Source organism: Fibrobacter succinogenes (assembly GCF_902779965.1).
GTDB lineage: Bacteria > Fibrobacterota > Fibrobacteria > Fibrobacterales > Fibrobacteraceae > Fibrobacter > Fibrobacter succinogenes_F.
Map to the genome: position 1 here is coordinate 1 of NZ_CACZDK010000002.1, position 57,671 is coordinate 57,671.

Genomic DNA, 57,671 nt, shown 5'->3' on the forward strand with positions numbered 1-57,671 from the left:
GAACGGTATTATCTTGGCCGAAGACGGCTCCAAGATGAGTAAGTCTAAGCGCAACTACCCGGACCCGAACGACCTCATCGAACGCACGGGTGCCGACGCTATTCGCTTGTTTATGATCAACTCCGCCGCTTTGAAGGCCGAAGACCTGCGCTTCAGCGAAGAAGGCGTGAAGGGCATCGTGAAACAGGTGATGTTGCCGCTTTGGAACGCTGTTGCATTCTTTGTTTCTAACCATAACGCCGATGCTGCCAAGGGCCAGTTGAATTGGAAGCCGGGTCAGGAAGTGAAGAGCGACAACGAACTTGACCGCTGGATGCTTGCAACATTGCAGGATCTCGCCGCCAAGGTCGAAGTGGAAATGAAGGCTTACCGCTTGTACAACGTGGTGCCTGCTGTGATTGCTGCAGTTGATGACCTCACGAACTGGTACGTGCGCCGCAGCCGTCGCCGCTTCTGGAAGTCCGAAAACGATGGCGACAAGAACGCCGCCTACGCAACCATGTACAAGGTGCTCGTAGACTTCTCCAAGATTCTCGCTCCGTTCCTCCCGCTCCTCGCCGAAGAAATCTACCAGATTCTCGTTCGCGAAGTCGATGCCAACGCTCCGGTGAGCGTGCACCTCTGCGAATTCCCGAGCGCCGACAAGTCCCTCATGGACGAAAAGCTCGTGGAACGCATCGCCATGGTGCGTGGCATGGTCGAAATGGGCCGCGTGATTCGTGCTACGAACAACGTAAAGAACCGTATGCCGATTGCCAGTATGACGGTGGTTGCTCACGGCACCGAAGAAAAGAACGTCGCCGAGACCATGAAGGACTTGATCCTCGAAGAACTCAACGTTCGCGAAATGAAGTTCCTCGAAGATGAGACGAAACTCGTGCAGCTTTCTGCTAAGCCGAACTTCCTCGCTATTAAGGCAAAGGGGCCGGATTATGCAAAGAACATGAAGGTGATTTCCGCTAAGCTCAACAGCCTCACGGTTGATGAAATCAAGGCTCTCCAGGCTGGCGAAACCATCAAGTTCGAATTCGGTGAAGTTGGTGCTGACTGCTTGATGCTCAACCGCATCGTGGCCGATGGCATGGCCGTGGAAGCCAACCAGCACTTCACCGTGGCTCTGGACCTCAAGATTACCGACGAACTCCGCCGCGCTTGCGTGGCCCGCGAACTCGTGAACCGCATCCAGAATCGCCGTAAGGATCAGGACTACGCCATCACCGATAAGATCGAAGTGACGTTGTTCTCTGCAAGCGAAGTCTTCAAGCAGGCCGTTGCTGAGAATGAGGCTTACATTGCTGGCGAGACCCAAGCTGTTAAGATTGCCTGGGCTGCAGCAGCCGATGGCCTCGAAGCTAACGATGCTGACGGAGAGGCATTCGCATTTACGACTGTAAAAGCGTAACCTAGCATGTCATTGCGAGGCTCCGTAAGGAGCCGCGGCAATCTCAAAACATTTATCCCCGGAATCTAAAATTCCGGGGATATTTTATATATATTCATATATGTATCATGAAGTTTGTTAGAAACCTGATTCTTGCTTTAGCTTTGCTCTTGCCGGGTATTTCGATGGCTGAGGAAGGGTTTAGTCTTTATCCATATCCAATAGATTTTTCGATTGGAGGAGGACCGGGATTATTCTCAACTTCATTGGAATTTGTTTTAGGTTCTTGTGCTTCACTCTATGAAACGCCCAAATCTGATTCTTTACAAAACTTTTTTGAGCCAAGACATGCACTAACATGGACTAATCGTATTCGGATGATTTATGATTACGACAATCATCAATATGGATTTCTTTTTCAACCAAGCATACGGTATATGTTCAAATTGATTGCATTCACTGCTGTAGTGGGCCCAGAAGTAGGATGGGAAACAGAAACAGGATTTGAATACGGAATGTCAGCTCGTGTTGGAGGAATTCCAGGATTATTTTTGACAAATTATGAAGTTGGCTATTTGATTAATTCCCAAAGGTTTTACTTTACGGTAGTATTTGATATGTTTTCTCTCTTGATGTTGTTAAGCGGGGCGTGATTTCTACACAGGAAGCCAAAACACGGAGCATCCTTTTTTATATTCACAATCATGAAATTTATTAGGAACTTGATTCTTGCTTTAGCTTTGTTCTTGCCTAGTATTTCAATGGCAGAAGGTGATTCAACTTACACACCTAAGAAAAAAGCCTCGGATTATATACCACGGCCTAATGGGATAGAGGTGGGTGGCGGAAATATGTTTGTGGCTGGATTGGAGTGGTGGTCCCTGCCTTCTTTTTTAATCTATGCGCAAGAACGTCCAAAGAGTATACAAGGTCTATGGGCTCCGCGTTATGCCTTTGTATGGTCCATTCGTACCAGATATGTCTATGATTACATAGACCATGAACATGGTATTTTGTTTTATCCGAACATTCAGGGGTTGTATGCCATTTTTACAGGTGTTGCAGTCGGCCCTCAGGTGGGTTGGTTTTCTTCGACGGGTTTAGACTATGGCGCTTCCGTCCGCTTTGACGTGTTGTCTATACTGAATGTTGAAGTTGGTTATTTTGCTAAAAAAGAAAATATTTTTGTGAACGCCATATTTACGGTGTCGTTCCCGAGAATGCTGATTTTCGATCCCTAAAAATTTTTTCCTGCTCCACGAAACTCGGCGCCTCTTTTTGTTTTTCAATATTTGAGAAAACTGTAAAAGTTTCTCTGATTTATCTTCTTTACTTTTACATATTCTGTAAAAGTAAATTGCTTGTTTTACATATTTTGTAAAATTCAAAATTCTCTAAAATCTTTAAAATTCTGAAAAATTGCCGTTTTTAGCGTAAATTCGACAATTTTAACAATTTCTGTAAAATTGGCACGGTCTTTGCATATTGGGGGCGGTAAATTAACCGCCTTCAATGGATTGTGCTTATGAATTTTTCAAAATGGACCGGGTTAGGTAACGATTTTGTTCTCCTGGAACCGGGTGAGTCGCTGGATTTTGGCAGCGGACTTGAACAGCGTATCATTAAACTTTGCGACCGCCGTTTTGGCATTGGTGCCGATGGTGTGGTCCTTGTGACTCCCATGGATGCCGAGGGTTGCCTCGTGCTTAATGGTGTCGGTGGTGCGGGCCCTGCGTCAAAGGCTGTTGCAAACGGTGTCGATTTTGAAATGCGCATTTTCAATGCGGATGGCTCGGAAGCGGCGATGTGCGGGAACGCTACGCGTTGTGTGGCGAAGTTTATCCGTAGTCGCGGTCTTGCAAAGTCCGAAGACACGAAGGTTTTCAATTTGCACACGAAGAGCGGTCTTGTTCGCCCAACGCTTTTGGACGATGGTCGCGTGTGCGTTGACATGGGACATCCGAGGACGTTCCTTGGCTCGATTAAGCTTACGGCTGACTGCTATGATTTTACCGCGGAGACGGTTTCGATGGGAAATCCGCACGCGGTCATTTTTGTTGATGATATCGAAAAGATTCAACTTGAAAAATGGGGAAGTATTCTCGAAGTCGATAAGCAGTTCCCTGACCGTTGCAATATTGAATTTGCTCAGGTGATTTCGCCCACGCAAATCCGCATGCGGGTTTGGGAACGAGGGTGTGGAGTCACGATGGCTTGTGGTACTGGCAGCTGCGCCACCCTCGTTGCGGCCCAGCGCACGGGCCGCGTGGGCGTCGAGGCAGATGTTGTTCTTGACGGTGGCGTTTTGCACATCAAGCACGAAGAAGATGGCCCTGTTTTGATGACTGGCCCTGCGGAAGAAGTTTTTAAAGGAGAAATCAGCATTTAGCACTGAGCCAGGCGTTGCGGGCTGGCGTTTGAAGCCCGCTAGAAAGGGTAGCGCCCTTCGGCAGGCTCAGGGACCTGGTCACTGAGAATGCTGATGGAAGCGAGGGGAAGACCTGCCCCTTTCACCCTCACCACTAACCACTAATCACTGTTTACTAACCACTAAAAATATGAACGAATCTTACATCAACTCCTACTACGATCGCCTTCCTGGCAGCTACCTCTTCTCGACCATTGCCCAGAAAATCAAGGAATATCAGGGCTCGCATGCGAATGCGGATATCATCCGTCTTGGAATTGGCGATGTGACGACGCCGCTCATTCCCGAGGTCATCAAGGCCATGCATGCGGCTGTTGACGAAATGGCGGTGAAGGGAACTTTCCGCGGTTATGGTCCGGAACAGGGCTATGATTTTGTGCGCGAGGCGATTGTTCGTGGCGAATATACGGCACGTGGCATCGAGATGGATCCGAACGATATTTTTGTGAGCGATGGTTCCAAGTGCGATGTGGCGAATATTCAGGAACTTTTTTCAGAAAATGTAAAGATTGCAATTCCTGACCCTGTTTATCCGGTGTATCTTGATTCGAATGTGATGGCGGGGCGTACGGGTGTTCTTCAGGCGGATGGTCATTTCTCGGAAGTGACTTACCTTGCTTCGACAGCCGAAAACAATTTCCAGCCGGAATTGCCGAAAAATCCGGTGCAGTTGATTTACCTTTGCAGCCCGAACAACCCGACGGGTACGGTGCTTAGCCGTGAAACGCTTCAGAAGTTTGTCAACTACGCCAACGAAAATGGGGCACTGATTTTGTTTGATGGCGCCTACAACTGCTACATTCAGGATGAATCTTTGCCGCACTCCATTTTTGAAATTCCGGGTGCCCGTACTTGCGCGATTGAGTTCCGCAGTTTTAGCAAGACGGCTGGCTTTACGGGCGTGCGTTGCGCTTATACGGTGATTCCGCACGAACTTTCGAAACTCCATGCGATGTGGAATCGTCGCCAGTGCACGAAGTTTAACGGTGTGAGCTATGTGACGCAGCGTGCTGCCGAAGCGATTTATTCTCCGGTGGGTTGGCAACAGACGAAGGAAGTGATTGCAGGTTACATGCGCACGGCTGGCGTGATTCGTGAGGAATTGACTGCGGCCGGCTACACGGTGTTCGGCGGTGAACATGCTCCGTACATTTGGTGGAAGATTCCGGATGGCGAAAAGTCGTTCGATTTCTTTGACCGCCTGCTTGCAACTTGCGAAGTCGTGGGTACGCCGGGAAGTGGCTTTGGCCCGTGTGGCGAAGGTTACTTCCGCTTGACGGCTTTTGGCGATTACGAACGCACCTGCGAAGCTCTGAGAAGAATTAGAGAGAAACTTTAATTCCAAACTCCGAATTCCTCAATCATAATTATTCTAATTACTATCTTATGACCATGCCCACTTCTATAGGTCCAGAAATTTCGGTAATCCAAAAGATTAGCGTTGCGATTATTCACGAGCGCGATGTTGAAAAGTTGCTCGAGAATGTGCTTGGCATTTTGGAATCTGAACTTGGAATGCTGCGCGGTACGTTTGCGCTGCTTTTTGGCGATACACTGAAAATCGAAGCTTCGCGCGGGCTTGACGAATCAGAAAAACAGCGTGGCTCTTATCGAATGGGCGAAGGTATTACGGGGCATGTAGCCGAACGTGGCTTGAGTCATGTGATTCCGGACTTGCGCAAGGATTCCAGATTCTTGAACCGTACGGGTAGCCGCCATTACGAATCTCAAGTGGCGTTTATTTGTGTGCCGCTGATTCATGACGGACAAGTGATTGGAACGCTTTCGATTGACCGCCCGGTTGACGGTTCGACCGACTTGGATCGCGATGTAGCGTTGCTCGAAATTATTGCAAATATTACGGGCGATGCGGCGAATGAATGCATTGAACTTCACGGCGAACGCGAGGCAATGCTCGAAGAAAACCGCAAGTTACGCGATATGCTTTCGAACAATCCGGGCGAGCTCGTGGGTAATTGCCGCGAAATGCGCTTGGTTTACGAACAAGTGCGTCAGGTGGCGCCGAGTGATGCAACGGTGTTGATTCGTGGCGGTAGCGGTACGGGTAAGGAAATGATTGCCCGCGCTATTGTGAACTTGTCGGGTCGAAAGGATAAGCCGTTCATTACGCTCAACTGCGCTGCACTCCCGGAAAACCTTGTTGAAAGTGAACTTTTCGGACATGAAAAGGGGGCGTTTACGGGCGCCTTGAACCGCCGTATTGGCCGTGCAGAAGCGGCTGATGGGGGTACGCTGTTCCTTGATGAAGTTGGCGATTTGACCATGCAGACCCAGGTCAAGTTGTTGCGCTTTTTGCAGGAGCGTACTTTTAGCCGCGTCGGTAGCAACGAAGAATTGCATTCTGATGTGCGTTTTTTGGCGGCGACGAGCCGTAATCTCGAAGACCTTATTGCTCAGGGTAAGTTCCGCGAAGACCTTTTCTACCGCTTGAACATTTTCCCGATCACGATGCCTGATTTGGCGAAGCGCAAATCCGATATTATTTTGCTTGCAGAACACTTTATCGAAAAGATGAATCTGCGTTATGGCAAGAAAGTGCAGCGCCTTTCGACAACGGCAATCAATTTGCTTATGAGTTATCATTGGCCGGGCAACGTGCGTGAGCTTGAAAACTGCATTGAACGTGCGGTGCTTACGGCTACCGATGATTGCGTCCATAGCTACAACTTGCCGCCTTCGTTGCAGACAAGTTTGAGCGTAGGCTCCATTGGAGCTCCGAACGAAAAGATTGCACCGCTTGAAGTGATGATGGAAAATTACGAACGTGAAATCATTACCGAAGCCATCAAGCGCAATGATGGTAATATCTCGGCAGCGGGGCGCGACTTGGGCGTTTCTCCGCGTATGATGAATTACCGCATGAATAAGCTCGGGATTAAGTCTGGGCGATAGCGCTAATTATTTTATAAATGAATGGTTGTACGTTTTATGGCGTGCAGCCTTTTTTTTGTGTGCTCAGGAAACGGGATTAGGGAATGCAAAAAAAAATCACCCGTCTTTTGACGAGTGATTTTGCTTCGGTTTTTGATGTGCTTAAATCGTATTAGAAAATGTCGCGAGACAATTTCTTCCTACTTCTAACATCCTACTGTCTACTAATAGATGAAAAGCATTTCACGATATTTCGGAAGCGGCCACTTTTCGTCCGGGACGATCTTTTCGAGCGAGTCCACGATCAAGCGGAGATCGAGCATGCCGTTCAAGATGTCTTCGTGTTTAGAGGCGAGAGCCTTTTCCATGACTTCGATAGCGGCAAGAAGCTTCTTGATACCTTCACCAAGCGGCTTGGCGTAAGAATCGAGAGCCGGGAAGCCCTGGTTCAGAGCCATTTCGTTTGCCTTGAGGGCTGCGGAGTAAGCTTCGATGGCCTGCGGGAGAATGATGTCCTTGGCCATGTCGCGTGCGATTTCACCTTCGATGTGAATCTTCTTGTGGTAGTCTTCCATGTTGACTTCGTAGCGGGAATCGAGTTCGCGCTTGTTGAACACGCCGTACTTTTCGAAGAGGGCGACGTTTTCTTTCTTGGTGAGTGCCTGGAGGGCTTCCATCGTGGTGCGGGTGTTCGGGAGACCGCGCTTTGCAGCTTCTTCGACCCATTCGTCCGTGTAACCATTGCCGTTGAAGATAACGCGCTTGTGTTCCTTGACAATCTTCTGCAAGAGGTTCTGGAGTTCTTCGTGGAACTTTTCTGCAGGAACGTTTGAGAGCTTGTCTGCGATGATGTCGAAGGCTTCGGCAACGATTGTGTTGAGGATGACGTTCGGTTCAGAGCAGCTCTGGCTGGAGCCCGGTGCGCGGAATTCGAACTTGTTGCCGGTGAAGGCGAACGGAGAAGTTCTGTTGCGGTCCGTAGCGTCACGCGGGAGCGGCGGGAGTGTGTCGGAACCGAGTTTGAGTGCGCCTGCCTGCTTGCTGGATTTCGGATCGCCCTTTTCGAGCTGGTCGACGACGTCAGCAAGCTGGTCGCCGAGGTACATGGAGATGATTGCCGGAGGAGCTTCGTTGGCGCCAAGGCGGTGGTCGTTACCGGCACTTGCAACAGCCATACGGAGCAAGTCAGCGTGAGTATCGACTGCGTAAATCACAGCGCAGAGCGTGGTGAGGAATATGGCGTTCTGGTGCGGGTCCTTGCCCGGGTTTAAAAGGTTGGTCTTGCCGTAGTTCACGGACCAGTTGTTGTGTTTACCGGAACCGTTGATGCCTGCGAACGGCTTTTCGTGGAGGAGGCAAACGAGTCCGTGGCGGTCAGCAACCTGGCGGAGAACTTCCATAATCTGCATGTTGTGGTCGCAAGCGAGGTTCACTTCTTCAAACATCGGAGCGAGTTCGAACTGAGCCGGAGCGACTTCGTTGTGGCGGGTCTTAGCCGGAATGCCGAGCTTCCAGAGTTCCTTTTCCACATCGTTCATGAAGTTCAAAATGCGGGACGGAATGCTACCGAAGTAGTGGTCTTCCATCTGCTGGTGCTTTGCCGGAGCGGCACCGAACAAGGTGCGGCCAGCCTGATAAAGGTCCGGACGCTGGAGGTAGAAACGCTTGTCGACGAGGAAGTATTCCTGTTCGGCACCGAGTGTGACGGTGACCTTCTGCTGTGCGACACCGAAGAGGCCCATGAGGCGGTCGGCAGATTTCTGCAAAGCCTGAATGGAGCGGAGAAGCGGAGTCTTCTTGTCAAGTGCTTCGCCAGTGTAGCTACAGAATGCAGTCGGGATGCAGAGGGTTGCACCGTTGCCGTGACGCTTGATGAATGCCGGAGAGGTCGGGTCCCAGGCGGTGTAGCCGCGGGCTTCAAACGTAGAGCGAAGGCCGCCGCTCGGGAAGGAAGAGGCGTCCGGTTCACCAACGATCAAGTTCTTGCCGCTGAATGCGAGGATGGCTTTGCCATCTTCGGGTTCAAGGAAGGAGTCATGCTTTTCGGCGGTGGAACCGGTAAGAGGCTGGAACCAGTGAGTAAAGTGAGTGGCGCCGCGATCGATGGCCCACTTTTTCATGGCGTGGGCAACTTCGCCAGCGATGCTCGGGTCAAGCGGTGCGCCGCCATCGATGGTGGCGAAGAGCTTCTTGCAAATGTCCTTGGGAAGATATGCGCGCATGGCCTCGGCGTTGAAGACGTCTTCGCCGTAGAAGTCAATGTTTGCGGGTGCTGCGGGGAGGTTTGCGCCGGCGTTTTCGCTGGCGATTTCCTTGATAGCTTTTAATCTGTATTCGTTGCTCATGGCAATCTCCTTAAGTTTTTTTTCGCAGCCTTATAAGCGAAAAGTGTGCCAATTCGGAAATTTGCCTGTAAAACCGCGAATTTCGCTCGAAAACGAAAAATGAAAATTTGATGAGCTTTTATTTCGCGTTTTGAAAATTACAGATTTTGGAAAAATGCTGTTGGAATTACAAAATGTGTAAATCGAATGCTGCGCTGTCGTCAATCCGAGCGAAGTTATATATGATAGTTGGCAATTTAATGCTTTAGTAGAGTTAAGTTCTCTGGGCTAGGATCTAAAACCTTTGGTTCTGCTCAAATATTGCTGTTTGTGTGGAGAAAACTGACAAAGAATGAGTGAGCGTTTGCAAAAATTGATATTTTACATTTTTTGTAGTTCTATTACTCGTGAGAATATAGTGATTTATTTTATAGCCCTCAAGAACATTTTACTCTTATCTTTGATATTTTTTATATATTACAAAAAGATTACGCCGGTGTCGGCCCGAAAAAAGCGAGGTTTCTATGATTCAACCCGTAAATGGTAAATTTGATATGCCGTCTCTTCCGTATGGTGCTGCGGATTTAGCTCCTGTACTTAGCCAAGAAACAATTTTGGTCCATTACGGCAAGCACTTGCAAACTTACGTGAACAACTTGAATGCTGCGCTTCCGGGGAGTGCGTTCGAGGGCATGTCTTTAGAAGAAATTGTAAAGGCTGCTGATGGGGGCGTTTTTAATAATGCTGGCCAGATGCTGAACCACGCCATGTACTTTTTGCAGTTTGCGCCTCCCAAGACCGGGAATGTTCCGACGGGTAAAATTGATGATTTGCTTACTCGTGATTTTGGGTCGTTCGAAAAATTCCAGGAAGAATTCCAGACGAAAGGCGCTGGGCTTTTCGGTTCTGGTTGGGTTTGGCTTTCTATCGATATTTTGGGAAAGCTCGTGATTACGCAAGAATGCAATGCGCAGAACCCGATTACCAAGGGGCTTACGCCGCTTTTAACGTTTGACGTGTGGGAGCACGCTTACTATATAGATTACCGTAACCGCCGTCCGGATTATTTGAAATCTCTGTGGAGCATTGTAAACTGGGATGTCGTGAACGCGCGCCTTGGATAACGTTTCACACTCGTTGCGATTACGCGAGAATTAATTGCGCAAGATATTAAAATGGCCGGGTTGTCCCGGCTTTTTTGCGTTTTGTCAGAATTTGCTTGAAATGGGTGTTGCAAACTAATTATATTGTCATCGGCTATGAAGTTGAATGTAATTTTTTTAGCGATTGTGCTTTTCTTGTCTGGAGTTTTGTCTGGGTGTAGTTTGTCTATTATCCATCCGCCTTCAGCATCTGCATTTATGGAAAAGGGCGATGGGGACTTACAGAAAAATGTGACGGCCTCGTATATGTGGCGGAATGGTCCGTATAAAGACAACGTGTTTCAACCATACAATAAAATGAAAAGTTCACTTTTGCCAAATGAAGATTATTATTACGAAGATTGGGAATGGAATTTTCAAGCGAGTTTTGATATTCAAAAACGGTTCGAAAATTTTAAAATTGGTGGTGGATTAGATTGGCTCACACCTTTTTTGCAATTAGGCTATGTTTCGGATTATTTTGGAGTGATGGGGTGGAGTAATATTTGTTTGTGGCAAATTGGAAAATATGAACATGCTTATGTTCAATGGGGTGGTGGTATTACAATTATTGAACAGTTGCCTTTTTGTTTCAGAAAACTGCGCATAGGGCTTACTCAACATATCTCGCGAAATGGTCGCGAATCTTATATGCGGGATGGATCCGATATGTTTTCATATGGTTCCTCTGCTCCTATCTTTTACGATGAAATTGGCGCCGGTGCGTATGTTGCGGGAATTGTTGGTAAACGTCTAGGTATGGGTCTCGAATTCCGTTATGGTCGCGATTTGACGTATAAGATTGTAGAAAAAGAGCATGAACGGGCAATTCACCGATTCGCGCTTGCGCTCAGTGTTCAGTTGTGGTAACTGTAATTATATATTAGGTGCTTTGTCTTTCAGCTTTTGCATGAGCGGAATGAGCCCGCCGCCAATCGTGTTGCCGATTGTGATGGCTAAAAGCGCCTTTAACATTGTCAAAGAAAAATCGCTCGCGAGCGAAAAATAGAACATGTCGGCGATGCAGTGCTCGAATCCGCTCAAGATAAAGACCATGACGGGGAGGAACACGGTGAAAACTTTTCCGACCTGGTTTTCGATGGTCTTGTAGCCGTCCGCGGCGATGAACATGAGCATGCCGCAAAAGATGCCGAGTACAACGAGGCTCAAGGGACTGTCGCTATCTTTAATAATGCAAAGCGCGTTTGCTTTGGCTTGGAGCGCTTCGCCGTAGCGGGTGGCGGCCATCATTTTAGCGAATAAGAATGTTCCGACGAAATTTCCGAGCCAGACGATGGCGAGGAATCCCCAATAATTGGGTCTCTTGTTGACAAAGTAACCGACTTTGCCCGTAAAAAGATTGAATCCGAAATTCAAAATAGTGAAAAGGCCAAGACCGAAAAGGAACGATCCCAAAATTTTATTGTCGCAAGAGAGAAATGCTGTGCCGCCGAGTCCGATGCATAAGCCCGAGTAGACGGATTTGATAAAATTAATCATGGGGCCAAATTTAGTAAAAGGTGAGAGCCGCGGCAAAGCATTTATGCTTTGACATGGCCGAGCCGAACTAAATGCATCCGCAAGGATGCCAATTTAATTAAAGGTGAGAGCCGCGGCAAAGCATTTGTTTTTGCATTTTTCATATGGAAAAATGTTTTGCAAAAATAATGCCAATGTAGAGCTTTGTGCAGAGACCTTCGTCGTGTAGGTCTTCGGTGAGTCTATTTGGAGTCTGAAATTTGTCTTTCGATTACACTAAATGTAAAACTTGAATATTTATTTTCAAAAATTGTAATAGTAATTTACGCAGACTTGGCGATAAAACTTCGAGTTTTACATTTTTGACCGCTTTTTCACTAATTGATACGCACTTTACGGGCTATGATTGTGCAGAGTTCCTTTTTGGCACAGTTTTTGCATAATATGGTCGCAAAAAATTAGAAAAGGAATTTTATGAAAGCTCAAGCACTTTACGACCCGATTAACGAACACGACGCCTGCGGTGTCGGCTTGGTCGCTAATATAAATAATGTTGCCTCGCACCAGATTGTGTTGCAGGGTATTACTGTATTGAAGAGACTCATGCACCGCGGTGCAGCAGGTGGAGACCCGGAAACTGGTGATGGTGCGGGTCTTTTGCTTTCTATGCCGCACAAGTTCTTCCGTAAGTTGTACCCGGAACTTCCGGCGCGTTACGGTGTGGCAATGTTCTTTGTCGAGAACACGTTTGAAGCGGAATCCTTTGACGCTAAGATTCGTGAAGTTGCCGAAGCTGAAGGCGTGAAGGTGCTCCAGTTCCGCGAAGTGCCGGTGAACTCGGCCAAGATCGGTCGCACGGCTCGCGAAACTTTGCCGCATATCCGCCAGGTGTTCTTTGACGGTTCTGCTTTTGAGACGGACCAGGCTTTTGATATTAAGCTTTATGTGGTTCGCCGCCTGATTGAAAAGGCTTGCAGTGGATTGTATGTTTGCAGCTGCAGCCGCCGTAGCATCGTTTACAAGGGCCTTTTGCTTGCAAGCCAGATCGAAGGCTTCTACAAGGACTTGAACGATCTCGATTTTGAATCCCCGATTGCCCTTGTCCACCAGCGCTATTCGACCAACACGTTCCCGACTTGGCCGCTGGCACACCCGTTCCGCTATTTGGCTCACAACGGCGAAATCAATACGCTTCGCGGTAACCTCAACAGCTTGCGCGCTCGTGAACCGCACTTGAAGAGCGAAATTATCGGCGACGATATCAAGAAGCTTTTGCCGCTCGTTCCGGCAGGCCAGAGCGACTCGGCTAGCCTTGACAACATGTTTGAGCTTCTCGTCGCTGCGGGCCGTAGCCTTCCGCATGCGATGATGATGCTCATGCCGCAGGCTTGGGGCCAAAAGCATTACCTTGGCCGCGATGTGCGTGGCTTCTTTGAATACGAATCCATGTTGATGGAACCGTGGGATGGCCCTGCTGCAGTTGCTTTCTCTGACGGTGTCAACGCTGGTGCAATTCTCGACCGTAACGGTCTTCGTCCGGCACGTTACACTTTATGTAAAGACGGTCTCTTCGTGATGGCTTCTGAAACGGGCGTGCTCGATTTGCGCGATGACGAAGTCGAAGAAAAGGGTCGCCTCAAACCGGGTGAAATTATTTACTTGGATTTGGAAAACCACAGAATTTTGAAGAACGCCGAAATGAAGGCTCAGGTGGCTCGTAGCAAGCCTTACCGCCGCTGGGTTGCCGAAAATAAGATGAGCGTTCGCGGTCTCTTTAGCGAAATCAATCCGTCTGATGTTCCTGATGATATTCTGGTGCAGCAAAAGCGTTTTGGTTATTCTGCCGAAGACTTGTCTATTATTTTGAAGCCGATGGCAAAGACCGGTGCAGAACCGATCGGTTCTATGGGTAACGATGCTGCTTTGGCCGTTCTTTCGGATAAGCCGCAGCCGCTGTTCAACTACTTTAAGCAGTTGTTCGCCCAGGTGACGAACCCGCCGATTGACCCGATCCGTGAAGAGCTCGTGATGAGCCTTACGACTTACATCGGTAATCATGGTAACATTCTCGAAGAAACTCCGGAACAGGCTCACCTTATCAAGATCCCGCGCCCGATTGTGACCGAAGACGAAATCCGTCGCTTTGAAAATATCGGTGACAAGAGCTTTAAGGCTAAGGTGCTCAAGATGCAGTTCCCGCTCGGTGGTAATGGCGAAGTCTTGGAAGCTGCTTTGCAGAACCTTGCTGGCGATGCCGTGCGTGCGGTGAACGACGATTTCGATATCATCGTGCTTTCGGATAAGAATATCGATTGGGGCTATGTGCCTATACCGAGCTTGCTTGCCACAGCTTGCGTGAACCGCGCCTTGGTCGAAGCGGGAGTCCGTCCGGAAATCGGTTTGATTGTGCAGTCCGGTGAAGTTCGCGAAGTGATGCACTTTGCCTTGTTGCTCGGTTACGGTGCAACGGTGATTAACCCGTACCTTGCTTTTGAAAGCCTTACCCACATGTGCCATTGCGGAGACTTGGATGTTGATCCGGTGACGGCTGCTGCAAATTATGTAAAGGCTGTGGACAAGGGTCTTTTGAAGATCATGTCGAAGATGGGTATTTCTACCCTCCGTAGCTATCGCAGCGCTCAGATTTTCGAAGCGGTCGGCTTGAATCATGAACTTGTCGAAAAGTTCTTGCCGGGTACGGCAAGCCGCATCGAAGGTATTGGTCTCGAAGAAATTGCCCATGAAGTTGGCGATCGCCAGAACATTGCCTTTGCTGATGCAAGCAAGGTGCTTCAGTCCGGTGGTCAGTACGCATTCCGCAAGGAAGGTGAAAAGCACTTGTGGACTCCGCAGTCGCTTGCGACATTCCGTCAGGCTGTGCAGGGCGGTGACTATGAAAAGTTCAAGGCTTATAGCAAGCTGATTAACGACCAGTCTGAACGTCAGGCAACTTTGCGCGGACTCTTCAAGTTCAAACAGACGACTCCGATTGATATTTCTGAAGTCGAAAGCCGCGAATCGATTATCAAGCATTTTGTGGCTGGTGCAATGAGCCTTGGTTCTTTGAGCCCGGAAGCCCACGAAACGATTGCTATCGCCATGAACCGTATCGGAGCCATGAGCAACTGCGGTGAAGGTGGTGAAGATCCGGATCGCGATACGCCTGCTGCTAACGGCGATATCCGTAGCTCTGCTATTCGTCAGATTGCTTCGGGCCGCTTTGGTGTGACGATTGACTACTTGCGCCATGCTAAGGATTTGCAGATCAAGATGGCTCAGGGTGCAAAGCCGGGTGAAGGCGGCCAGTTGCCGGCTCACAAGGTGAATGAATTTGTGGCTCGCATCCGTCACTCGATTCCGAATGTGTCCTTGATTTCTCCGCCGCCGCATCATGATATTTACTCGATCGAAGACTTGGCCCAGCTCATTTACGACTTGCGCAACTCGAACCCGAAGGCTCGTGTTTCCGTGAAGCTCGTGTCTGAAGTGGGTGTGGGTACGATTGCCGCCGGTGTTGCTAAGGCTCATGCCGACGTGGTGCTCATTTCTGGTCATGATGGCGGTACGGGTGCTTCTCCGCTGACTTCTATTAAGCATGCCGGCCTTCCGTGGGAACTCGGTATTGCTGAAGCGGAACAGACTCTTGTTCTTAACGATTTGCGCGGCCGCATCAAGCTCCAGGTCGATGGTCAGCTCAAGACTGGCCGTGATGTTGTGGTGGCCGCCCTCCTCGGTGCCGAAGAATTCGGATTTGCAACAAACTTGCTCGTTAGCCTTGGCTGCGTGATGGACCGCAAGTGCCATACGAACCAGTGCCCGATGGGTATTGCGACTCAGGATCCTGAATTCCGCAAGCGCTTTGCCGGTAAGCCGGAATACGTTGAAAACTTCCTCTACTTTATTGCAGACGAAGTTCGCGAAATCTTGGCAAGCCTTGGTCTCAAGAGCCTCGATGAAGCCTGCGGCCGTAGCGACTTGCTCGAACGTGATCAGGCAATTGCATTCTACAAGGCTCACAACCTCGACTTCTCGAAGATTTTCCAGACTGTCGAAGGTGGCATCAAGTCTTTCGACAAGAACTATGTGAAGGAAGAATTGGTCAACTTCGACCGTCGCGAACTCTTGCCGTTTGTGCAGGATACGCTCAAGAGCGGCGCCAATGTAGAACTCTGCACTGTTGTTCACAATACCGACCGTACGGTGGGTACGGAACTTTCTGGCGAAGTGGACGAACACTTTGGCGTGAAGGGACTCCCCGAAGATACGATCAAGATTCATTTGCAGGGTGTCGCAGGCCAGAGCTTTGGCGCATTCCTTGCTCCGGGTATTACGCTTGACCTCGAAGGCGAAGCCAACGACTTTATGGGTAAGGGCCTTTCTGGTGGTAAGATCATCGTGCGCCCGCCAAGCAATGCAAGCTTCAAGGCCGAAGACAACGTCATTGCCGGTAACGTTATCGGTTACGGTGGTACTTCTGGTAAGATCTTCATTAACGGTCTCGCTGGCGAACGCTTTGGTATCCGTAACTCGGGTATGCTCCTCGTCTCGGAAGGTGTTGGCGACCATGGTTGCGAATACATGACGGGTGGTCGCGTGGTTGTGCTCGGTCGTGTAGGCGTGAACTTCGCCGCAGGTATGACTGGTGGCTTTGCTTACGTGTACGACGAAACGGGTCACTTTGACTTGAGCTGCAACGTGGATTCTGTGGACCTTGAAAGTGTGCTCCCGGGTACCGATAGCGAGCGTGAACTTCTCGATATCATCGGCCAGCATGTTCAGGCGACGGGTAGTGAAAAGGGCAAGCGCATTCTTGAAAATTGGAATAGCGAACGTCCGAAGTTCGTGAAGATTTTCCCGGTGGATTATAGAAACGCATTACAGGGAAAGGTAAAATGAAAGTAGACGGTAGACAGTAGGCAGTAGACAGTGTAAGTAAGGCGGCTATGCCGCGATTATAAAAACTTCCTACTTCCTACTTCTAACTTCCTACTAAACATTGAAAGTTTAACACTAAAGAAGTTGAAGCCTATTATGGAACAGATTAAACGCATACAAGATGTCTACCGCCCTGTCGAAGAGCGTGTGAAAGACAATAAGGAAGTTGAACGTAGACTGACTTCTGTTGAAATTGTTGGTCAGGCCGGTCGTTGCCACACATGCGGAATTCCGTTCTGCCATGGTGCGGGTTGCCCTCTCGGAAACTTGATTCCCGAATTTAACGCAGCGGTTTCTCTCGGAAATGCGGAACGTGCTTATGATATCATTAGCAAGACGGCGTTCTTCCCGGAATTCACGGGTCGCGTTTGTCCGGCTCTTTGTGAGTCGGCTTGTACCGGGAATGTTCATAACGATCCGGTGATGGTGCGCCAGATTGAAAAGTTCATCATCGAAACGGCTTTTGAAGAAGGCTGGGTAAAGCTCCCTGCTGCTGAACCGAACGGAAAGAGCGCCGCTGTGATTGGCTCTGGTCCTGCCGGGTTGTTTGCTGCCGAAGCGCTCCGCCGTAAGGGCTTTGCCGTGACGGTTTACGAAAAACGTGAAAAGGCGGGTGGACTTTTGCGCTATGGTATCCCAAACTGGAAACTCGACAAGTCCGTGATTGACCGCCGTGTGGCTTTGCTTGAAGCGGCTGGAATCAAGTTTGTCTACAATACTGAAATCGGGAAGGATATTGCTGCGGAATACATTCACAAGAATTTTGACGAAGTGTTCCTTGCAATTGGTACGCCGAATGCTCGTGACTTGAAAATTCCAGGCCGCGATGCCGAAGGCATTTTCCTTGCTCTCGACTTTTTGCACGGTGCCGAAAAACCGGGCGAATCGAATCCTGAAAAGTTCTCTGCCAAGGGCCGCAAGGTGCTCGTGATTGGCGGTGGCGATACGGGTAACGACTGCGTCGGTAAAGCCATCCGCGAAGGTTGCGAAAGCGTTTTGCAGGTGGAATTCATGCCGAAGCCGCCTGAGGAACGTTCTCCGTCTACGCCGTGGCCCGATTGGCCGTACATGCTGCGCACCAGCTATGCCCAACATGAAGGTGGTGAACGTCGCTGGAATGTTTCTTCCAAGCAGTTTATCGTAAAAGATGGCCGTGTTGCTGGAGTGGAAGCGGTTCGCGTGGAATGGGAAATGTCCCCGCAGGGCCGCCCGCTCAAGCCGAACGAAGTTCCGAATTCTACCGAAGTCATCGATACGGATTTGGTGGTGCTCGCTATGGGCTTCACCGGAGTTCCGGCCGAAGGCATCGTGAACGATTTGGGCCTCACGCTTACGCCGCGTACAGCGATTATTCCGGATCCTTCTCGCCATATTTATGCGGTGGGTGACTGCGCTAATGGTGCATCCCTTGTGGTGCGCGCCATGGCCGATGCGAAAGCGAAAGTGGCTACAATCAAGTAACATTCATCTCGAATACTGCTCGCGAAATCATGTTTGGATTTTATCGTTTTGCAGCTGTATCTCCGATTTTAAAAGTCGCGGATACGGCCTTCAATACCGAAGAAATCATCAAGAGCGCAAAAGCTGCCGTCTCCAATGGGGCGGCTTTTGTCGTTTTTCCTGAACTTTGTATTACTGGATACACTTGCAGCGATTTGTTCCATCAGGAATTGTTGTTGCAGAACAGCACTCGTGCATTGTTGAAAATTGCGGAATCTTTTAAGGATTCTGATGCCGTTATCGCGGTGGGCTTGCCATTGCGTTTGTTCGGCCGCTTGTATAATTGCGCGGCCTTTGTGCAGCGCGGGCGGGTAGTGGCGATTACGCCGAAAATCCATTTGCCGAACCAGCGTGAATTCTATGAGAAACGCCATTTTTCGAGTGGCCGTGACTTGCTGCGCGGGGCGTGTGGCGCTTCGGCAGGGAATGCTGCGGGTGCCGTGACGTGCACGATAGAAGGCGTGGGCGAGGTTCCGATCACAAATTTCTTCACGGTGAAGGGTCGCGGAACTTCTAGCGCGGTTGATGGCTGCACGAGTACTGCGAATTGCGCGAGCGATAATGACACGTGTGTTGTGAATGACAACGGCTCCGAAGTTCGCATTGGCGTTGAACTTTGCGAAGACTTGTGGACTCCGGCGCCTCCGAGTGGTGAACTTGCTTTGGCCGGTGCAAATGTAATTGTGAACTTGTCTGCAAGTGATGCGCTTGTGGGCAAATGCGATTACCGCCGCAATTTGGTGATGAACCAGTCCGCGCGTTGCATGGCGGCATATGTCTATGCTTCTGCGGGTGTGCATGAATCGACGACGGACATGGTCTTTAGCGGTCATCTGATGGTCGCTGAAAATGGTAGCATGATTGCCGAAAGCAAGCCGTTCTCTCGCGAAACGGAAATCGTCTATGCCGATATCGACGTGGAACGCTTGAATATGCAGCGGCTGAGCGAAGGCTCGTTCCATGATTTTGACAGTCGCAGTTTCTATGCTCGGGCGGCAACTTTCGATGGTCTGCGAGCTTGCGATGCGCTCCAGTATCGATTTGTTTCTCCGATGCCGTTTGTTCCTGGGTCGCCTGAAACGCGAGACCAATCGTGCACGGAAATTTTTAGTATTCAGTGTGCGGGCCTTGCAAAGCGTCTTGAAGCGTCGCAATCCAAGCGTGCCGTGATTGGCCTTTCGGGCGGTCTTGATTCGACGCTTGCGCTTTTGGTTGTTGCTGAAACATTCAAGCTGTTAAAACGCCCTGCGTTAGAAATTTTGGCACTCACGATGCCTGGCTTTGGAACGACCAATCGCACGAAAAATAATGCGGTTGAACTTGCAAAACTTTTGGGCGTTGAACTCCGCACTGTCGATATTCAAAAAGCTTGTCTGCAACATTTTGACGATATCGGTCATGACCCGCAAAAACTCGATGTGACTTACGAGAATGTGCAGGCCCGCGAGCGTACGCAGATTCTTATGGATATTGCCAATAGCGTTGGCGGAATTGTAATTGGTACGGGTGACTTGTCCGAAATTGCTCTCGGCTGGAGCACGTACAATGCTGATCACATGTCGATGTATGCGGTGAATTGCGATATTCCCAAAACGCTTGTTCGCCATATCGTGAGCTGGTATGCAGATAAATCTGTCGCGCATCTCGAAACACGTGAAGATACTGCGCATCTCGAAGCGTGCAGAAAGACGGCACTTTTCGAAACTGGTGAAAATGTCGCTCATCTCGATTCCATCGCTTCGGCGCAGTCCTCGAACATGGCGTCTCTCGCTGAAGTCCTTCGCGATATTCTCGATACGCCTGTGTCGCCGGAGCTTTTGCCTGCTGATAATAACGGCCAAATTGCGCAAAAGACCGAAAGCATTTTGGGCGCTTACGAAATCCATGATTTCTTCCTCTATCATTTTGCAAAGTACGGCGCGACTCCCGAGAAACTTTTGTTCCTCGCGAAGTACGCTTTTGCGGGCAAATTTAGCGATGAAGAAATTGAAAAAGCGCTCACTGTTTTTGTGCGTCGATTCTTTACGCAACAGTTCAAGCGAAGCTGCATCCCGGATGGCCCGAAGGTCGGAACGATTTCTCTTTCGCCCCGTGCTGATTGGCGCATGCCAAGCGATGCGTCTTTTGCAGATTGGCTTTAAAAAGAGGCTCTCATTTAACCTGCGGCTGGCGCGAACGTTTTCCTTAAAATCTTTTTTGCCGTAACATGAAACCCCGGAACTTTCGTTCCGGGGTTAATTAGTCAACAGAGAATTTTTTGGCGTTTGTGCTTCGGCTTAACCGCAACGAGTCTTGTTCGTATCGTTTCCGATGTAGTCCGGATAATCGTTGTCGAAGCAAGCGGCGCAATAATTTTCGCCTTCGCCTGTACATTCCTTCATGCCTTCGACGCTTAAGTAACCGAGACTTTCTACACCGAGCATTTTTGCGATTTCTTCGGGAGTCATGGAGCTTGCGGCAAGTTCACCTTGGCTCGGGAAATCCATGCCGAAGAAGCACGGGTGTGCAACCGGAGGTGATGCGATGCGGATGTGGACTTCGAGAGCGCCTGCGTCGCGGAGCATTTTGGACAAAATCTTAAGAGTGGTGCCGCGAACGATTGAGTCTTCTACAACGCATACGCGCTTGTTCTTGAGCACGCCCACGATCGGGTTGAATTTGAGTTTGACTTTTTGTTCGCGAACGTTTTGCGTGGGGTCGATAAATGTGCGGCCTACATAGTGGTTGCGCAAAAGTCCGATTTCAAAACGGATGCCGCTTGCCTGCGCGTAGCCGAGAGCTGCGGTTGTAGCGCTGTCGGGCACGGAAATCACAATGTCTGCATCGACGGGACATTCCTTGGCGAGCTGCTTGCCCATTTTGCGGCGAATCTTGTCGCAACTTTGTTCGAATATCTTTGAATCAGGACGGCTGAAGTAGATGTATTCGAAAATGCAGTGGGCGAGTCTGTCTTTGTGCGTAAAGCGTTCGGAATGGAGACCGTTCTGCGTGATGGTCAAAAATTCACCTGGCTGGATGTCGCGAACGTAGTTTGCGCCGAGAAGGTCGAATGCGCATGTTTCGCTGGCAACGCACCAGGCTTTTCCCATGCGGGCGATTGAAAGCGGGCGGAATCCGTAGCCGTCTCGTGCGACAAACATGGAGTCCTTGCTAATGAATACGAGGCAGAAACTACCGGTAAATTTTGTAATGGCTTTTTTGATGGCTTCGCCTAAAGTGTCGGCGTTTGTTCGTGCAATTTCGTGGAGGAGAATTTCAGAGTCGGAAGTTGTCTGGAAAATGTGACCGTCGGCTTCCATTTCGGCGCGGAGCTCGTTGGCGTTGGTGATGTTGCCGTTGTGGGCGACTGCGATTTGCCCCCATTTGCAGCTCACGAGAATCGGTTGTGCGTTTGCGAGGGTGGAGGCTCCAGTGGTGCTGTAGCGCACGTGGCCAATGCCTGCAAAACCTTGTAGTTCGTCAATATTGTGTTCGCGGAGGAGAGTCGAAACAAGTCCCATGGATTTGCGGACGCGGATTTTATCGCCGTCTGTTATTGCAAAACCTGCGCTTTCTTGACCGCGGTGTTGCAAAGCGTAAAGTCCCATGGCTACATTGCGTACAACGCTATCGCCATTGTAGATGCCGATAACGCCACATTCCTCGTGCAATTCGTCGAGCATAATGCCTCTTTCTGATCAGTTCCTTTTTCTGCGCTTTGCGGGCGCAGAGGCGTAAAATTTTGCCCAATAAATGCAAAAAGTGTGCCAAAATTTGAAAAACGCCGTTTTTTGCGTAAAAAGACCGATTTTGCAGCCTGGAAAAGTTATTTGGGTTATTATTACAATTATTGTTTTACAGAAAATGTAAAGCTATTCTTATAAACGAAGTAGAGCCGGTGTGGAATGAAAAACGTAAAACCCCGGAACAGTCGTTCCGGGGTTAAGTAGTCAACAGAGATACTTTTTAGGTTGTAGGTTTTAGGCTAGTAGGCTATAGGGTTAGTTGGGCGGCTTTGCCGCGATTATTAAAACCTAACTCCTAAAACCTATCGCCTGATACCTAGAGCTACATATTGCTGAAGATTTGGAAGCCGCTGTAAGCTTCTTGACCGTGTTCAGCTTGGTCGAGGCCGCGCATTTCTTGCTTTTCAGTCACGCGGAGGCCAATCGTCTTCTTGATGGCGAAGAAAATCAGGCTTGCGGCTGCGAAGCAGGGGATGGCGTAAGCGAGAACGCCAACGGCTTGAGTACCGAGAGTGTAGTCGCCAGTGATATCGAAGATACCGACAGCGAGCGTGCCCCAGACACCGTTAACGAGGTGAACCGAGAGAGCGCCGACCGGGTCGTCCAAGTGGAGGCGGTCGAAGAGGAAGACTGCACCGACGACGAGCACACCAGCGATAGCACCGATAATCCAGGACGAAAGCGGGGTTACCACGTCAGCACCAGCGGTGATTGCGACGAGACCAGCAAGGCATCCGTTGAGGGCCATGGTGGCGTCCGGCTTCTTGGAGACAATCCAGCTGGTAAGCGTTGCGGTAATGATGCCTGCAACGGCAGCGAGGTTTGTGGTCACGAGAATCCAGCTAGTGGCCTTCGGGTCGCCGTTAAGAGCAGAACCGGCGTTGAATCCCCACCAACCGAACCAGAGCATGAACACGCCGACAGTTGCGAGCGGAATGTTGTGAGCCGGAATAGCGTGAACCTTGCCACCGACATACTTACCGATACGCGGTCCAAGAATCATCACGCCAGCGAGAGCAGCCCAACCACCCACAGAGTGAACGAGGGTAGAACCGGCGAGGTCGTGGAATCCGTGAGCACCGAAGGTGGAGAGCCAGCCGCCGCCCCATGTCCAAGAACCGACAATCGGGTAAACGAGAGCCACATAGACAATGGTGAAAATCAGGAAGGAGTTGAGCTTGACACGTTCAGCAACGGCACCAGAGACAATCGTTGCTGCGGTGGCGGCGAACATTGCCTGGAACAGCCAGTCTGTGAACAGCGTGAAGTGTCCGTTGTAGGCGGCGGTGAAGTTTGCCGGATTTGCCCAGTCGCCAATGCCGAAGCCTGCGAAACCGAGAATTCCGTTGAAGGTGCCCGGGTACATCAGGCCGAAACCTAATGCAGCGTACATCGTAATACCGATGGCCGGCACAGCGATGTTCTTGAAAGCCACGTTAGCAGAGCACTTAGCGCGTACAAGGCCTGCTTCAACGCATGCGAAACCGAGACCCATGATGAACACCAACATAGCGCTAATCATGATCCAGATGTTTTCCGTCATAAAGATTGCGTCACTGACGGTTGCGACATTTGCTACTTCGTTCATTTGATTAAATCCTTTTTTTAGTTGATTGTTTGCTAACTAAACAAGTAGGCAGTAGGAAGTCGGAAGTAGGAAGTGAAAAATCAATCGTGAAATTTACTGTCTACCGTCTACTGTCTACTTCCTACTGATGCTTATCCAATCGCCTCCGGCCCTGTTTCGCCGGTGCGGATGCGAACGCACTGTTCGAGTGCTGTAACAAATATCTTTCCGTCGCCAATGCTGCCTGTACGGGCGCCCGCGATAATCGCATCAATGCAAGGCTGTACAAACTCATCATTCACGGCAATCTTCAAGCAAATCTTTTTGAGCAAATTCACTTCGGTCACAACGCCACGGAAACGTTGATTGTAACCCTTCTGCTGACCGCAACCCAAGACGTTCGTGACAGACATCTTGTAGATCTTCTTTTCGTATAGCGATTGCTTTACATTGTTTAACCTTTCGGGTTGTATGTAAGCTGTAACTAGCTTCATGATGTTATCCTTTTTTGGGGTTCATTTTTCTTGTACGCCCCTCTAATGCAAAGCGCGTGCCAAAATATCAAAAATGGCGAAATTCGCTAAAAATCGCAAAAAACAAAAAGAAAATCGCGACCTTGCTGGCCGCGATTACAAATTTTAGTTTTACAGAAATTGCAGTAAATTCAGAAAATGTAAAAAGAAACGAGACGCTTTGTAGCGTCTCGTAAATAGATTTTTTATTACTTTATTTTGACTTTTTCGTTTTTTCGGATGGCGCTGTGAGCTTTTTCGCGCCCGCTTTTTTCTGGTCGAGAGCGGCTTTCACGAGACCTGTAAACAGCGGATGCGGATCGGTGGGACGGCTCTTGAATTCTGGATGGAACTGGCAAGCTTCGAAATAGGGGTGGTTCTTGAGTTCCACCATCTCGACGAGTTTTCCATCGGGAGATGTACCTGCGATTTTCAGGCCGGCCTTTTCCAAGGCGATGCGGAATTCGCTGTTGTAGTTGAATTCGTAGCGGTGACGGTGGCGTTCGCTGATGCTTGTGCTCTTGTAAAGCTTTGCCGCATTGGAATCCTTGGCGAGCTTGCACGGGTAAGCGCCGAGTCGCATGGTGCCGCCTTTTTCCGTGACGTTCTTCTGTTCGTCCATCAAGTCGATAACTGGGTGGGTCGTTTTTTCGTCGAACTCGGTAGAGTTGGCATCCTTCCAGCCGAGAACGTTACGCGCGAATTCAATCACGCAGCATTGCATGCCGAGGCAAATGCCAAGCAGTGGAACCTTGTGCTCGCGTGCATAACGGATGGCGACGCATTTGCCGTTCACGCCACGGCTCCCGAAACCACCCGGAATCAAAATGCCGTCCGCTTTCTTGATGAGGTTCGGATTCTTTTCGAGCTCTTCAGCTTCGATGCATTCCACTTTCACCTTCGCGTTGTTTGCCATGCCGGCGTGCTGCAAAGCTTCGTGCACGGACTTGTAAGCGTCGCGGATGGCGATGTACTTGCCCACAAGCGCGATGGTGCATTCGTATTTTGGTTTTGTAGCTTTCTTGACAAGGCTATCCCATTCGGAATGGATAATGGGGTGAACACTCAAATGAAGTTGTTCTAAAACGCGCAAGTCGAGTTCCTGTTTGGAAAGTTCGCGCGGTACTGCGTAAACGGAATCCGTCACGTCTTTTTCTTCGATAACGCATTCGGGTTTCACATTGCAGAAAAGTGCAAGTTTGTCCAAGTGTTCTTGCGGAATGTGCATTTCGGTACGGCACACGAGAATGTCCGGGAAAATACCGATATTGCGGAGCTCTGCCACGGAATGCTGCGAAGGCTTTGTCTTGAGCTCGCCTGCAGCCTTGAGGTACGGCACCAAAGTCAAGTGGACAAAGCAAGTATTCTCGACGCCCACTTCAAAACGGAACTGCCTTGCCGCTTCGAGGAACGGCAACGATTCGATATCGCCTGCAACACCGCCGATTTCGCATAAAATAATATCTGCACCGCTTTCGGCTGCCGAACGGAAAGCGTCCTTGATTTCATTCGTGATATGCGGAATAACCTGCACCGTGCCGCCCAAATAGTGACCCGCACGTTCCTTTGAAAGTACAGAAGAATAAATGCGGCCCGATGTGTAGCTCGATGCCTTGGAACATTGTACACCCGCAAAACGTTCGTAGTGGCCAAGATCCAAGTCGGTTTCATAACCATCGTCCGTCACGAAAACTTCGCCATGCTGGTACGGACTCATCGTGCCCGGATCCACGTTCAAGTACGGATCGAGCTTTTGCATGAACACCTTGTAACCGCGGCTCTTCAAGAGGAGCGCGAGAGATGCTGATGTGATTCCCTTGCCGAGCGAACTCACCACGCCGCCAGTAATAAAAATGTACTTGGGCTGTTTTGCCGTATTCTTTGCGGTTGCCTTAGCCATGTTGCTTCTCCTTGAATTCGTGAGTCATGGTTTGCTCACGTCATTCCGACCTCCAAGCCGGACGTTGTTTAAAGTTTGTACAAAAAGAAAGGCAAAAGCCAGATGCTTTTGCCAGACGATAAAGATGATAATGACAGTTATAGACAGAAAAGTAAATCGGATGTTCGATAACCTGTTTGGTGAGAGTCGCCTGATTGCGTTGCGAGATCGCTGCAACGGCTGAGCACAGGTGGGCTTCGATGGATTCCGATATTTTCATCGGACTTATAATGTAGAAAAAAAGTGCCGCGCGGCAAGAAATGACTAAAAATTTTTTTGTAACAATTTTTGAACTGTTACATTTTGTGTAATGCAATTTTGCGAAATGCAAGAAAATGTAAAAGGAAGGGGAGTGTTAATCTTTTTGCGTGACGAAAAGAGCAAATATGCGATTCTAAAACTTAAAGATAATTCTAGTGAAAATCGAATTTAAGGTGATTATTCAGATTGTTTTGCGGATGGTCCTGGACAAGGGCTAGAGTTTTTATCTGAATTGCTATAAGGTTGTGATTGCATCAAGGGATAAAACGTTTTTTCGGTGGATATGAGGCCCCTTATTGGCTTTCGTCACTTGAGAACCTTTGATTTTTGGAGGTATATTTTAACAATCTTCTCTTGAAGATGGTTTCATAATCAAGAATCTTCAAAAACGTTTTTTTCTGTCGAAGAAAACAATCGGTGCATTTTTGAGAATGTTTAAAAGAAGGATGTTATAGATGATCGAAAAAAGATTGGATTATATAGACTGCTGCAAAGGTTTGGGTATTTTTTGGGTGCTTGTTTTGCATTCTAACAATCTCGTTTTTTTTGGACAAGGGAATTTTGTGACTCATGGAATGCATCTTTTCTTTATGCCCATTTTTTTCATGGCCTCAGGTTTTGTTGGATATAAAGTTTTTGTTGATAACTATTCTTTTGATAAATTTCTTCAAAAGAAAATGTACACGCTTTTAGTTCCTTTTTTTGTATTTGGGTTGGGATATTCTTTTTTACGTGGGTATTTAGAGGGCAATGCGAATGTACTTTTTATTGTTAAAAGTTTTTTCACGCATGTTATGAACAATGGTTATTGGTTTATATTAGTTTTATTTGCCATAAAATTTCTGTGCAGTTTGACCTCTTTTCTTTCCTGTAAATTTCAAAAAAAAAGTTGAATTGAAATTAATTATTTCTTTGATATTGTCTTTCTCTGTTGGATATTTAGCAACTGTATATATTCCGTCTTTGAAAAAAGTTGCTTTTTATGCTCCATTTTTTCATTTTAGGAGCTTGGTTTTGAATTAAAGATTTGCATAATTATATTGTTAAATCTTATGAATTTATTTTTGGAGTTGCTTTTGTTATGTTAATGATTCTTTATACATTTATGTATCAGACAGGAGCTAATTTTAAACCGATTTATTGGCTTGCTCTTCAATTTATTCCTACAATATTTGTCTTCTTATTGATTTACAAGTCTGATTGCTCTAAGGGTGTAATGGGTATTTTTTCTCGGATTGGTACGATAAGTTTGGATATTTATGTTCTTCATTATTTTTGTTTACTTGGTTTTACCCCTGATACCATGAAGTTCTTCAATTATGATAATTTGCCTCTATTGCCTCAGACTGCATTGCTTACTGCTGTTGCCTTAATTATTTTGTTCTTTACAGTAGTCCTTTCTAAAATTTTTAATTCAAATTCATTTTTAAAATTTTTGCTAGGTAAGTTTTAATTGGGTTGAAAATTAAATAAAATCACCTGCGAGAATGGATATCGCAGGTGATGAAAATTTGTGAAAAGAACTAAAGTCGTTTAAAGGCTAATTTAAATAATTTCTGGGTTTGATTTAATTCCATCATATAAGCCTTTGACAGCGGCTTTAAATGCTTGTATTTTATTTTGGGCTCTAACAATAGAAGGAAGAGTAAAGTACAATAGGAAACCCATAAAACTTTTACAATAAAAGTTTTCGTACCCGATTCCGCCATAATTTTTAAATTTCTTATTTAAATAAATAAGGTTCCTATGAACGTAATACACTCGTAATGGATTGACGTATTTTTTATAGGATAGTTTTGCAATATTCTTGTTTTTCGTTATTTTACTTAACCACAAGAAAAATTTAACAACACGTGGCGATTTTAACGATATTTTTCCAAATTCCTGGTCTATAACTAAATTTGTCAGTTGAAGGATTCTTAAGCCTTTTTGCTTTACTCGCTTGCAATAATCATTATCTACAAAATCAATAAATAACCATTCGTCAAATTTTCCCATTTGTTCCCATATCTTGATGTTTGTGCAACTTGCAGAAGTTATACAAAAATCAACATCTATAATCTCTTCTTTAGAAGAATTTATTTGTAAATACTTTCTACGTTTATCAATTACTTGAGGAGCTAAAATCGCCACATTGGGGATGGAAAAATATTTAGAGAATTCGCTTACTATATTGGCGGGGAGTATCGTGTCTTGGTCTAATGTAATAATCCATTCGTAGCCCCTTTCTTGAGCTTCTTGCATTATGCTGTTTAAAGCATGTGCAACGCCTTTATTGCCGTGCTCTGTTTTGTAAACGATTCGCTTATCGAAGTCTTGATAAAATTCTTGATTACCGACATTGTCGAAAAGAATGACCAAGTCAACTTGTTTTAAAATTCCTGATAAACATTCTTCAAATCGAGAACGTTCTGGATTAAATAAAACGATTCCTGCTGCAATTTTCACTTTCACTACCTTGTGGAGAAATCTCTAGTTTTTGCTCCAATAGAGATTTAGTAATTCTTGAGCTTCTTTATGGATGTTGTATCCAGTATTTGTGAGAGATACTTGATTATTTTCTGCTTGAACGAAACGATTGTCTTTATTTGTGTTTTGTAACATGAATGTAGCCCATTCCTTTGGACTTTTTTCTAAGGATATGGGGAAACAGCTTGATGAAGCTAAAACTTCACTTGATATTACGTCCGATAGAAACACTGGTAATCCCGAAGCTTGAGCTTCAAGAACTGCCAAAGGTAGTCCTTCCCAAAGAGATGGAAATAAAAATGCATCCATAACACTCATCATTTCAGGAATATCAGTACGAGTTCCGGCCATTACTACGGCATCCTTCAAATTTAAATGTTCAATCTTATTCTTGATTTCTTTTTCTAATGAACCGCTTCCTATTAATAGTAATTTGCTGTTAGAACACAATTTATGAAATTCGTAAAAAACATCAATTATAAAAGAATGATTTTTCGGCTTTGTCAGATTACCTACGTTTCCAACGATAATATCATCTTTTTTAAATCCAAAATTTTTTCGAAATGATTCTCGTTTGCTTATTGTTGGAATAAATCGATGTATATCAATTGCATTTTTTAGGATCTTGAAGTTTCCTTTTCCAAATAGCCAATCTCCAGCAAGTGAAGAACATGCAATGGCAGTTGTATAACTTCGTAAAAAAAATGGATGCAAAATGGCGTTTACAAATGGGTGTTCGGTTTTGCTAGTGTGATTATGTACGATTCGTACAGGAACATTTGAAACTGCTTTAAGTTCGATGAATGAGGTTGAACTATTGCCGTGAATGTGAACAATGTCGTATGATTTACTCAATTTTTTTAAGGCAAAAAAATATTTCCATATTTTTTTACGTGGAGGAAGTTTAAAGTATTTGCAACCAAATAGGTTTATTTCGTCTAGTAGATTCTGGTTGGGATTGTTTGTACAAGCGAAATCAAAATGTAAATTTGTTTTGTCTATTGTTCTCCAGTAGTTCATCATAACAGTTGTTATTCCTCCACATGATTCAAAATCAAGCGTGAAAATAACTAAAATTTTTCTAATCTCTTTCGTTTCTTTGGACATTTTTTATGTTCCTTACCATTGATTTTTTACTACTATTCAAATATTTTTTCATACAATGACAAATTTACAAAATCATAATTCGAATAAATGCTTCTAAAATTTAAGCATTTTTTCATAGCTTCTGCTAGCGATTCTGGATTTTCTGGTTCTGCTAAAAAACCGTGCTCCCCTTCATGAATTAAACGAGAAATAATAGGGATGCATTTTGTGGCTGCGATAGGTGTATGTAAATATAATGCTTCAAGAAGGACGTTAGGTAATCCTTCTGCTCTTGATGATAGTACAAAGCAATTGGCATGTTTTATATAGGGGTATGGATTGCTTTTATAACCTACGCAATGAATGCAATCGTTTAATTTATATTTGTCAATTAACCGCTTAATGTTTAAATACACTAGGTTTTCATCACCACCTGTTTGTCCTATAATAAATAATTCAATATTCGTAGTACATTTTTTTAATAGGTGAAAAGCCTCAATCAAAATGTCAAAGCCCTTTGCAGGGGCAAATCTCCCTGATGCTACAATTTTATAGTTCCCATTATTGGAAAATGGGCTATGTGCATTTTTTATTTTTTCTTCGATGTAGCTAGTGTCAACAGGATTCTGGAATACTGTGATTTTGTTTGTGTTTATTTTGGCCCCTTGAATAAGTCCTTCCTTCATTTCTTGGGTTTGAGCTATAATTTTTTGCGCATGTTTATATGTGAGTTTAATCATCCATTGATGGATTTTTGAAAAATAACCAAAATTGTTGTCGCTACGGATTATGAATTTCAAGTTAGGAAATAAAGGCTTTAACATCAATAGTTTCGTATTTATATTGATAACTGATGCGAATACAATATCTGGTTTTTCGTTTTTGATTTTTTTATAAAGACCATATATTTGCTTTATAGGATTTTTTGTTTTTATTTGGTCTATTGCGTAATCTGAAGGAACGAAATCGGCAATTGTATTTTTGCCGACACCAACAGAACAAAAAGAAACTTCGAATTTATCTTTATTTAAGTTTTTCCCAATTGTTACCGTGACTCGTTCTGCACCACCGACTCCGGATTGGAGAAATAAAAGAATTTTTTTTCTCATTTTCTAAAATCCATCATGTTTTTATGAATGAATTTGTCTTCAGATAAATTTAGTAAAAGCTCCTTTTTTCTTTTTTCGGATAATCCTTTGCTATTTAAGTTGAACTTTAGATTTTTTTCAATGTATTCGTCAATTGTGCATATTATTTTTGCAGGATTGCCTCCAACAACAACATTGCTGGGAATTGATTTTGTTACAACGCTACAGGCTCCGATTATTACGTTGTTTCCGATTGAAACTCCTGGCATAATTGTTGCCGAATTTCCTATATAAACAAAATCTCCGATTTGAACTTTTCCGAAAAAATCGAATTTTGGATATTTTTGTCTTACGGCACCTCCACCACCATGTGTGTGCATCTTGACACCACTTGTGATTTGACAGTGATTCCCAATCGTTATTAAATATGGTTCTGTACTCCAAAAGTCGCTCGCTATAAAGTTGCTTGAACCCATATTTACTCCGGCTAAACGGGCTCGTTTAGCCGGAGTAAAAAGAAATTTTTTTATCAACTTGAATATTTTTTTTAACATTGTGAAGTCCTTGTTTTTAATGTTCTGTGTTATTTAAAAATGAAAGAATGTAATGAGCCATTTTTTCCAGGTCTTCATCTTGTTTACTTCTAATGTAAGATTCTCTTTCGAAACCTTTCTTTATATATTCGGATCTAATAGATTTATTCTCCATTTGAAGTATGCGCATCTTTATTTCGTCTATGGAATATGGATTGAAATAAAGTACGGCATTGCCACATATTTCAGGAATGGAGGCTATTGCGGAGGCTATAACGGGGCATCCTTCATGCATGGCTTCCAAGGGTGGATAACCAAATCCTTCGTTCAATGACGGATAAATAAATAGATACGCATTGTGGTATAGTTCTGTAAGTTTTGTTTCATCAACATATCCGACAAAAACAAATCGGTTTGGATTCTTTATATTTATTGTAAGGTCAGATTTTTGCTTTATGCCAGTAACGATAACTATTCCTGAGATTTCAGGGTGTTCTGTGAAAAGCTCATCTAGTGCGATAATCGCTCTAACGCTGTTTTTTATCCAACGATTTCCGCTAACGATTAGATAGTATTTTTCAGCGATGTTTGATTTTTCTTTTACTCGAATGGAATCGTCAATTGTAGATGGCGAGAAAAAAACTTGAATATCATTTGCCTTGATTTGGGGAATGAATGTCAGTAAAGAATACTTAGAGTGATTTGAAACAGTAACGAACGAAATATTTGATTTTGTTAATGATTTTTTTTGGTATTGTAAATCACATATATAGTTTTTTTTTCTTTTTCTTTTTAAAAAGAATTTATATATACTCTGAATAATTTTTACTCTTTTTAATGGAAATTTCCTGTAATATATCTCATATTCATCAAAGGGTAATTCAAGGACACGTAAACCGTGAATTGTAACTATGATGTGAAAAGAATCATCTGTTAAATAAGTAGAATCTATTAGAGGGCTATATAAAATATTACCATATTTTCTAGAAATACTTAAAATGGATGCGTCCCTTTTTTTTTCCATGATAATGTTTTTTGAATGACATAGCTTGATTACAGATTCATCGATGTAAATGGAATCGTCATAATATGCAGCAATTTTATCTGGAGCGATGTCCACTAACTTTTTAAATATGGCAATCCCGTATTTAGCTCCTCCATGAAATTTTGTACCATTCATGGGCTGGGTCTTTGTTAGATCAAATAAAATTTTTTTCATTCTATTGGGACCTTTTTAATCTTTCTTGCTGGAACTCCGGCAACAGTTGTGTTACTTGGAATGTCTTTAGTTACAACGGCTCCTGCTCCGATTGTAACATTGTCTCCGATGTTTACTGGTGCTAAAATTGTTACTCCTGTTGAAATATAACAATTATCTCCGATTATTGCTTTGCCTTCAATACCTGGTTTTTTTTTCCCGATTAAAACCATTGGCAATATGGTGGAATTTTTTCCTATGTGAACGAATTCGGGTATTTTCCGGAATCCAGGATGTGTTAATTTAAGTCCTTTTTGAACGCTGTTTGGCTCAATGAAAATAGAATGTTTTAGTTGGCGGTTTCTGAACGTAAAATGCCAAAAAAATTTTAATGCTTTTTCAAAAATGTTAGGATTTTTTTTGTTAAAATAATATTCATAGAATCTTAAAGAATACAGAACTTCTTGTGCGGGAAGCATTTCGTTCCCGCATAGAAACATTTTAAGCATGTGGAAAAATTGTAACATAGGGTTTCTATAAACACCTAGTTCTTCTTTTATGATTTCTTTTAAATCTTTTTTTGAAAGATCCATGAACATGTTCCTATTTTAATGATTGTAGCATTAATGTATCAAGATTTCTTTTTTCATCCCAAATTCCAAATCCAGCTCCGTTCATACCCCATAAGGTGTAAGAAATATTGTATTCCTTCATTACGTCAACAATATCTTTAAACCATTGATAGCGTAAAGAATCAGGCATGGTTCGTAAACAGCCGAATTCTCCAAGATTAATTGGAAGATTATATTTTTGTGCAAACTGAACTACTGTTTGTACCTCTTTTGATATATAATCCTTTCCGTAGTTTTCTTGTGTGAATTGGAACTTGCTTTGGAGTGAATCTGGAAGTTGCTTGTATTCTTCTTCGGTCAATAATTTTCCTGGATAGTGGATGGGACCTTTGTAAAAAGCGTATTTACCCCAAGGCGCTTTGTAGTGTGTAAATAGGCTTGGCCTATAATAATGAAGCGTAAGAACAAGATTGGAATCATTTGGTGGAATATCTAAATATTTAAAGGTCCAAGTTTGGTTTCCACGATTTGAACCCACGAATAGGACTCGTTTAGGTTCTTTTTCTCGAATAAAGCTTATCCATGGATTTATAACATTGTTCCACAAAAAATGTTTTTTATCTGGAGCTGCGGGTTCGTTTAGGCATTCGTAGGCAAGAGAATCCGTTGAATAGTTCGAAAAGGCATTTTGTAGTTTTTCCCAAATTTTTAGGAATTTTTTAATCTCTAAATCGGATTCAAATAGCTGGTTGTCTTCTCTTTCGAATGTGTGATTCCGTGTTTTATGAAGATCTATGATAACTTTTAATCCGTTTTTTAAGCAAAAATCCGTTCTATCGATTAAAATGTTCTTTACGTTTAATCGGTAGTTCAAATTTTCATCAAATAAGTTTGCTTCGCTGATTGGGATTCTGACATGGTCAAAACCGAGCTCTTTTAGTAAGAGGATTTTTTCATGTGTGACAAGTGTGTCTATTCGAATGGAATCAAGAGTTCCAGCTTCGAGCCATTCGTTAAGGTTTATTCCTTGTTTAATTTGAAAAGATTTTGTCGGTTTAATAGGGGCCTTTTCGCTGTTCGCGTAAACGAATGCTATACCGATAAAGATTGCTAGAACTACAGTGCCTAGTAAAAATTTGTTAAAAAAATTTTTAGCGGAGCGCATATTGCTTTTTGGGAGGTGGTTGATATTTTGAAATGGCAAAGAAAGCAGAAATGATGAAAAATGACCATGTATTTTGAATGCCTGTAAGCAAAATAGACAGGAAATAACTAGAGAAATACCCTAACCATAAAAGGAATTTGTCTTTGGTGACGTGCTTGAATATCCATTTTGTGAATAAGTATAAACTGAAACAAAAGCATATAAAACCGAGTATTCCTTGCTCTACTATTTTTTGGAATAGAACACTTTCAAAACCATACATACTATTGAAAGATGACGAGGAAAAATATTGAATGGAATTAAAGCCAAGCCCACCAATGGGATTACCTGAAGCGATGCTTAATGTCGTTTCAAATTGTTCAGAACGCATGGAAATATTGCTTCCATCTATATTGGCTGCATCGCTATAAGAATTGTCCCAAAAGAAAAGTCCTGATTCAATGTATTTTATATAACCTGCTGTATATTGATATTCCTGTAGTGGTTGTATTAAAATGAGAAATGAGGCAAAAGAAACGATTAGGTATTGAAGAAGCTTTTTTTTCTTGATAGAGATTAAGTAAAAAGAACAGATGCAGCAAAGAACTACTATGGATGTTCGACTTCCTGAAAAAAGAATATTAGAAGTCGCTAGTATAATAAAAATGTATTTGATAACTTTGTTTTTTATGCAATCTCTGTAAATTAGGAATAAGGATAATAAGACACCCCATAATTGCCCCCATGTTAATGGATGTTCCAGTGTTCCTGAAATTCGGCCGGTTAACCCACCGCGTATTTGTTCTAAGAAAAAATCAAATCTGTTCTCTCCTACGTATATGAGTGATATGGTATCTATATAGGGGTTTAGTTTTGTAATATATACAATTATTCCATAAATTCCGGCAAAAATCGCTGTGTAGAATAAAATATTTATGTGTTTTGTGTTGAAATTTTTAAATGCGTAATAAGCGAAAATGACGTAAGGAATTTCTTGGCTTAATGTTTTTAAGAATGAAAAAATTTGAAAATCAAAAGGCGTTGCATCAGATGATAGCAGAATCAAAAAGAAGGTCGTAGAATACGTAAAGCCTAAATATATGAGTAGACCTTTGGGAAAATAGACTCTAGCCGTTTTTTTTTCTATAAAGGCTTTATTCAAGAAAAATGATATAGTTAGCGCTATTAAGAGAAAATCGTTAATTGCAATTGATACCGGACCTGCAACGAAGCGCACAAAAGGAGGGAATAGAATTTTTGCGCACAACGAAAGCAAAAATCCGAAACTGAAATTTCGAATACACGCGAATACAATCAGTGAAATAATAATGTCTATAATTATTATAACCATAAATAACTAATTAGCACCTTTTCGTTGTATTTTTTTTATTAAGTAATCTCGATCTCCCGTATCTACGCCTATCAAAATGATGATAGCTAAAGCGACACTCATCAGCAAGCCGCTTTTGGCACATACTGAAATATATATATTATCAAATACAATGAGTTCCTGAATTACAAATCCAACTCCCAAACAGATGGCACTTACTATAATTATGGGCGAAAGAGATTTTATAAAGAAGAGTTTTAAACCAAAGTGATAATGTCTATTCATTTCCCAAACGGTATATAAGGAGTAAATTAGGCTTAAAAATGCGACAAGGATAACCGGAATAATGGGATTTGCATCGATTTTTAGTAGTACGTACGAAATTGGTAGGGCACTAAGTGTTATCAGGCGTCCGTAAATTTGAATATTCTTTATTTTGCCTGTGGCTAGCGATGTGTCGTTAAATGGTCGACTGAATACGGTAAACAATGTTTCAAATACAACAACCTGGGTAAATATTTTGGTGTATTCAGGAACTTCGCCTAACCACAATTGCAGGATGTTTTTTGTTTCGAATAGAAACGGCATAGCAATGATTAACATTACGTAATAAATGTATTTAGTCGCTTTCATTGCAAGCAGGAACATTTCCTGGATTTTGTCCTGTGCATACATTTTTGTAATTTGGGGTCTTACAGCTGTATCAAGATTTGTACCGAATTGTGCTATAATTCGATCGAGTTGCGTTGCTAGGGCTTTGGCTCCGTTTATTGCTGGTCCGAAAAACATGTTCATTACAATGTTAATTCCGTGCTTTCCTAAGGCCCAGGATATAACGCCGAACGAGTTTATACTAATGAAAGATGTTAGTTGCTTGAATATTTGCTTGTCGAAGTAACCTTTAATGCGTGTTTCCTTGTACTTTGACAGACAAAATACAATGTAAATTAAGGCAACAATCGTGTTGATGCAAAGGAGTAAAACCCCGTAGTAAATTAGTTTGTCGAACGTTGTGTTCTGGATGATTGCGTAACAAATGGCTAGTTTTGAAAATCCCTCAAAAATGCTTAAATAGGCGTAAAAGGACATTTGCTCTCTTGCTATAATGTCGCTTTCAAAGCAAATTTTAACGAACTGTATTATTAGTGATATTATGGATAAGTGAAATACTATTAAGGCCGCGTCCAGTCTATCTGGTGAAATTACAAGCTTTTTGTAAATTAGCCATAATCCAATGGGCTCAATAATTAAAGCTGTAATTAGAGCAAATGCTAAATGCAGAAAAAAACTTTGGGAAAAATACTGGTTTGTATATTTGTTGTCATTTCGACCTAGACCAATGTTGATAAAGCGCTGTGTTGAGTTGGACAATCCTGACGATACGAAATCGAACATTATAATGATTGATCCGACGACATTATATATTCCTAAGTCATCTACTCCTAAAGCCTCAAGTATCTTTCTTGTTGTAAAAAAACCGATGCCCATTAGAAGGAACATGCGGATATACAAAAAAAAAGAATTTTTGAGTATTCTGTTGGAATTTGACATGTTGAGCAGTTCTGTTTTTATTTGATAATTATTGGTTGATCGCCTTGTTATTCTTGTGAGCTAGCCATTCTCTAAAAAACATTACTGGAAACCAAAAAAAAGCTTTTAAATAACGTTTGCGTGTATGTTTTTCTTTGATTATGCGATACACAAAACGTAAATCCAGAATATCAAATATCCGCGGATAATAAATAAAGCTTGACATTGATGTTTGGGATATAAAGCCCCCGCAAGTGAATGCGATACCTTCATAGTAGGCTTCTTTCAATCGCGAAAGAAATTTCTCTTGATTTATCGCGCCCATCCCGCAGACCACGAAATTGGGTTTTGTGATTATGATTTTTTGAATTTCAGAATCAATATCTTGAACGCTGTTGAAATAACCGTTACGAGTTCCTGCGATAATCAATTTAGGATAGTGTTCTGTAAAAGACTTCATTGCTTGATTAATTTCGTTTGGCATCCCGCCTACGAAATAAATGGTTTTATTGTGGTCTATTGCATATGCAAACAATTTTGGCGCTAACGAAGTCATGTCGAAACTGCATCGTTTAATTCGCTTATGGTAAAGAATGGTTATTGCGATTGCAAGAAATCTGCCATCTATAAATATTCCGTCAAAATTATTATATAAATCCTTGTTTTGAATAGCTTCCAAATACGATACAGGGTTAAGGAATGTATATATTTTCCCTTTTTCTTCAAAAATATTCGGGTTATTGGGATCTGTTTCTATTATTTTCTTTATAAGCTTTGGGATAGGCACTATACAAGTCCTTTAAAAGGGGGAGATTATATACAACAACCCGTCAGCCCCTTTGCAAGGAACCTTACAAAGGGGTCTGTTAATTCGCAAATTATAATTGTATAATATCATTGCGATATACTCCATTTTCAATATTAATAATTATTCCCCTCTCCCATACCACCCGGCATACCATTCTGCAAACTTTCTTAGCCCATCCCTGAGTGGGGTGGCGGGTTTGAATCCAAAATCGGCCTCTAGTGCGCTCGTGTCGGCGTAGGTCACAGGCACATCACCTGGTTGCATGGGCACGAGTTCCTTGTGCGCTTCGAAGTCGTAATCGGCGGGGAGCACTTTCGCGCGGACGAGTTCTTCTTGGAGGATGGTCACGAAGTCGAGCAGGTTTTCGGGGTGATTATTTCCGATGTTGTAAACCTTGTAGGGCGGGAGCGGTAGTCCGTCTTCGCCGTTCTGCTTTTCAGGGGCGTGCTGCATCACGCGGACGACGCCTTCGACGATGTCATCGACGTAGGTGAAATCGCGCTTGCACTTGCCGTAGTTGAAAATCTGGATGGTCTTGCCGGCCTTGAGCTTGTTGGTGAAGCCGAAGTAGGCCATGTCTGGGCGGCCGGCGGGTCCGTAGACGGTAAAGAAGCGTAGTCCGGTGCTTGGGATGTTGTAGAGTTTGCTATAGGCGTGCGCCATGAGTTCGTTGCTCTTTTTGGTGGCAGCGTATAGCGATACGGGGTTGTCCACTTTATCATCGGTGGAGTAGGGAACTTTTTTGTTGCATCCGTACACGCTGGAGGAACTTGCGTAGACGAGGTGTTCGAGTTCGCCTTTGCCCGCGCCCTTGCGGCAGGCTTCGAGGATGTTGTAAAAGCCGATGAGGTTGCTTTGAATGTAGGCGTCGGGGTTTGTGATGGAGTAGCGAACGCCGGCTTGGGCGGCGAGGTTCACGACGACGGCGAAGTGGTACTTTTCAAACAGATTATCGAGGGCGGTCTTGTCTGCGAGGTTCGTTTTGACGAAGGTCCATTTTTTGTTTTTCTCGGTCGCAAGTGCTTCGATTTCCTTGAGGCGTTCATGCTTGATGTTTACGTCATAGTAGTCGGTGATGGAATCGAGCCCGACGAGCTCGGTGCAGGAGTAGCTGTTCAGCAACTTCTTACAGAGATTGCTTCCGATAAAGCCTGCGGCTCCTGTCACAAGGACTGTTTTTCCATCTAGAATAACGTTTTTATCAAGCATTTATATTCCTTTTTACACTAACCCAAAACACCTATATTAATGAACCTTTACTGGATGGGGCTATCGCCCCTACCCTTTGGCTCGGTCATGCCCAAGCTTGCTTGGGCGCGACTCTCGCCTTCTGGGTAGTCTTCACTTCACTGCGTTTCGTTCAGGATGACGCGTGTGGCTTAGCACCCAATCGCAGAGTATTCGAATCCGGCTTCGGCGAGTTCCTTGGCGTCGTAGATGTTGCGGCCATCGATGATGAGGGCATTCTTCATCGACTTCTTCATTACGCCGAAGCTTGGCATGCGGAACTGCTTCCATTCGGTCACGAGGAGGAGTGCGTCTGCATCGAGCAGCGCTTCGTACATGTCCTTGCAGTAAACGATCTGGTTTGCAATTGCCGCAGCGTCATTTCGCGCAGCCATTCTACGCTTGCATTCATTCATGGCAACCGGGTCGTACACGCGGACTGTCGCTCCGGCTTTCACGAGCAGGTCGATGAGCACGAGGGCAGTGGCTTCGCGCATGTCGTCCGTTTCTGGCTTAAAGGCGAGACCCCACATGGCAATGGTCTTGCCTTTGAGGTTCGCTTCGCCGCCGAAGCGTTTCGCGAGTTTGTTGAAAAGGACGGTCTTCTGGTATTCGTTCACTTCTTCGACGGCTTTTAAAACGCCCATCTTGTAGCCGTTCTTCTCGGCGGTCTTGATGAGGGCCTTCACGTCCTTCGGGAAGCAACTTCCGCCGTAGCCGCAGCCCGGGTAGAGGAACTTGCTGCCAATGCGGGTGTCGCTACCGATGCCCTTACGGACCATGTTCACGTCGGCGCCTACGAGTTCGCAGAGGTTTGCGATGTCGTTCATGAAGCTGATGCGGGTCGCGAGCATGGAGTTCGCTGCGTATTTGATCATTTCGGCGCTCGGGATGTCCGTGAAAATCACGCGGAAGTTGTTGAGCATCATCGGACGGTAGAGGCGGGTCATGAGTTCCTTAGCCTGTTCGCTTTCGACACCCACGACAACGCGATCGGGTTTCATGAAGTCCGTGATGGCGCTGCCTTCTTTCAAAAATTCCGGATTGCTTGCAACGTCGAACGGAACGTTCACGCCACGCTTGTCGAGTTCTTCTTGAATGGCTGCCTTGACTTTTTTTGCGGTTCCTACTGGGACGGTGGACTTGGTCACGAGAACGGTGTATTTTTTGATGTTCTGGCCGAAGGTGCGGGCAACGGCGAGCACGTATTGCAAGTCGGCGGATCCGTCTTCGTCTGGGGGCGTTCCCACGGCGCTAAAGACCATTTCTACATCGTCAAGAATGCTGGCAAGATCGGTTGTAAATTTGAGGCGGCCTTCGCGTTGGTTGCGGAGAACCATTTCGTCGAGGCCCGGTTCGTATATAGGGATTTCACCTTTTTGGAGAGATTCGATTTTAGCTTGATTCACGTCGACGCATGTCACGTTGACGCCCATTTCGGCAAAGCATGTGCCGCTGACAAGTCCTACATATCCTGTTCCAACGATTGCGATATTCATAAAAATCCTTGATAATATTTGTTTTAATAATCGTAAAGAAATGTAACAAAAATATCATGTAAGTTGCTGTCCGTTGGGATTATATTGAAGGACTGTTGGGTGTATTTGCAATTTCTCACAATTGGGTACAGCTGTATCCAGTTTTTGCTTTAGATAAGGGGCGTTCCATTTTATTTCGCGATATATTATATAATGACAAGTAATGGAAAGGAGTGTGCCTTATGCAGCTTAAATTTGGTTTGAAACAGTTTATCCCTCTCGCGGCGACTGTGCTTTCGCTCGCTACGGCTGCGACCGCCGCAACTGCTTACATCAACCAAGTCGGTTATCGTACTTCGGATCCGAAGGAATTTGCCTTGACCGAAGGAAATGGTGATATCGAAATTGTAGATGCTGCAGGCCAGACCGTTCTCAAGGTCTCTCCGAAAGCCGCTTCTTATTGGAATCCCGGTGCAGTGAATGTGCAACTGGTTGATATTTCTGAATTGAAGACTCCGGGAACCTACAGCATAAAGCAAGGCGGTCAAGTTCTGCGTTCGGACTTGAAAATTGCAGATAAAGTTTTTGAAGATGTCGCCAAGGCTTCGCTCAAGTGGTACTATTATCAGCGAGCATCCATGGCTTTGGAAGAAACGTATGCGGGGCAGTGGAAACGCGCTGCGGGCCACACGAATGCAACTGTGGAACTTCATAAATCTACAGGTGCTTCGGGAACAATCCAGTCGAGCAAAGGTTGGTATGATGCTGGCGACTATGGCCGCTACATTGTGAACTCGGGCATTACGACTTACACGCTCCTTTCGCTTTACGAACATTTCCCGGAATACTTCAATACGTTCAAGTGGAATATCCCGGCTGAGGGAACGCTTCCGGATTTGCTTGCCGAAATCAAGTACAATCTTGATTGGATGTTGACGATGCAAGCGTCTGATGGTATGGTCTACCACAAGCTTTCAACGCTTCAGTTTCCGGGCGATGTGATGCCTGTGAAAGATACGGAAAAACTTTATGTTATCGGTAAAGGAACTGCTGCGACGCTTGATTTTGCTGGCGTGATGGCTGCTGCATACCGTGTGTATAAGCCGTTTGATGCAACGTATGCAACTCAATGCCTTGAAGCGGCCAAGAAGGCTTATGCTTGGGCTCTCCAGAATCCGAAAGTTGCTTTCTACAATCCGATGGATGTGGCTACAGGTTCTTATAGCGATGGCGAATTCTCTGATGAATTTGCTTTTGCTGGCATGGAATTGTTTATCTCTACAGGGGATGCTTCGTACAAGCCGGCGATTGATGAAAATAAAATAAATATTGTCCCGGCATGGCCTGAAATGTACGGCCTTGCGCTTTATGGTGCTGCGACTCATGCGACTGAAGTGGGGGCCGATGCCGAAAAAGCTAAGTCGATGCTTTTGAGTTTTGCAAATGAATTTGTCCATGAATCATCGAAAGGTTTTGGCGTTGTAATCTCGAACGATGATTTTGTCTGGGGTTCCAATGCTGTTGCTGGCAATCAGGGCGTATTCCTCCTTTATGCTTACTACATTACGGGCGAGCAGAAGTATTACGAAGCCGCCAAAAAGGTATTGGATTATTTGCTTGGAAAGAATCCTCTTGACATGTCTTTCTTAACTGGTTTTGGAACGAAGTCGCCGATGATGCCGCATCATCGCCCGAGTACAGCGGATAAAATTACACCCCCTATCCCGGGAATGCTCGTGGGTGGTCCACAGCCTGGTGGTGAAGATATTGGTTCGCAGTCTTGGGAATGCAAGGATTACAAGACGGGGGTTCCTGCGACTTCTTATATCGATAACCGTTGTAGCTATGCTACAAATGAAGTGGCGATTAACTGGAATGCTCCATTTGCATATGTTGCTAGCGCGCTTGAAGCATTGAATGCTGGCTACGCCCCGTCTTTTGCTGTTCCGGGTGTTGCTAAGGGTGGCACTTCGGCAATCAGGCCTTCGATTGCGAGAAATCGCGTGTCGGTGGAAAAGGCTCCGCGTCTGCGCTTTGACGATCAGAAAGTATTCATCGAAAAGAACGACAAGCGCTTTGACCTTAAAGGCCACCGCGTGAAATAATCGAATGTTCCCGACGAGGGATCTTCTTAAACGAAAAATTTCCATATTCATAGAATGCAAAGCGACGCCCTGGTTTCGGGGCGCCGTTTTTTTTGTGAAAAACGTTGCGTGAACACTTGCTACAGTATTTTTAGAATTGCATCGGCAAAGGGTAGTATATTTCCCGTAACGGCTCTATATTATATGGGGTAAATTCAAGCACTTTTTAAAGTGAGGATGTTTGTGAAAAATCATGCGATAAAGTCCGTTGCGCTTGCTGCGCTTTTTGCGGTTCCTTCCTTTGCTGCGACCGCTTACATCAACCAAATCGGTTATCGTCCGGGCGACTTCAAGGAATTAGCTCTTGTCGATGCAAATGGCAATGTGGATTTCGTGAATGCTGCCGGTCAGGTTGTGCTCTCTGTCACACCGAAGGCTGCCTCATATTGGGATGCGAGTGGTCAAAATGTCCAGCTCGTCGATTTTTCGAAGCTTTCTGAAGCTGGCAAGTACAGCATCAAAGTGAATGGCAATGTGCTCCGTTCCGATCTCGTTGTGAAATCGCAAACATACGAAGATATTGTCAAGGCTTCTATCAAGTGGTTCTATTACCAGCGTGCATCCATGGCCTTGGAATCGCAATACGCGGACAAGTGGGCTCGTGCGGCCGGTCACACAAATGCTACTGCAGAACTCCATAATTCTACAGGAGCTTCGGGTACAATCCAGTCGAGCAAGGGTTGGTACGATGCTGGTGATTATGGCCGTTACATTGTAAACTCGGGCATTACAACTTACACGCTTCTCTCTCTTTACGAACATTTCCCGCAGTATTTCAATACGCTCAAGTGGAACATCCCTGCCGAAGGTTCGCTCCCGGATTTGCTTGCCGAAATTAAGTACAATCTCGATTGGATGCTTACGATGCAAGCTAGCGATGGTGGCGTTTATCACAAATTAACATCTCTTGGATTCCCGGGCGATGTAATGCCTGCTCAGGATAACTCCAAGCTTTATGTTATCGGTAAAAGTACTGCGGGTACGTTTGACTTTGCGGCTGTGATGGCAATGGCTTCTCGTATTTACAAGCCTTTTGATGCCTCTTATGCGTCTACATGCCTCAATGCAGCCAAGAAGGCTTTCGCTTGGGGTCAGCAGCATCCGAATCAGAATTATCTTGCTAATCCGTCGGATGTTTCGACTGGTGCTTATGAAAATGACAACCCGAATGATGAAAAAGTTCTCGCTGGTACGGAACTCTACATCACGACTGGCGATGCTTCTTACAAACAGTCCGGTTCTTCGGAATACGTTTCTTACTGGGGCGATGTCATGGGCCTTGCCACTTACGAAAAGGCGACGCATCAGTCTCAGTTTGGTGGCGATGCTAATGAAGCTAAGCAGAAAATTTTGGGCACTGCCGATAACTTTGTCAATCGCGCCGAAAAAGGATTTGGCGTTGTGATGGCTAAGGATGACTTTGTTTGGGGCTCGAATTCCGCTGCTGCAAATCAGGGTGTTTGGCTGTTGCATGCTTACTACCTCACCGGCGAACAGAAGTATTACAAGGCTGCTGTTAAGGCTCTCGATTACTTGCTTGGCAAGAATCCGCTCGATATGTCTTTTGTAACGGGTTACGGCACGAAGTCTCCGAAAATGCCGCACCACCGCCCGAGTACTTCAGATAACATAGAAGACCCGATTCCGGGTATGCTCGTGGGTGGCCCGCAGCCGGGCGGCGAAGATGTTGGCTCTGCCGCAGAATGGAAGTGCGCTGATTACCGTACAGGTCAGGCCGCAACTGCTTATACTGATCAGCGTTGCAGTTATGCCACGAATGAAGTTGCGATTAACTGGAATGCTCCGCTGGCTTATCTCGCTGGTGCTATCGAAGCTATCAACGCGGGTCATGCTCCTGAATTTGCGGCAGCAGGCGTTGCCAAGAATGATACTCCGGCTTCTAGCTCTTCTGTCGCGTCGAGTTCTTCTGCTGTGCCGTCGTCTTCGTCAAGCGTTCCGCAGAGTTCGTCTTCTGTAGTTCCTGCAAGTTCTTCTTCGTCGATTGCCGGGCCTGATATGTCGAGCTCGTCTGCAAATGTCGAATCTTCAAGTTCGCAGGGAACAAATGCAATTCATGCACCGATTGAATCTAGAATTGTACGCTCTCAGCAACCGCGCTTCCGCTTTGATGGTCACTCGCTCTTCATCGAAAAGAATGGCAAACGCTTTGACTTGAATGGCCACCGTGTTAAGTAATGTAGTACATGGTATGGCTTTCGCCTTGTGACCGTTTTTGAGCTTGTCAAAAGAATCTCGTGTTCAAATAATGCAAAACGACGCTCCGTAAGGAGCGTCGTTTTCCTTTGAATTCAAATTAATACTCGATATAATAATTCGGCTTTTTCGTAAAGTATCTACCTTTGGCATCTCGGTTATGCTTTGGCGCCTTTGAGGGAATGCTTGCTCTGTTGTTTTTGGGTGAAGATATTGGCTCTGAATTAAGGAAATATTCTCCATAAACGAGAGCTTTTTGTCGTGTGTTTTCGCCGGCGTAACATGTATCATTCAATACGGCCGCGTAATTTTTAATGCTGATTTTGTCGCCTTTTTTGGCGTCCAGGTTTTTTGGGATAAAGACGCGCTGGGCTTTAAAGTTGTTGAGCATGGCGGAATCGTTACCCGTGGGAAGATTTACGGTGCGATTGCTGATGCCGATTGCTTTCATTTGCGTGGTCTTGTGGTCGACAACTCCTGTCACGGGAACAGATGTGACTTGACCGTATAAATTAGGGATGCGAGTGTAATTCTCGAAAACGGAATCAATTGTACCGCTGACGTCAATCGAAAAACGCAACCGTTCGAATGTAGAATCTTTGACGAAATAAAAAACTTCAAAAAAGTTTTCTTCTGAGACACTTATAAAACCAGTGTGGTCGATGGTTTCGCAAATAATTATGTCTGAAACGTTGGGCTTGTTTTCTTGCGCTGAAACAAGAACTCCTAAAAGGAAAAGTAAAATGGATAAATGTTTCATTTGCTGTCTCGCCTCTGATGAAAGTTTGTTATTAATATAAATAAATAAAGGACGAAATTTTTTTACTAAAAGTATTTTGAATGGATGATTGTCTGATTTGAGAAAAAATGAATACAATAAACCTAGGCTTTTTGCGTTGAAGCTCAAAGCCTAGGCTGCTTTATTTTGTGTGGAGAAAATTTTTATTTCAGAGTTACGACTGTTCCGCTTGTGCTGCTATTGTGGTCAATAGACACTGTGTAGCTTCCGTTAGGAACTTTTTCGCCGTTCCATGAAATGGTGTTGTAGCCCGCCTTTGCGTCTTTTAAGCTGAATTGGGCGATTTGCTTGCCGTCAACGTTGGTGATGGTGACTGTTGTCTTGCCGGCTTCCTTCAAATCGAACGCAATGCTTTTGCGGTCGAAGCTCTTTAATGCAGCAATGTTATTTGAAATTGGTTTCGCGGCGGTTCTTTTTACCGGAGTTGCTTTCGATTTTTCTGCGTAAATGCCGTCCAAGTTGGCAGCAGATGTTGCTTCCTTATCTTGGAGTACGGCGCCTTTTTGAAGAACGGCTAGAAGTTTCTTATCGCCTTCAGTAGCTGTTGCGTATGTTTCAATTTCGCTAGAATTGAGCTCTTTCTTGTCGCCGTACCAGTTTTCGATATCCTTCTGGTCGAGAGATTTGACCGTGATTTGAACGCGAGAAAGAATGGTCGAGTATGTTTCTCCGTTGCTCACGTATGTCACTTCTATGGGCTTGTTTTTGGGACCGCGAAGCATTTGCTTTGTGTCTTCAACGGATTTCCCCTTAAGCGAAATGCCGTCAACCGCAATAATCTTGTCGCTGATTTGAAGCTTGCTATCGGCAGCGGGGGTGTTGGGGATGATGTCAAGAATCTTGACACCATCGTTTTCTTGCTGGAAAGAAATACCGATTCCCCCGAAGCTTTCGTTTGCCATTGCAGCGCATGCTGAAATGATTGTGGTGAAAACGACTTTATTGAGTTTATTCATTTTTGCTCCCTTTTTATGGTGTTTTGAATAAATTTAGATTATAACAATAAATGCGAACTTTGTGATAAAGCTCTATTCTCATTCGCTGCTCTGTGATTGATTAACTTGATGTACAATTGGAAATCTTTAATTTGATTTCGAATAATGTATTTTTTATAAGCTAATCTGAATTTTAGATAATAAGATAATAAAAATTTCAAAAATATTGTTTGTATTTTTTTAAATAAATTTTTACATAAATTTTTAAGTATTTATGACAAACTTGTAAAATTTATAGTAAATTTTTAGTCTCTATCACTTACACTTATATTTTTGGAGGTGGATTAATGAAAAAAATAACCTGCGTGGTTGCTTTTTCTGCTGCGTTTTTGTTTGCAGGGAAGAGCCCGTTTAGTATGGTTCGTACGGTGGCATGGGATGCAAATGGCCAACCGTCTGAAGAAGCTGTTGACTTGACAGTTTGTCTTGAACAAACTCCTGTTCAGGGAAGCTCTAGCCCGGCTAAATCTAGAGAACGCTATGAAAATATTATCAAGTATTGGGCTGACGGCTTGTATGAAATGTCCAATGGCGGTAACTATTTGGGCAATATCAGAATCTTTACGGGAACCACGAATCCTAAGGGCTGTGACGTTCAGTGGCGTATTTTGAACGAATGGCCTCGCGCTAGAGTTGCCGGGTTTAACTCTCCGTCTGGAAACTTGATTGTATCGGATGCATGGGTTTCGGGTGACCCGACTTATGAATTCCGTACAAATGATGCTATGCAGCAGTTCCACTTTGGTATGACGCTTACTCATGAATCGATGCATTATCTATATGGGCTGAGCGACGAATATGGGACTGTGTCTTTTATTCCGGATCCATCGGACTTCTATAATAACGTATCCGTTTCTGCAGATCCGTCAACGGATAGAATCCGAATTAATGTATTCTCGGATGGATCTTATGAATCAAGCTCGTTGGACGCACTCCATAACGGACAGCAAATCTATTTTGTCCCGAATGGTGGCTCGATTCCGTCCGGAACATGGACGGCTCCGACAAGTTCTGTATGGCTTGCTAATGGCTATATGACCATTGATGAACTTGAATGGGCGCAGGATGGCTCTCCTTCTGTATCGTTCACCTTGAAAAATCCTAGTGGAAACAAGGTGAATATTACAAGTGCCGGTAGCGGAAATTGGGGAGTTTCTTTGCCTAGAGCTGCTGGTGCTACGGCACATACGATTCAAAATACGCAATGGCCTTTGGGCTATTTCAAGTTTGGTGCATGCGGAAGTGGCGCTGCAATTCCGTGGCAGTGGGCCAACTTGAGCACTAAATTTAATTTCAATTCTAATTCGATGCAGGGTGTAACGTATAAAAATGCAAATAGCAAATCGTTCTCTGGATGGGAAACGGTTGTGTCTAATCCTGTCAACGATGTGATTTACAAGTCTTGGGGCGGATGGAACCGTTTCTGGTTCAAGTCTCTTATCAATAGAGCTCCGAAGGCTAATGACCGTTACGTGACCAAATCGCACTATCTCAATTATAATGATAATACGGGAACATGGGATGCAAGCCATGCTACATGGTACGAAGCTGGTTATTGCAATACAAAAAATGTTGAATTGCCTTATATGAAGGTTGAACTTGCCGGTAAAACGGAAGCTCAATATATTAAGGAAACTCGTAAGCATTTGAATATCATGTGGATGGATGGCGTGAAGACCGAAATTATCGTGGTCTTGGATCATTCAGGAAGTATGAATTCGAATAAGAAAATGGAACAGGCTCAACTTGCTTCTAAGTATGTAGCGACCGGATTCTTGGGATCTGGATCTGGCTATAGTGCAAGTAACGTAAGTGTTGGCGTTTTTGCGTTTAACCAAAATGTTTCTGAAGTGTATCACCTTAAGAGTAATCCGAATAAGAATGACATTTACAGTGCTATCACGGGTGTGTCTGCTGGCGGTACTACTGCTATGTTCGATGCTATTGGTACGGCTTTGAACGCCTTTACAAGCAATCAGTCTAGCTTGAAGATGTTGTATGTTATTTCTGATGGCTTGGATAATGCAAGCTCGAAGATGAATAGTCAGAAAGTTATTGAATTGTCCAAGTCAAAGAATGTGGCGATACATACATTCGCGTATGGATCCGATGCCGATAAAAATGTGTTGGCTCTTATGGCCGCTGAAACAGGTGGCACCTTCTACGACCAGCAAGCAAATCTGGTGTTGAATGCTAATGCAGCAACGGCTTCTGTGCTTGCTAACTCCGTGGGTGTTGAACAGATTGCAGCTGCTGTCTTGAGTAACTCTGCAACGTCTTCAAATATTTATGTTCCGAGAAAAGTGGGCAGAGTGCGTATTTACGGTTCCTATACGGGCTCCGTGCAATCGAACCCGATTGCCGTGAAGTCTAGCAATGGTACGAACCTTACGTTTAGCAAGGAAACATTTACTTTGAATAATGTGAATTACTTTATTGCAGAAGTGGATTCGACTACCTTGCAACAGAATTCTACGTCGATGATTAAAATCAAAAATAATATGTCGTCGCAGAACGTTGACTTTAGAATGTTGGCATTTGAAAAACGCGCTACTTATGGCATGAGCATTGGCATGAAGCCGGAAGCTCCTTACAAGTGGCCGGAACAGGCTAGCTTTACGGCATCGGTTGCTGGAAAGGATGGTATCCTTGCTGGTGTTACTGCCACGGGTAAGTTGACCGCTCCTAATGGCACTACTTCGCAGTTTAATCTTTATGACGATGGTACGCATGGCGATGCCCTGGCTGGTGACGGTGTTTACTTTGGCTATTTGCCGAATATCATGTCTAATGGTTCATACCAGTGGGAAGTCTCCATTTCGAATAAGCAGAAAAAAGCTTACACGGTGAAGAGGGGTACTAGTCTTCCGGATTCCATCGCCTTCGTGAAGAAGACGGATACGAACCCGTTTGAAGTGATTCGCAATGGTCAGTTTGTTGTGAGCGATTGCTGCACGGAAAATGACGTAACTACGATTCAACCGGAAGTTTCTGTTTCTGGCTTCTTGCAGCAGGGTACTGATGAAGATAAGTTTAAGATTGTGGGCACCAAGTCTTCTAAGAGCTATTCTTTGGTCTTGCAATCGGCAAATCTTTCTTCGATTGAAAAGGTTGAAGTATTTGATCAGCGTGATATGAATACACCGTTGTATTCTGCAAATGTTATTGCAAATACAAAAGATAGGAATATATTCTCTTTGAGCTCTACGTTGGCTGCTCCTGGAAATATTATTGTTGTCAGTGGAACGCATTCTGCCGGCGCAAGCTATAACTTGCTTTTGCTTGAAGCTGAAGGTGCTTCGTTTGAAATTGGCCGTTTCGAAAATATTGCCGATTGGCATTCTGACAACTCTACTATCGCACTTGATGGAAATATTAAGAGCGAAGGCTCGTATAGCCTCTCGACAGTTTCTGGATGGAAGATTATCGAAAGCCGTAGCATTTCGACCACTGACTTAAAGGTTATCGGTGACAAGATGAGCTTGAACCTCTATGTTCCTGCTTCTTCTCAAAACCAGTATTGGTTGGGCACGGTTGAATTGTGGGTCAATGTTCCGTCTGCAAACAAGAGAATTCAGTTAGGCTCGAATGCCACGATTCAGTCCTCGTTTAACGCATGGACGACGTATGAGTTTACAGTTCCGCAGCAGGCTTTGGCTTTGCTCTCTGAACTGCATGCTGATGTTCGTTTCCAGATTGTGCTGAACTCCGCAGATTCCATTTGGGTCGATGATTTGCACTTCTCGGGTAACTTGATTGAAAACGATGTGGAAACAATTGATTTGCAGTGCCCAGGACAGCCGGGTTGCTCTTCTTCGAATCCGATTCGTTTGTCTGTCGATGGCTCCGTTGTTGTCTCTGCGACGGGTACCGTGTGGATTGAAGTTGTCGATTTCCCGCAGAATTGGACTCCGGCATCTTTGAAGATCAGCCTCTATGCTTTGGATGGCGCTCCGCTGTCGGGCAAGCTCGTGTATTCCAACACGACTTATCAGTTGACGGATTGGGATTTCTCGAAAACGTTTAATTACGCATCGGGGAGCCGCTATGTGTTCAAGTTGACGAACCTTGAAGGACGCCCGTTCCGCATGAATGCTTGGGTGTCCGGACAGTCGATGAACTTGGCATTTAACGGTAACTATGACGTTGTGTTTTAATCCTTCTTGAATTTGCCAAATACAAAAGCCTTTTGACGACTTTTTACCCCTGCATAGCAGGTGTCGTTCAAAAAGGCTGAGTAGTTGGTGATGGAAATATGATCCCCGGCGTTTACGTTCATTGTTTGGGGAATGTAAATCCGCTGGGGATCAAACTCCTTTAGCATTAGCGAATCGGCTTCATCTGAATTGGAAACTTTGTAGTCTTTTACTGAAATAACTTTCATTCGATTGATTGTATTTTTGGAAGACTCGGTGTTGGTAATTCCAATGATGGGGAGGCCGATTTTTTTTCCGTTGATATCTTGTAATGTTGCGTTGTTATCGACTGTACTTATAATTCCGTCAATAGAAATGGAATGTGGAACGTTAAAAATAGAGTTGTTCTTTAAATTGAAAAACAAGTCGTTAAAAGTTTTTTCGTTGATTTCGACAAATCCAGAATGGCTTATGTCGTAACAGATGATTGTATCTACGGGTTTGAGTTCTTGTTGTGAAAATGCAGAGATTCCAAAGATTAGCACGCAACAGAGTGTGTTTGCAAAGTATTTCATTTTTTAACCTTGGTAGATGTATTCTTTTTTAAAATAGCAAACTTTGCGCAAAAAGTCGAAAAAGTTTATTTTTTACATGTTTGCAATATTTTTGCTCGTTATAGGTTTTCTAAATTGACAACATGATATCTAGTATTTTGAACAATTTGTTGATGTTTGTCTTGGGGCTGTTGGCCCTGAGCTTCCTTGTGACCATCCATGAACTGGGGCATTTTATTGTCGCCAAGTGGAACAAGGTCAGGGTGAATACCTTCTCGGTGGGATTTGGCAAAAAGCTTTTCCGCTTCAAAAAAGGCGAAACCGAATACTGCATCTCGGCAATTCCCTTTGGTGGTTATGTGGCGATGGCGGGTGAAAATCCCGATAGCATTGAAGGGCAACAACCCTCGCAAGATGATTTCTTGGGGAAGTCCGTGGGGGCGCGCGCCGCAATTGCATTTGCTGGCCCCTTCGTCAATATCGTCTTTGCTTTTATCCTCTTGATTTTCCTCTACATGGTCGGCGTTCAGGAACCCGACAACAAGAGCCTCATCATTGGCTTTGTAGCAAAAAATTCTTCTGCTGAAATGGCGGGCATCCGGCCGGGTGATACGATTACTGCAATCAATGGCAAGGAAACGCAAGGGTGGGATGATTTTCGCGAACAAATTGGCGTGAGCCTCGGTGCCGATGTCATGCTCGAAGTGCATCGCGGTGGTGAACCGCTTGCCATCAAGGTCGTTCCGCAAGAACTCGTAATCCCCGCTATGGACTCGATATCCGATCCCATCAAGATGGGCATTGGCGATATCGGCATTTATCCGCGCAATCGCGTTATCGTGCGCCTGCCACCCAAGGAAGGCTCTGCTGCTCAAAAGGCGGGCATCATGCGCGGCGATACTATTTTCGAAATCAATGGCGAACACATTTCGCGTTACGAAGACGTTGTCCGCTTGATCGATGGCTCCAAAGGAGCCGAAGTCAGCGTGACGCTCATGCGCAGTGGCGAAAAGGTTAACGTGAAAATGACTCCAGCCTACAGCGAAGAATTCAAACGCTACATCGTCGGAATCCAGATGGGGTATGTGATGTTCAGCGAAACGCATCTTGTGCGCCGCGGCCCGATTGAAGCTTTCGAAAAAACTTGCGCCACAAGCTGGAAAATGACCACGAGCATATTCCGTTACTTCAAGCGTTTGTTCCAAGGACAAGTTAAAGTCGATGCTTTCTCTGGCCCGGTATCCATTGTCGCCGTGATGGGTAACGTATGGATGAGCGGCTTTCAGGATTTCTTGATGCTCCTTGCGCTCATCAGCATTAACTTGGGCGTAATGAACCTGCTCCCGCTTGCAATTACGGATGGCGGCCTGCTGATGTTCCTCGGAATTGAAAAAATACGCGGGAAACCGTTGAGCCTTAAAACTCAATCTATTATTCAAAATGTCGCCGCCGCTTTCTTCATCAGCTTCTTCGTGTTCATCACGATACTGGACTTCGGCAAAATTTCGCTCTTCTTGAAATAAAAATTGGCGGCCTTGAGCCGCCTTCTTTTATCTCTCGTGCATGTACGCGTATGCGAAATTCATCGGTGGCGTACTTATGGAAATATATTCGAAAATTTCGGAACCCAGATTCTTGAGACCGTGAATTTCCTTTTCCGAAAAACGGACGACATCGCCAGCCTCAAACGGCACTTCCTTGTCGTCAGCCAACAAGAGAACGCCATGCCCGTTGATGGCGACCCAGACCTGTTCCGATGTATAGTGCTTGTGACGCGGCTGCTCCGCTCCCGGCATTACAGAAACCTTCGTGACCGAAACCTTTCCTGACCTGCTATTGTCGGGTGTAAGCAACTGTGCTGATTCCACACCGGGATTGCACAAAACTCTAATATCGTAATTTTTGATTAGTTCCATTTTTTAGCGTTATACGTCCACAAACTTGTGATTGACAATGGGCTCGCCGCGTTCGCATTTTGCGCCGCAACGTGTGCAAAAGATAGTTCTTTATTGAACCTATCGAGCATGACGTGCCTGCAATTCTTGCGATTTCGGAGAGTTTTTTGGCAGAAGAGGGGGAGGAGTGGACCGCAAAAAAAAGTAAAACTGAAGCAATGATGGCCTTTTTTCATAAAATTTGAATGGAATTTATACGAAAAAGTGGTGATTTTTAGCACTTTTATGGTCAAAAAATGAATTTTTGTAATAAAAATGTATTCTTTTGAAAAAATTATGCTATATTTTCTTACGTGAACGTATCAGAGGGGAGCTTTGATTAGTTTGCATATTTGCAAGCACAATTCAGCTTTTAAATGAAATAAACGTCACGAGACAAGGAACCGTAAATACGGTTTTGGTGTATTTGGAGTTTATTCAAGAAGTCTCTCATTCCAACTCGTAAATTATTGTCGCCCTCAATTTGAGGGCGACTTCCCGTTTATGGAGGTTGCATGCTTGCTTGTAGTAACAAAAAAAGACCAATCTTGCAGTTGATCTTTTTTATACCCTGTGATGTGGTTTGCGGTTAAAAAAAGACCCATCTTTCGATGAGTCTTTTTATACCCTGTTTGCGGTTGGCTTGTGGGTATAAAAAAAGAACCCAACTAACGTGGAGTTCTTTTATACCTTAAAAAGGTTGAAAAAAAGCCCAACCTAACGGTTGAGCTTTTTATACCTTGTGATGCGGTTAAAAAAAAGACTCATCTTTCGATGAGCCTTTTTATACCCCCAAGCGGTTTCGAACCGCTGTTGCGGGAATGAAAATCCCGAGTCCTGGGCCACTAGACGATAGGGGCGTTTTGTGTGGAGACAAATATAGAATTTTATAGAATAATGTCAAGGGGGGATTACGAAATTTTTTTGAGGCTCTTATTTTTTTAATCTAAGGTTATTCTTTTCTGCAATTTCGATAATTTTCTTTTGTAATTCCAAGTAGTCTTTTTCGCTCGTCATGGAGTGAAATTCTGATTTTAACTTTCGGTATTCTTTTTCCTCGATGGCTGGGGATATAATTTCAATGTTTGATAAGGTTTTGGCTGTTGTTTCGGTTATGAATGTGGTTTTTAAAATGCTGAAAACGCTGGATGTGAGTCCAATAAATACGCTTGTCCAAAAAATAAATGGCCATCTTTTTTTTAGCTTGGGTGGTTTTTGTAGGTTTACATAAAGTTTAATTAGATATGCAAATACTATTATAAGAACAATTGAGAGAAAATTATCTATTTGAAGTGATGGACTTTTATAAAAACCGTTGGAGACGCTTTGGTAAACAGAGTCAGTAAAATTTGATGATATGAGTTTGGAAAAATAAAATGCTTTTTTTGATAACCATGAAATGAATGGTGAAATAACGCTTTCCCATAGGCCACTTCCGAGTGCTCCTAAAATTATGACTCCGAATATGCTCAATAGTCGTTTAAAGTAAAATTGCGTTGTTTTTGGTGTATTTGTATCTTCTGTTGGTGTGTTGTTTTCCATAAGAAACTCTCTTTTAAATAAGAGGTTGAAATTTATTTGGATTTGTAATGAGACAATGCTGAAAAAATAGGTGTTATTTAGATAAATTAATTTATTGTGTCAAGGGGGAGGTTCGATTTTTTGTCGAGAGAATAGAGCGTCGGCCAAGGATGGGGAGGGTGCAGGGAGGGGCCCGTGCGGCCTTCGCAACTCCGAGCTGGGGCCCCGCCCGCAAGAAAAACAAAAAAAGAGCCCAACTTACGTTGAGCTCTTTTTATACCCCCAAGCGGTTTCGAACCGCTGTTGCGGGAATGAAAATCCCGAGTCCTGGGCCACTAGACGATAGGGGCGTTTTAGTGTGCGCCAAATATAGATGTTTCTAGAAAAATGTCAAGGGTTTTTGCTTGATTTTTTTATTTTTCCCTCGTGATTTTGAAAAAAAGGTTAAAAAAGATACTTTGGCGCGGCATTTTCCGCTTTTTGCCGGTGGCGCTTTTGGCGAGTGCTGCGGATGCCGCTTTGCTTTGGGGTATCCGTTCGTTCATGGAGATCCTTCAGGGCGAGGCCGTTTTTTCGCTTGTGCAATGGCTGGGGTTGATGGTTATCCTTTCGGTGCTCCGCTTTGCGTTTTTCGTCTGGAAAATGAACGTTTCTGAAAAGTGGCTTTTCGGCGTGGGCGCTTACGTGATGGCGTGGTTCTTGCATACGTTGCGGGCTCTTTCTCCGCGCGTTTTCCACACGCCGGAGGGTGAGGCTAAAGTCGAGGCCGCGTATGAATCGACGCTTGTTTTGCAAACGAATGGTGGCGTGTTTTTCCAAGCGGTTCAGGCCGTTCTCCAGTTACTCGTGTTTTTGCCTGTTCTCTTCTATATATCATGGCCCTTAACGTTGTTCCTTTTTGTCGTTGTTGTTCCGCTGGTGAGCTGGATGCAGCGCTGCTTGCATAAGATGGGGCCTGCCGAAGAAAGTATTTTGAATGAACGTTCCGCTTTTCGCAGTTCGCTTTATCTTGCGCGTAAAATTTTCCGCCGTTGGAGTTCCCGCTTTGAACGTAAGGAAGTTTCAGATGATTTAATGGCTCAGGTGCGTGACCTTAGAGACGATGGTCTTGATGTGTCGCTCCGCAAAGGTGTGCTTTCGTTGGTGGCGGAATCGGTGTCGGTCTTGGCGATGGTTTTTGTGCTTGCGTTCTGTGCTCTTTTGATTTCGAAAGGCTGGATGGATGGAACCGGGCTTGTGCTGTTTTGTTCGGCGGTTCTTCTTTGTTACAAACCTGTAAAAGAATGTGCCCGCGTGATGCCGCAGGCGCGTTCGGCGATGAGTGCGCTTAGCGTTTTGGAAAAATTCGAAGCGCTTCCTTCGAAAAAAACGGATTCGGGTTCGGTGGAACATGTTTGCGTTCCGGCTGCGGAAAGCTTGGAAATTGTGCATGGCGATTTCTCGTACGAAGGTGCCTTTGAAACGCTTTTCAGCAATTTTTCGCTCTGCTGGAATATGAAAAAGCCGGTGCTTGTCCGCGGTCGGAATGGCGTAGGCAAATCGACGCTGTTGCGTTTGCTGGCTGGACTTGAAGATTGGGATCATGGTAAAATTATCTGTAGTTTGCCGTTCAAAAACAGCGTATTTTTTGTGGCGCAGGATTTAGAATTGCCTCCGCTTCACTTGTTGAAAAAGCTTCTTGCACAGACGAATTCTGCTGCTGTTGTTGAATTTGCGCGAGCTGCTCGTGCAGATAAAATTATGACCAAAGAGGGAATGTCGGGCGGGGAACGCGCGCGTGTTGCGTTGGCGTGGGCGCTCGCTTCTGATAGCTCGATGGTTTTGCTTGATGAACCTTTTGCATCTGTTGCTCTTGTCGATCGAGAACCGCTGTTGACGGCGTTCCTGGATACGGCCGAGCTTTTGCATAAATGGGTTGTTCTCGTGAGTCACGATGTTTTATCTCGTGAATTGGAACAACGTTTTGATGTTGTGGAGATGGATCATGTTTAGTGCGAAAAGTAATGTTTCTACTTTATTGTATCGTTTTCGAGGGAATATTTTGGGGGTTATAGCCATTGCGCTTGCGCTTGCTCCGCCCAGTTTGTTGCCTGATGAATTGTATATAAATAATTGTATCGCAGGTATGTTAATTGCGCTCTTGCTTTACATCGTTAGTGCGTTTTTGCGTGTGCAAACGCGGCGATATATTGGCGAACATACTCGTGGAAAAGTTCATGCGGCAGATTCTTTGGTGACTAGCGGCCCTTACGCTCACGTGCGTCATCCGCTATATATATCTAATACCGGCTTTGCACTTGGAATTGCGTTTTTCCATTTGGGTGTTTCGTTTTGGGTTGTCCCGTTTATGTTTGTCGTGATTGTGTTTGAAGTGGCGCTTTCGCAAATCGAAGATATGTTTTTGGAACAGAAATTTGGCGATGATTGGCGCGCTTGGGCTTCGAAAACTCCGGCGATTTTTCCGCGTTTGGGTGATGCAAAACACGTTCTTCCGCAAAGAACCTTTTGGCAAGCTTTTTTTGCAGATTCTTCTACGTGGTTGTGGCTATTGTTTTGTAATTTATTATTGGTATTGAGAAAGGTGGCTTATTTCTATGTTTAAGGTCTTGGACATTGCGCGTGAAGCTTTAGGTTCTGTAGCCAAAGTTGCAGCCAAGGTTCCTGTTATAGAAAATAAGTACCATGTGAAAAATCGCTTGCGTGGCCCGTGGCCTAAGGGTCCGTTCCTTTGGATGCATGGTGCAAGTCTTGGCGAGTGCAAGATGCTTTTGAATGTGGCGAAGTTCCTCAAGGAAGATTTGCCGAATTGCCCGCGTCTTTTGGTGA

The 57,671-nt window shown here is 44.8% G+C and carries 43 protein-coding genes and 2 tRNA genes (1 of these 45 running past the window's edge); 20 read left to right on the forward strand and 25 right to left on the reverse strand.

Annotated elements, in window-relative coordinates; all coding sequences use genetic code 11:
• The 6 genes from HUF13_RS00925 to HUF13_RS00950 all read left to right on the forward strand — a co-directional run.
• Positions 1-1,402, forward strand: a 1,402-nt coding sequence (locus HUF13_RS00925) for a DUF5915 domain-containing protein (protein WP_173473387.1), incomplete at its 5' end; no start/stop codon positions are given.
• 107 nt (positions 1,403-1,509) lie between these two features.
• Entirely contained in the window at positions 1,510-2,034 is a 525-nt protein-coding gene (locus tag HUF13_RS00930) for a hypothetical protein (RefSeq protein ID WP_173473388.1), read from the forward strand.
• A gap of 69 nt (positions 2,035-2,103) precedes the next feature.
• Positions 2,104-2,622 carry a hypothetical protein gene (locus tag HUF13_RS00935; RefSeq protein WP_173473389.1) on the forward strand — a complete coding sequence of 173 codons (519 nt, stop codon included), beginning with the start codon at positions 2,104-2,106 and terminating at the stop codon, positions 2,620-2,622.
• A 284-nt stretch (positions 2,623-2,906) separates the two neighbouring features.
• Positions 2,907-3,770 carry a diaminopimelate epimerase gene (gene dapF, locus HUF13_RS00940; protein WP_173473390.1) on the forward strand — a complete coding sequence of 288 codons (864 nt, stop codon included), beginning with the start codon at positions 2,907-2,909 and terminating at the stop codon, positions 3,768-3,770.
• Positions 3,771-3,939: 169 nt separating this feature from the next.
• Positions 3,940-5,148 (forward strand): LL-diaminopimelate aminotransferase, encoded by a 1,209-nt coding sequence (locus HUF13_RS00945; protein WP_173473391.1) that lies wholly within the window; start codon positions 3,940-3,942, stop codon positions 5,146-5,148.
• 53 nt (positions 5,149-5,201) lie between these two features.
• Positions 5,202-6,722: a sigma 54-interacting transcriptional regulator gene (locus HUF13_RS00950; protein WP_304038677.1), complete on the forward strand. Its 1,521-nt coding sequence runs from the start codon at positions 5,202-5,204 to the stop codon at positions 6,720-6,722.
• 203 nt (positions 6,723-6,925) lie between these two features.
• On the opposite strand, the gene HUF13_RS00955 is transcribed toward HUF13_RS00950, so the two are convergent.
• Positions 6,926-9,046, reverse strand: a complete 2,121-nt coding sequence (locus HUF13_RS00955) for a glutamine synthetase III (RefSeq protein ID WP_173473393.1) — start codon at positions 9,044-9,046, stop codon at positions 6,926-6,928.
• A 503-nt stretch (positions 9,047-9,549) separates the two neighbouring features.
• On the opposite strand from HUF13_RS00955, the gene HUF13_RS00960 reads away from it, so the two are divergent.
• Both HUF13_RS00960 and HUF13_RS00965 read left to right on the forward strand, forming a co-directional pair.
• Positions 9,550-10,149 (forward strand): superoxide dismutase, encoded by a 600-nt coding sequence (locus HUF13_RS00960; RefSeq protein WP_173473394.1) that lies wholly within the window; start codon positions 9,550-9,552, stop codon positions 10,147-10,149.
• Positions 10,150-10,284: 135 nt separating this feature from the next.
• Positions 10,285-11,037 carry a hypothetical protein gene (locus HUF13_RS00965; RefSeq protein ID WP_173473395.1) on the forward strand — a complete coding sequence of 251 codons (753 nt, stop codon included), beginning with the start codon at positions 10,285-10,287 and terminating at the stop codon, positions 11,035-11,037.
• A gap of 6 nt (positions 11,038-11,043) precedes the next feature.
• Here HUF13_RS00965 and HUF13_RS00970 read toward each other — a convergent pair whose 3' ends face one another.
• Complete coding sequence (locus HUF13_RS00970) at positions 11,044-11,667, reverse strand: formate/nitrite transporter family protein (RefSeq protein ID WP_173473396.1); 624 nt, start codon at positions 11,665-11,667, stop codon at positions 11,044-11,046.
• A gap of 453 nt (positions 11,668-12,120) precedes the next feature.
• Between HUF13_RS00970 and gltB the strand changes: the two genes are divergently transcribed.
• The 3 genes from gltB (at position 12,121) to HUF13_RS00985 (ending at position 20,222) form a co-directional block, all read left to right on the forward strand.
• Entirely contained in the window at positions 12,121-16,542 is a 4,422-nt protein-coding gene (gene gltB, locus HUF13_RS00975) for a glutamate synthase large subunit (protein WP_173473397.1), read from the forward strand.
• A gap of 135 nt (positions 16,543-16,677) precedes the next feature.
• Complete coding sequence (locus tag HUF13_RS00980) at positions 16,678-18,042, forward strand: glutamate synthase subunit beta (RefSeq protein WP_173473398.1); 1,365 nt, start codon at positions 16,678-16,680, stop codon at positions 18,040-18,042.
• Between the two features lie 29 nt (positions 18,043-18,071).
• Positions 18,072-20,222: an NAD(+) synthase gene (locus tag HUF13_RS00985; RefSeq protein WP_173473399.1), complete on the forward strand. Its 2,151-nt coding sequence runs from the start codon at positions 18,072-18,074 to the stop codon at positions 20,220-20,222.
• A gap of 135 nt (positions 20,223-20,357) precedes the next feature.
• Here HUF13_RS00985 and purF read toward each other — a convergent pair whose 3' ends face one another.
• The 4 genes from purF to HUF13_RS01005 form a co-directional block, all read right to left on the reverse strand.
• Positions 20,358-21,743 (reverse strand): amidophosphoribosyltransferase, encoded by a 1,386-nt coding sequence (gene purF, locus HUF13_RS00990; protein ID WP_173473400.1) that lies wholly within the window; start codon positions 21,741-21,743, stop codon positions 20,358-20,360.
• A gap of 385 nt (positions 21,744-22,128) precedes the next feature.
• On the reverse strand, positions 22,129-23,394 hold the full coding sequence (locus tag HUF13_RS00995; RefSeq protein WP_173473401.1) for an ammonium transporter: 1,266 nt from the start codon (positions 23,392-23,394) through the stop codon (positions 22,129-22,131).
• A 131-nt stretch (positions 23,395-23,525) separates the two neighbouring features.
• On the reverse strand, positions 23,526-23,867 hold the full coding sequence (locus HUF13_RS01000; protein ID WP_173387703.1) for a P-II family nitrogen regulator: 342 nt from the start codon (positions 23,865-23,867) through the stop codon (positions 23,526-23,528).
• A gap of 232 nt (positions 23,868-24,099) precedes the next feature.
• Positions 24,100-25,785 carry a CTP synthase gene (locus HUF13_RS01005; protein ID WP_173473402.1) on the reverse strand — a complete coding sequence of 562 codons (1,686 nt, stop codon included), beginning with the start codon at positions 25,783-25,785 and terminating at the stop codon, positions 24,100-24,102.
• Between the two features lie 755 nt (positions 25,786-26,540).
• Here HUF13_RS01005 and HUF13_RS01010 point away from each other — a divergent pair.
• Both HUF13_RS01010 and HUF13_RS01015 read left to right on the forward strand, forming a co-directional pair.
• Positions 26,541-26,978, forward strand: coding sequence for an acyltransferase family protein (locus tag HUF13_RS01010; RefSeq protein ID WP_173473403.1), 438 nt, complete (start codon positions 26,541-26,543; stop codon positions 26,976-26,978).
• A 188-nt stretch (positions 26,979-27,166) separates the two neighbouring features.
• Positions 27,167-27,538, forward strand: a complete 372-nt coding sequence (locus HUF13_RS01015) for a hypothetical protein (protein WP_173473404.1) — start codon at positions 27,167-27,169, stop codon at positions 27,536-27,538.
• Between the two features lie 92 nt (positions 27,539-27,630).
• Here HUF13_RS01015 and HUF13_RS01020 read toward each other — a convergent pair whose 3' ends face one another.
• The 12 genes from HUF13_RS01020 to HUF13_RS01075 all read right to left on the reverse strand — a co-directional run bounded on the left by HUF13_RS01020 (position 27,631) and on the right by HUF13_RS01075 (position 40,569).
• The gene (locus HUF13_RS01020) at positions 27,631-28,533 is read right to left on the reverse strand and encodes a glycosyltransferase (protein ID WP_173473405.1); all 903 of its coding nucleotides are present in this window, start codon (positions 28,531-28,533) and stop codon (positions 27,631-27,633) included.
• 24 nt (positions 28,534-28,557) lie between these two features.
• Positions 28,558-29,661: a glycosyltransferase family 1 protein gene (locus HUF13_RS01025; RefSeq protein WP_173473406.1), complete on the reverse strand. Its 1,104-nt coding sequence runs from the start codon at positions 29,659-29,661 to the stop codon at positions 28,558-28,560.
• A gap of 32 nt (positions 29,662-29,693) precedes the next feature.
• The gene (locus tag HUF13_RS01030; RefSeq protein WP_173473407.1) at positions 29,694-30,749 is read right to left on the reverse strand and encodes a glycosyltransferase; all 1,056 of its coding nucleotides are present in this window, start codon (positions 30,747-30,749) and stop codon (positions 29,694-29,696) included.
• Positions 30,746-31,282, reverse strand: a complete 537-nt coding sequence (locus HUF13_RS01035; protein ID WP_173473408.1) for an acyltransferase — start codon at positions 31,280-31,282, stop codon at positions 30,746-30,748. The genes HUF13_RS01030 and HUF13_RS01035 overlap by 4 nt, the downstream gene beginning before the upstream one ends.
• A 16-nt stretch (positions 31,283-31,298) precedes the next feature.
• Entirely contained in the window at positions 31,299-32,480 is a 1,182-nt protein-coding gene (locus HUF13_RS01040; protein ID WP_173473409.1) for a glycosyltransferase, read from the reverse strand.
• Positions 32,477-33,052 (reverse strand): DapH/DapD/GlmU-related protein, encoded by a 576-nt coding sequence (locus HUF13_RS01045; protein ID WP_173473410.1) that lies wholly within the window; start codon positions 33,050-33,052, stop codon positions 32,477-32,479. Before HUF13_RS01045 ends, HUF13_RS01040 begins: the two co-directional genes overlap by 4 nt.
• A gap of 10 nt (positions 33,053-33,062) precedes the next feature.
• Positions 33,063-34,196 (reverse strand): glycoside hydrolase family 5 protein, encoded by a 1,134-nt coding sequence (locus tag HUF13_RS01050; RefSeq protein WP_173473411.1) that lies wholly within the window; start codon positions 34,194-34,196, stop codon positions 33,063-33,065.
• Positions 34,183-35,526, reverse strand: a complete 1,344-nt coding sequence (locus HUF13_RS01055; protein ID WP_173473412.1) for an O-antigen ligase — start codon at positions 35,524-35,526, stop codon at positions 34,183-34,185. Before HUF13_RS01055 ends, HUF13_RS01050 begins: the two co-directional genes overlap by 14 nt.
• A 6-nt stretch (positions 35,527-35,532) precedes the next feature.
• Complete coding sequence (locus tag HUF13_RS01060) at positions 35,533-37,005, reverse strand: hypothetical protein (protein ID WP_173473413.1); 1,473 nt, start codon at positions 37,003-37,005, stop codon at positions 35,533-35,535.
• 79 nt (positions 37,006-37,084) lie between these two features.
• Positions 37,085-37,822, reverse strand: a complete 738-nt coding sequence (locus tag HUF13_RS01065) for a WecB/TagA/CpsF family glycosyltransferase (protein WP_304038679.1) — start codon at positions 37,820-37,822, stop codon at positions 37,085-37,087.
• Positions 37,823-37,963: 141 nt separating this feature from the next.
• Complete coding sequence (locus HUF13_RS01070; RefSeq protein WP_173473414.1) at positions 37,964-39,052, reverse strand: NAD-dependent epimerase/dehydratase family protein; 1,089 nt, start codon at positions 39,050-39,052, stop codon at positions 37,964-37,966.
• 170 nt (positions 39,053-39,222) lie between these two features.
• Positions 39,223-40,569, reverse strand: coding sequence for a UDP-glucose/GDP-mannose dehydrogenase family protein (locus tag HUF13_RS01075; protein ID WP_173473415.1), 1,347 nt, complete (start codon positions 40,567-40,569; stop codon positions 39,223-39,225).
• Between the two features lie 221 nt (positions 40,570-40,790).
• Here HUF13_RS01075 and HUF13_RS01080 point away from each other — a divergent pair, with 221 nt between their 5' ends.
• On the forward strand, positions 40,791-42,653 hold the full coding sequence (locus HUF13_RS01080; protein WP_173473416.1) for a glycoside hydrolase family 9 protein: 1,863 nt from the start codon (positions 40,791-40,793) through the stop codon (positions 42,651-42,653).
• Positions 42,654-42,869: 216 nt separating this feature from the next.
• The gene (locus HUF13_RS01085) at positions 42,870-44,888 is read left to right on the forward strand and encodes a glycoside hydrolase family 9 protein (protein ID WP_173473417.1); all 2,019 of its coding nucleotides are present in this window, start codon (positions 42,870-42,872) and stop codon (positions 44,886-44,888) included.
• Positions 44,889-45,006: 118 nt separating this feature from the next.
• On the opposite strand, the gene HUF13_RS01090 is transcribed toward HUF13_RS01085, so the two are convergent.
• Together HUF13_RS01090 and HUF13_RS01095 are read right to left on the reverse strand one after the other, a co-directional pair.
• On the reverse strand, positions 45,007-45,666 hold the full coding sequence (locus HUF13_RS01090) for a hypothetical protein (RefSeq protein ID WP_173473418.1): 660 nt from the start codon (positions 45,664-45,666) through the stop codon (positions 45,007-45,009).
• A 182-nt stretch (positions 45,667-45,848) separates the two neighbouring features.
• A complete protein-coding gene (locus HUF13_RS01095; protein WP_173473419.1) occupies positions 45,849-46,661 on the reverse strand; it encodes a PDZ domain-containing protein in 813 nt (270 codons plus the stop codon).
• 326 nt (positions 46,662-46,987) lie between these two features.
• On the opposite strand from HUF13_RS01095, the gene HUF13_RS01100 reads away from it, so the two are divergent.
• Complete coding sequence (locus HUF13_RS01100) at positions 46,988-50,857, forward strand: VWA domain-containing protein (RefSeq protein ID WP_173473420.1); 3,870 nt, start codon at positions 46,988-46,990, stop codon at positions 50,855-50,857.
• On the opposite strand, the gene HUF13_RS01105 is transcribed toward HUF13_RS01100, so the two are convergent.
• Positions 50,854-51,411, reverse strand: a complete 558-nt coding sequence (locus HUF13_RS01105; RefSeq protein ID WP_173473421.1) for a hypothetical protein — start codon at positions 51,409-51,411, stop codon at positions 50,854-50,856. The two genes, HUF13_RS01100 and HUF13_RS01105, sit on opposite strands and share 4 nt — an antisense overlap.
• 122 nt (positions 51,412-51,533) lie before the next feature.
• Here HUF13_RS01105 and rseP point away from each other — a divergent pair, with 122 nt between their 5' ends.
• On the forward strand, positions 51,534-52,913 hold the full coding sequence (gene rseP / locus HUF13_RS01110; RefSeq protein WP_173473422.1) for an RIP metalloprotease RseP: 1,380 nt from the start codon (positions 51,534-51,536) through the stop codon (positions 52,911-52,913).
• A gap of 27 nt (positions 52,914-52,940) precedes the next feature.
• Here rseP and HUF13_RS01115 read toward each other — a convergent pair whose 3' ends face one another.
• The 4 genes from HUF13_RS01115 to HUF13_RS01130 form a co-directional block, all read right to left on the reverse strand.
• Positions 52,941-53,306 carry a cupin domain-containing protein gene (locus tag HUF13_RS01115; protein WP_173473423.1) on the reverse strand — a complete coding sequence of 122 codons (366 nt, stop codon included), beginning with the start codon at positions 53,304-53,306 and terminating at the stop codon, positions 52,941-52,943.
• 805 nt (positions 53,307-54,111) lie between these two features.
• Positions 54,112-54,184 (reverse strand) — tRNA-Glu (locus HUF13_RS01120).
• 73 nt (positions 54,185-54,257) lie between these two features.
• On the reverse strand, positions 54,258-54,866 hold the full coding sequence (locus HUF13_RS01125) for a hypothetical protein (RefSeq protein ID WP_173473424.1): 609 nt from the start codon (positions 54,864-54,866) through the stop codon (positions 54,258-54,260).
• A gap of 256 nt (positions 54,867-55,122) precedes the next feature.
• A tRNA-Glu gene (locus tag HUF13_RS01130) sits at positions 55,123-55,195 on the reverse strand.
• A gap of 82 nt (positions 55,196-55,277) precedes the next feature.
• Between HUF13_RS01130 and HUF13_RS01135 the strand changes: the two genes are divergently transcribed.
• The 3 genes in view from HUF13_RS01135 to HUF13_RS01145 are tightly spaced (each overlapping or abutting the next) and all read left to right on the forward strand, a layout consistent with a single transcriptional unit that may run on beyond the window.
• Positions 55,278-56,837, forward strand: coding sequence for an ATP-binding cassette domain-containing protein (locus HUF13_RS01135; RefSeq protein WP_304038681.1), 1,560 nt, complete (start codon positions 55,278-55,280; stop codon positions 56,835-56,837).
• Positions 56,830-57,447: an isoprenylcysteine carboxylmethyltransferase family protein gene (locus HUF13_RS01140; protein WP_173473425.1), complete on the forward strand. Its 618-nt coding sequence runs from the start codon at positions 56,830-56,832 to the stop codon at positions 57,445-57,447. Before HUF13_RS01135 ends, HUF13_RS01140 begins: the two co-directional genes overlap by 8 nt.
• Positions 57,440-57,671, forward strand: the start of a protein-coding gene (locus HUF13_RS01145) for a glycosyltransferase N-terminal domain-containing protein (protein ID WP_173473426.1). 947 nt of this gene lie beyond the right edge of the window; only the first 232 of its 1,179 coding nucleotides appear in the window; the start codon lies at positions 57,440-57,442; the stop codon falls past the right edge of the window. Before HUF13_RS01140 ends, HUF13_RS01145 begins: the two co-directional genes overlap by 8 nt.

What these genes read in the sequence shown, in the direction of transcription:
- HUF13_RS01050 (WP_173473411.1), bottom strand. Translation starts at nt 34,196, where the DNA reads ATGCGCTCCGCTAAAAATTTTTTTAACAAATTTTTACTAGGCACTGTA.
- HUF13_RS01040 (WP_173473409.1), bottom strand. Translation starts at nt 32,480, where the DNA reads ATGAAAAAAATTTTATTTGATCTAACAAAGACCCAGCCCATGAATGGT.
- gltB (WP_173473397.1), top strand. Translation starts at nt 12,121, where the DNA reads ATGAAAGCTCAAGCACTTTACGACCCGATTAACGAACACGACGCCTGC.
- HUF13_RS01070 (WP_173473414.1), bottom strand. Translation starts at nt 39,052, where the DNA reads ATGCTTGATAAAAACGTTATTCTAGATGGAAAAACAGTCCTTGTGACA.
- HUF13_RS01085 (WP_173473417.1), top strand. Translation starts at nt 42,870, where the DNA reads ATGTTTGTGAAAAATCATGCGATAAAGTCCGTTGCGCTTGCTGCGCTT.
- HUF13_RS01140 (WP_173473425.1), top strand. Translation starts at nt 56,830, where the DNA reads ATGTTTAGTGCGAAAAGTAATGTTTCTACTTTATTGTATCGTTTTCGA.
- HUF13_RS00955 (WP_173473393.1), bottom strand. Translation starts at nt 9,046, where the DNA reads ATGAGCAACGAATACAGATTAAAAGCTATCAAGGAAATCGCCAGCGAA.
- HUF13_RS00995 (WP_173473401.1), bottom strand. Translation starts at nt 23,394, where the DNA reads ATGAACGAAGTAGCAAATGTCGCAACCGTCAGTGACGCAATCTTTATG.
- HUF13_RS01090 (WP_173473418.1), bottom strand. Translation starts at nt 45,666, where the DNA reads ATGAAACATTTATCCATTTTACTTTTCCTTTTAGGAGTTCTTGTTTCA.
- HUF13_RS01010 (WP_173473403.1), top strand. Translation starts at nt 26,541, where the DNA reads ATGATCGAAAAAAGATTGGATTATATAGACTGCTGCAAAGGTTTGGGT.
- HUF13_RS01005 (WP_173473402.1), bottom strand. Translation starts at nt 25,785, where the DNA reads ATGGCTAAGGCAACCGCAAAGAATACGGCAAAACAGCCCAAGTACATT.
- HUF13_RS01125 (WP_173473424.1), bottom strand. Translation starts at nt 54,866, where the DNA reads ATGGAAAACAACACACCAACAGAAGATACAAATACACCAAAAACAACG.
- HUF13_RS01105 (WP_173473421.1), bottom strand. Translation starts at nt 51,411, where the DNA reads ATGAAATACTTTGCAAACACACTCTGTTGCGTGCTAATCTTTGGAATC.
- purF (WP_173473400.1), bottom strand. Translation starts at nt 21,743, where the DNA reads ATGCTCGACGAATTGCACGAGGAATGTGGCGTTATCGGCATCTACAAT.
- HUF13_RS00970 (WP_173473396.1), bottom strand. Translation starts at nt 11,667, where the DNA reads ATGATTAATTTTATCAAATCCGTCTACTCGGGCTTATGCATCGGACTC.
- HUF13_RS00985 (WP_173473399.1), top strand. Translation starts at nt 18,072, where the DNA reads ATGTTTGGATTTTATCGTTTTGCAGCTGTATCTCCGATTTTAAAAGTC.
- HUF13_RS00950 (WP_304038677.1), top strand. Translation starts at nt 5,202, where the DNA reads ATGCCCACTTCTATAGGTCCAGAAATTTCGGTAATCCAAAAGATTAGC.
- dapF (WP_173473390.1), top strand. Translation starts at nt 2,907, where the DNA reads ATGAATTTTTCAAAATGGACCGGGTTAGGTAACGATTTTGTTCTCCTG.
- rseP (WP_173473422.1), top strand. Translation starts at nt 51,534, where the DNA reads ATGATATCTAGTATTTTGAACAATTTGTTGATGTTTGTCTTGGGGCTG.
- HUF13_RS01045 (WP_173473410.1), bottom strand. Translation starts at nt 33,052, where the DNA reads ATGGATCTTTCAAAAAAAGATTTAAAAGAAATCATAAAAGAAGAACTA.
- HUF13_RS01060 (WP_173473413.1), bottom strand. Translation starts at nt 37,005, where the DNA reads ATGTTCCTTCTAATGGGCATCGGTTTTTTTACAACAAGAAAGATACTT.
- HUF13_RS01080 (WP_173473416.1), top strand. Translation starts at nt 40,791, where the DNA reads ATGCAGCTTAAATTTGGTTTGAAACAGTTTATCCCTCTCGCGGCGACT.
- HUF13_RS00960 (WP_173473394.1), top strand. Translation starts at nt 9,550, where the DNA reads ATGATTCAACCCGTAAATGGTAAATTTGATATGCCGTCTCTTCCGTAT.
- HUF13_RS01055 (WP_173473412.1), bottom strand. Translation starts at nt 35,526, where the DNA reads ATGGTTATAATAATTATAGACATTATTATTTCACTGATTGTATTCGCG.
- HUF13_RS00930 (WP_173473388.1), top strand. Translation starts at nt 1,510, where the DNA reads ATGAAGTTTGTTAGAAACCTGATTCTTGCTTTAGCTTTGCTCTTGCCG.
- HUF13_RS01015 (WP_173473404.1), top strand. Translation starts at nt 27,167, where the DNA reads ATGTTAATGATTCTTTATACATTTATGTATCAGACAGGAGCTAATTTT.
- HUF13_RS01000 (WP_173387703.1), bottom strand. Translation starts at nt 23,867, where the DNA reads ATGAAGCTAGTTACAGCTTACATACAACCCGAAAGGTTAAACAATGTA.
- HUF13_RS01035 (WP_173473408.1), bottom strand. Translation starts at nt 31,282, where the DNA reads ATGTTAAAAAAAATATTCAAGTTGATAAAAAAATTTCTTTTTACTCCG.
- HUF13_RS01030 (WP_173473407.1), bottom strand. Translation starts at nt 30,749, where the DNA reads ATGAGAAAAAAAATTCTTTTATTTCTCCAATCCGGAGTCGGTGGTGCA.
- HUF13_RS01115 (WP_173473423.1), bottom strand. Translation starts at nt 53,306, where the DNA reads ATGGAACTAATCAAAAATTACGATATTAGAGTTTTGTGCAATCCCGGT.
- HUF13_RS00980 (WP_173473398.1), top strand. Translation starts at nt 16,678, where the DNA reads ATGGAACAGATTAAACGCATACAAGATGTCTACCGCCCTGTCGAAGAG.
- HUF13_RS00945 (WP_173473391.1), top strand. Translation starts at nt 3,940, where the DNA reads ATGAACGAATCTTACATCAACTCCTACTACGATCGCCTTCCTGGCAGC.
- HUF13_RS00965 (WP_173473395.1), top strand. Translation starts at nt 10,285, where the DNA reads ATGAAGTTGAATGTAATTTTTTTAGCGATTGTGCTTTTCTTGTCTGGA.
- HUF13_RS01095 (WP_173473419.1), bottom strand. Translation starts at nt 46,661, where the DNA reads ATGAATAAACTCAATAAAGTCGTTTTCACCACAATCATTTCAGCATGC.
- HUF13_RS01075 (WP_173473415.1), bottom strand. Translation starts at nt 40,569, where the DNA reads ATGAATATCGCAATCGTTGGAACAGGATATGTAGGACTTGTCAGCGGC.
- HUF13_RS01100 (WP_173473420.1), top strand. Translation starts at nt 46,988, where the DNA reads ATGAAAAAAATAACCTGCGTGGTTGCTTTTTCTGCTGCGTTTTTGTTT.
- HUF13_RS01025 (WP_173473406.1), bottom strand. Translation starts at nt 29,661, where the DNA reads ATGTCCAAAGAAACGAAAGAGATTAGAAAAATTTTAGTTATTTTCACG.